This is a genomic window from Glycocaulis albus (assembly GCF_014639075.1).
GTDB lineage: Bacteria > Pseudomonadota > Alphaproteobacteria > Caulobacterales > Maricaulaceae > Glycocaulis > Glycocaulis albus.
Genome location: NZ_BMFS01000014.1, coordinates 1 through 56,519 on the forward strand (window position 1 = coordinate 1; position 56,519 = coordinate 56,519).

Here is a 56,519-nt window from a genome sequence, read left to right on the forward strand (position 1 = left end):
AACACCCGGGGATCCATCGGCCTCCGTCCCGCAGCCAACATCGCACAATCGCAATACACAGGGATCCAGTCCTTTCGTCTCGTCTGAAACGCCGGACTGCGGAAGCTCGGGTTCCGGGTCTGCGCTACGCTTCGCCCGGAATGACGAAGAAATAATGTTAGGCCGAAGCATGATAGTGGCTGGCCTTCTGAGCAAAAACCCTAGCCAAATGCGCGCTCACACGACATTAGATGAACCCGTTGCCAACCTGCCAGCAAACGAGACTCGCCATGCCGCTTGATGATGCCACATACCGCTACACCCTTCCCGGCGCGACCGGCGAATGGGAGATTGTGATCGGTCTGGAAGTCCATGCGCAGGTGCAATCGAACGCCAAGCTGTTTTCGGGCGCTTCGACCGAGTTCGGGGCAGCTCCGAATACCCATGTCAGCCTGGTCGACGCAGCGATGCCCGGCATGCTGCCAGTGATCAATAAGCACTGCGTGGAGCAGGCGGTGAAGACCGGCCTGGGCCTGAACGCGCAGATCAACAGCTTCTCGCGCTTTGACCGCAAGAATTACTTCTACCCCGACCTGCCGCAGGGCTATCAGATCAGCCAGTTCCAGTTCCCCATCGTGGGCGAGGGCGAGATTGTGTGCGAGCGCGATGACGGCTCGCGCTTCACGGTCGGCATTGAGCGGCTGCACCTCGAACAGGATGCCGGCAAATCGATCCACGACCTCGATCCGAACGCGACCTATGTGGACCTCAACCGTTCCGGCGTGGCGCTGATGGAGATTGTCTCCAAACCACATGTGCGTTCACCGCAGGAGGCGGCAGCCTATGTGCGTACGCTGCGCACAATCGTGCGCTATCTCGATACCTGCGGCGGCGACATGGAAAAGGGCCAGATGCGCGCGGATGTGAACGTCTCAGTCTGCCGTCCCGGTCAGTACGAGAAATTCCGTGAAACCGGCGATTTCAAACATCTGGGCACGCGCTGCGAGATCAAGAACGTCAACTCTCTGCGCTTCATCATGCAGGCCATCGAGTATGAGGCCCGCCGCCAGATCGATATCATCGAGGAAGGCGGCAAGATCGACCAGGAGACCCGCCTGTTTGATGCCAATACCGGCGTCACGCGGGCCATGCGCTCCAAGGAAGAAGCCCATGATTACCGCTACTTCCCCGATCCGGACCTTCTGCCGCTGGAGCTGGAAGAAAGCTTCATCGAAAACATCCGCGTGAACCTGCCCGAACTCCCTGAAGCCAAGCGAAAGCGCTTTGTCGAGGTGCTGGGCCTGTCCGAGTACGACGCCTCTGTGCTGACCGCCGACAAGGACCGCGCGGACTATTTCGAGGCCGTGATCGCGGGCGCGGATGCGAAGCTGTCGGCCAACTGGGTCAATAACGAGCTCTTCGGCCGGCTGAACAAGGAAGGGTTTTCCATTACCGAGAGCCCAGTCAGCCCGGTGCAGCTGGCAAAGCTCGTCAGCCTGATCACCTCCAACGTGATCTCCGGCAAGATCGCCAAGGATGTGTTCGAAATCGTCTGGGCCGAAGGCGGAGATCCAGAACAAATCGTCGAATCGCGGGGGATGAAACAGGTCACCGATACCGGCGCGATTCAGAAAGTGGTGGACGAGCTGATCGCGGCCAATCCTGAGCAGGCCGAAAAGGTGAAAGTGAAGCCGCAAACGCTTGGCTGGTTCGTCGGTCAGGTGATGAAGGCGACGGGTGGCAAGGCCAACCCGCAGGCGGTGAACGAGATTTTGAGGAAGAAGCTGTTGGATGTTTAGCGCCGCCGATTTCTTGCTTGGAGTTTTGTCAAGTGCCGTGGCCACCGTGGTCCTTGCCGCGGTCGGTCGGGCCCGCGGAGTGCTTGTCTTACGGAGACCTCCCCCGCGCCTGCGCATCGGGAAAACGCTTGCAGTCAAAGAAGAGCTAAACCAAGTATTTGCTGGTCAGTTTGAAATGGTGGGCATACGTCATTTACTGCCCCAAATGGAACACGACGGCCCGCTAGAGCTTGCTTCCGATCTGATCGAAGAAGCTGAGGATATCCGCCGTCATTTGGCCCGCAACCAAATGCATGCGTTGTTAGAAAAAGAAGCAAGCAATTTAGATTCGGACCCACTTCACCTAGTCTACCGACATTGTGATTATGCGGCGATCCGCGCTCTTCGAAATCATGGCGGCAAGCCGCCCATAATTAGCGCTGGAGCAGTAGTGACGTGCTCCGAAAGCCGACAAGTAGTGCTCCATCAGCGGTCTCGGTTCAACGTAGATACTATGAAGGGGCGCCTTCATGTCTTCGGCGGCGCATATATGTATGAGACCTCCGGGCTTGGAAGCGACGCGGGAGACCTCAGCTTTACCGCCGCGCGTGAGATGTTCGAGGAGGCCGGTGTTTTCGGTGAGCCTCCGGCCAAATGGCCAGCTCTGATTTCGTGGGAAGTGCCGTCAGGATTTTTGCAGTATATCTACCTCGGAGTGGACGTGCCTTTGCATCAGATAGAGCGACAGCACGGCTATCCAGAGGGCAACGTTATACTTGTAGATTTCGACGAGCTTGAAGAATTGCTGGTCAAAGGAAAGTGGGTTGATTCTGGTCGGGCGGCCATTCTCTTGTGGTTGGCGTTAGGGGCGCCGACTGCGGGCCAGCAACGATTTGGCGCGGGAAAAGCCCGTGGAATTTATCGTCGTGTACTTAGGCAATTAGTATCAAACTGATTTGTCGGCGCGCGCTACTTGGACACACCGCCGGGCTTGAGATTTGCGGCACGGTATGCAGCCTCTCCCTATTTTTGCCACGCATGGTGTGCATGAATGGCAGGGCAGGGGAACGCATTGAAGCGGCCCGCGCCTTGCAAGGGGCGTGGGTAACGATACTCACCGAAGTCCCCGCCAGCCTAGCAGGGACTCGCGTTTGTGGAGACATCCATGGCTGCCACGCGGTCTTTCGTCATTGCTGCCGTCCTGCTTGTAGCTGCCGTCGCGGCAGCCGGCATCTATATCGCCACACGCCCGTCCGCCGACCCTGAGCCGGCGGTGCCTGAAGCGGCCGAGCAGACAGAGCGCGAGACGCCGCGCCCGCAGGCCTCCAGCCTTACCCCGCCCAGCTTTGACGTCGTACGCGTTGATGCGCGCGGCAATGCGGTCATCGCCGGTCGTGGCGCGCCGGGCGCCGAGGTGGCGCTTCTGGCCAACCAGAACGAGCTTACGCGCACGGCAATCACGAGCGCCGGCGAGTGGGTGATAATCCTGCAAAATCCACTGCCCACCGGCACGGTGGAGCTCAGCCTTCTCATGCGCACACCAGATGGTCAGGAAGTGCGCTCTGATCAGGTGGTAGTGGTGTCTGTGCCTGCGTCCCGCGATGAAACGCCGCTGGTGGTGCTGGGCCGCCCCGGCGAAGCCAGCCGTGTGCTGCAGGGGCCGCAAGACGGTGTGGGCGTCGGACCGCTAGTGCTTGAAACGGTCGATTATGACGAGAATGGCGCCGTCATTTTCTCTGGGCGTGCCGAACCGAATGCGCGCGTGCGCATCCTTGCCAATGGTGAGCTGCTCGCCGAAACGCAGGCAGATGAGGCCGGACGGTGGAGCGTTGCGGCCAGCACGGGGCTTGAGCCGGGCGTGTATGACCTCCAGCTTGATCAGCTCGATGAGGAAGGCCGCGTGACCGCGGTGATTGCCCTGCCATTCGAACGGGCCACACGCGAGGCGCTCTCGATGGGCGGTGAACGCGTAGTCGTACAGCCGGGCAACTCGCTTTGGCGCATTGCCCGCCGGCTTTACGGTGATGGCTTTCAGTACACTGTCATCTATCAGGCCAACCGCGACCAGATACGCGATCCCGACCTGATCTATCCCGGTCAGGTGCTGGCTGCGCCAGACGAAAACTGAGTTGCGCCGTAATTGGTCAAAAGACGTTGTTGCCATTGGCTAATCAGCCTATGCATTACGCATGGCAACACCCAGTGACGTTGTAAAAACACCCGACAGCCAGCAGCCCGAAGGGCGGCTTGACGAGGCCATTGTCCGCGTAGCGGGGATTCTTGCTTCAAGGGACATGGCGCGCTGGCGGTTCCGCATGGTGCTGGCGTTCTTCCTGACGCTCATAGCCAAACTCTTCGCTGTCGCCGCGCCGGTCCTTTTCGGTAACGGCATCAATGCCCTGACCAACAGTATCGATACCGGCGCCACATTGGCGTTCTGGGCGTTTGGCGGTGCATTTGTCGCCAACGCGCTAGCGCGCTTTGCATCTACATCGGCGCCGCAATTGCGTGATTCGCTTTTCGCCCCCGTGTCCCAGGACGCCCAGCGCATCATGGCGCTCAAAGGGTTCCTGCATGTGCAGTCCCTGTCCCTGCGCTATCACCAGACGCGCCGGGCCGGCGCGGTGAACCGCATCATTGATCGCGGCGCGAACGCGGTGGACTTCCTGCTGCGCTTTCTGGTGTTCAATATTGTTCCCGCGGTGGTGGAGCTGATCCTGGCGGCCACTGTTGCGGCTTTGCTCTACGGGTGGATATTTGCCGTCATCATCGTCGTCGCGGTGATGGCCTATGCGCTCGTCACCTGGTTCCTCACCGAATGGCGGGTCAAGCTGCGCCGCCAGATGAACGAGGCTGATAGCGAGGTGAATGCCCGCGCGGTCGACATCCTGGCCAATTTCGAAACGGTGAAAGCCTTTGCCGCCGAGCGCCGCGAAGCCGAGCGCTATAACGATGCCAAGGGACGCTATGCCACGGCGGCGGCCAAGTCCGACCAGAGCCTGAATACACTCAATATCGTGCAAAGCGCGATCATGAATGGCGGCCTTCTGGCGGTCATGCTGATGGGCGCGCTGCTGGCGCTGCAAGGCCGCTTGCAGGTCGGCGATGTTGCGGCCCTGACCCTCATGCTGATGAGCGTCTATCAGCCGCTCAACATTCTCGGCTTTGCCTATCGCCAGATACGTCAGGCAGCGGTCGATCTGGAAAAGCTGTTCCAGACGCTGACACTGGTTCCCGATGTGCAGGACAAGCCGGGCGCGAAGGAGCTTGTGGTGACCGAAGGCGGTATGTCCTTCGAGAATGTATCCTTTGCGCACGAGGGCCGCTCGCGTTCCGTGGAGAATCTCAGCTTCGACGTAAAAGGCGGCACATTCGTGGGCATTGCCGGCCCGTCCGGTTCCGGCAAGTCGACTACGCTGCGTCTGCTCTTGCGTTTCTTCGACCCGGACAAGGGCCGGGTGCTGATCGACGGGCAGGACATCGCGCATGTGACCCAGGAGAGCCTTCGCAACGCCATGGGTCTCGTCCCGCAGGACGTGGTGCTGTTCAACGACACCCTGCGCCAGAACCTGCTCTATGGCCGTCCTGACGCTACCGAGGAGCAACTTTGGGACGCCATTGACCGCGCGCGCCTGCGCCAGTTCGTCGAAGACCTGGAAGACGGGCTGGAAACGCGCGTTGGCGAGCGCGGGCTGAAGCTCTCCGGCGGCGAGAAACAGCGCGTGGGCGTCGCGCGGGCGATATTGAAAGATCCGCCGATCCTGATCCTCGACGAGGCGACGTCCGCGCTTGATTCAGAAACCGAGAGCGATGTGCAGGAAGCCCTCAATGAAGTCATGAAGGGCCGCACGGTGATCTCCGTCGCGCACCGTCTCTCCACCATTGCCCGTGCCGACAAGATTTATGTCCTGCATGAGGGCGGTATCGCCGAACAGGGCACGCATGATGAACTGGTGAATATGGGTGGTAGATACGCCGCCATGTGGGACCGCCAGATTCAGGCCGTCGACGCGGCCCGCAAGGTGCGTGACGCCACCGCAGCGCGCGAACGCGCACTGTAATTGCCCGCCAGCCTCGGCGCGCCGGTTCAGTTCCTGTAAACGCCTCGCCCTTATGGTGCCTGCGCCTTGGATCGGTTGAGAGGAATGGCGTGGGACGCTCTGTTGAGACCCGGAACTGGCGGATTACGTCCGAACGCATCGGCAGCGTGGACTGGCAGGACGCGATGGAGTCATTCGCGCTCTACGCAGCTCTGGTGGAAGACGAAGGCGCGCGCGAAGTTCTCATGAACATGAGCGGTGCCGAGATCCTCATCTCCCATTCTGAAGCTCCCGAACTCGCCCGCATGTTCGCGCGCGAGACACCGGCAGCCCTCGCGATCGCGATCGTCAGACCCAGCCATAATAATGATGCGCGTTTTATCGAGGTCTTCACCGAGGAGCTCAAGCGCGCCGGACGCACGGTGGGCTTGTTTCAGACGCTTGAGGAAGCCGATGCGTTCTTGCTGGCCGAACGCCAGAACGGGGCCGGAGACGTGGTGCGCTCATCCAGCCCGCTGGACTGGCTGAAGAGGCTGATAGCCGGCTGAGTGTCACCGTCCGGTGGCGATCATGCCTTCAGGCCCTGCTTCAAACAGACCGAGCGTGTGCTCGCGGAAGCGCTTGCCGTCAAACCGATGGGCCGTAACCTCAATATCATTGCCTGACAGGACGATTTCGCTGAACGAGGGCTGGCCCTCCCGCAGGCGCGTGGACAGGGTTCCCGCCGTCAGCGACAGGTAGGAACCGTGGGAATAGCGGTGCAGGTCGGCTGATGCTCCATGGACATGGCCTGACAGCACGAGGCGCACCGGGCTTGGCGCAACCATTGAGCTGGCCTTGATCCCGCGCGCTGTACGCGTTCGCAAAGGTGCGGTGGCTGGCGGTTTGAGCGGATGGTGGCACACGAGTATGCCCGGCTGTTCGCCGATTTCATCCAGCGCAATTCTCAGCTGGGCGGTACTGATCGAACCTTCAGCCCAGTTCGAGCGCGCCTGCCAGCCACGTGCCGAATTCAGTCCGGCCGCGCGCCATGACCCGATATCCAGCGGCGCGCTCCGGTCGGCGAAATACCGTGCAAACCGGGAGAATGGACGCGAGACGCGCGAAACCGCATTCAGCAGCGGTGTGTCATGATTGCCCGGCACGACGAGCTGCGGCACGTCGAACTGGTCCAGCCAGGCGCGCGCAGCCTCGAATTCCGAGCGCTTGCCACGCTGGGTGAGATCGCCGCAGATCATCAGCGCAGCCGGCGCGCGGGCTGCGATAATGTCCCGGGCCGCATCCATGGCACGCGGATCCTCGGTGCCGAAATGCAGGTCTGCCAACTGGAATAGACGTATCATGCCTTGCGCGCTGTCAGCACTCTTGCTGCTTTCCTGACCAGCACAAACCGGGCGTTTCTGGGCAGGGTCACGGGTTCGCCGTCCAGTGTGGCCTCGATCCCTGTAGATTCAAGTGCCTCGACATCGATCCGGGATGCAAAGTCGCGCTCGACACCCCATGCATGACGCCAGTCCGCCAGCAGCCCGGTAAGGCCCGTATAGGCAAGGTCCAGCAATCCCTCCGGTGCCGTGGCAAGGACATCGAAGCCCGGCCGGTGCGGGTCTTCTGACAGAAATATGCCCAGCGCCTGTGCATCGTGCTGGTTGCCGGTATCCGCCACGCAGCGCATCGGGGTGTCGAGACCGAAGGCATTGGACTCGTTCAGTTCAGTGACCGCCTGGAGAAGGTCTGCCTGGCGAAGCGCCTCGCGCGGTGCAGCGAGCCGCGTCAGCCCGCCCAGCAGGGCGCCGACATAGAAGCGGCGCTCAAGCACTTCTCCGGCTGCGATGTCCATTTCCACCGGGTTTTCGAGCACGGCTTTCAGGCATGTGCCAGGATCGAGATCGCTGCCGTGCACGAATTTGTGCAGCATATTCATGGTGCCGCCCGGCAGAGGCAGTATGGGCGGGTCGTCCGGCCCCAGCGTGTTCAGGGCACAGGCGGCGGTACCATCACCGCCCCAGACCACTATCGTGTCCGCCTCCTGCTCCAGCGCGCGCTGACACGCCGCCTCGCAATCATGATCGATCATCTCAAAGCTGGCCGAGACGCCCATATCGTCCAGAAGCGCCTCCATGATCTGGCGCCCGTCGGCGGGGACGCTTCCGCCATTGGGGTTTATTATCACGCATGCACGCGTGATCTGTCTGACTTTCGCCGGGCGGGTCGCAGTCTGTGTGATTGGGGTCATGCCGGTCGATAACGCCGTGCCGCAATTGAGGTTCCCCACCCCTGTAAACCATTTTTCATCCGGTGCCCTGTATTTCCGTACTGGTGAAGGGATCTGATCACCATGACCGCAAGCGCAATCAGGGAAGTCACACAAGCCGACCTGCCGGACATCGTTCGCCTGGCGACCTTATGCGGTTTTCCGGCGCGCACCACAGAAGGGTGGCGCTGGGTCCTTTTCGGTAATCCGCAGCAGGGCGCGATTGCGCCCGGCTGGGTCCATGAAGGGCCGGACAGTATAACCGGCTTTCTGGGCAATTTCGTCAATCGCTACCGCTGTGGCCCGGCACAACACCTTGTCGCTACCGGCCACACGGTGGTCACGGACCGGTCTGTGAAGGGGCAACAGGCCGGTATCCGCCTCATCCGGCACGGCGTGGCCCAGCCGCATGTCGACGCTTTCGTAACCCTCAACAACAACGCGCTTTCCGCTCCGCTCCTGCCACGTGTGGGTGCCCGCCCGTGGCTGGGACACCAGGGGCGCGAATGGGTGGAGTGGATATTGCGGCCTTCGCGGGTGTTGCGCGCGCTGCTGCCCGCCGCCGGACCGGCAGAGCGCTTCGATTGCCATCCGGGCTTTTCCTTCGCAGTGGAGGCCAGGCGTGGCGGCATCACTTTCGCGACGTTGGAGAGTGTCTGTGATGACGAACTGGAGGCGATAACCCCGGAAGGCGTTCCCGTCCGCCAGATAGATGTGGCCTCCTTGCGATATCGGCTCGCTGATCCGGACAGACGTGCCGGTTCGAGCTATGTCGTTGCCAGAATGGGTGGCCGCGCTCTCGCACTGGCCTCAATCTTACTTACTAAGCCATCGCCTGAACGCCTCGACCATGCCGAAATTGCCGATTGGGTGGCGTCCCCGTGTGCCGGCGGGGTAAAGGCGCAAAAAGCGTTGCTGCGCCATCTGGCCGTGATCGCCCGGCGGGCGGGAGCGTCCCGCTTGCGGCTGCATTTTCCGTCAATCGTTCCAGCTGGCGTCCTGCAGGCAGCAGGACCACATTTGCGGCGGCGGCATCGGCACGACCCATGCCACGCCCTTGTGCGCAATGACGTGCTTGCCAGCTGGCAACCAGGTCCGGGTGACGCAGACTACTTCTTCGCTTTCAGGATTCCGCCCGCCCTGTTCGCGGCGCGGTCAGGAGCGCATGATCGGGTGGGCTGATATCTGGGAAATGTCGCTGCGATGGCTCCCCGGGCCGGGCTCGAACCAGCGACAGGCGGATTAACAGTCCGCTGCTCTACCAACTGAGCTACCGGGGAACACTCTCGCAAGCGAGGTGGGGTCTTTAGCAATACGGGTTCTGTCCCGCAAGGCGCTTTTGCCGTTAATTCCGGCAGAAGTTTCAGTCCCTGAAACCGGAACAAAAAAAAATCGGGAGCCGCGAGGCTCCCGAAAAGGCATGGGTGGATGGTGGGGTGTCTTCATGAAGAAGACGAGAGCACATTAACGATTCGATGGTTAATATCTCGCTAACGCCATTGGCCTGGTGAGATGAATGACTCACCGCTCTGACCAGGACCTTAACGGATGGCTCGCGGACAGGAGCGATGTGAGATAGGCTTTGGCTCCATCGCACAGCAGACAGGAGGCAGCGCCATGAGCAAGACGCAGGACGATATCGGGATGGTAGATGGCCGATATACCAGCTTTTCAGCCTTCTTTCCCTTCTATCTGCGCGAACACGCGATTCCCGCAACGCGCTACTGGCACTTTGTCGGCACGGTGCTCGCACCGCTGGTGCTTGTCTGGGCGCTTGTCACGCAGACCTGGTGGGCGCTCCTTCTGGTGCCCGTCACGGGGTATTTCTTTGCTTGGGTCAGCCACGCCTTCATCGAGCGCAACAAGCCCGCGACATTCACCTATCCGCTCTGGTCGCTGATCGGGGACTACAAGATGTTCTGGCTGTGGGTTACCGGCCGGCTGGACGCCGAGCTGGAAAAGGCCGGGGTGACGGATCACCCGCATGCGCGGCAAGGGGCATAGGCCCGTTCAGGGCGGGCAGCAGCATTTGGAGGCGCCACCCGGAATCGAACCGGGGTACAAGGATTTGCAGTCCTCTGCGTCACCACTCCGCCATGGCGCCTCTTGTGGTGGGCGTAGAGCTATAGCGAGGCGGCCCGCCGGCTGCAACGCGCTTTGCAGAAAGATGCGCATGAGTGCCGCCTTTGACGCTCAGCGGTGGCGTTGCACATTGCTGGCGGGCCACGATATAAGCGCCCTTCCTTGAATAATCGCGGACGGTCATCCCATGAGTGAGCTCGCCGAAGCCAGACGGCAAATGGTTGCCTCCCAGATTCGCCCTGCCGATGTCACCGACCGGCGCCTGCAGGATGCTATGCTGGCCATTCCGCGCGAACGTTTCCTGCCGCGCTCCATGGCCGGGTCGGCCTATGCGGACATGGAGATCGATCTGGGTGAGGGGCGCCGGTTCATGCGGCCGCGCGATTTTGCCAAGCTGGTACAAGCTGTCGGCGTGAAGCCCGGCGAACTCGTCCTCGACCTTGCCTGTGCCCGCGGCTATTCCACTGCGATCCTGTCACGGCTGTGCGAAACCGTGATTGGCCTTGAATCAAACGAGGCCTTTGCGTCCAAGGCGGAAGGCGCGCTTGCCGATATCGGCGCGGATAATGCCGTGATTGTGACCGGTGATATCAAAAAAGGCGCGCCGGAACAGGGACCGTTTGACGTTATACTTGTCAACAGCGCCGTCGAGATCGTTCCGGACGCGTGGTTGTCCCAGCTTGCCGAAGACGGCCGGTTGGGCGTGATCGTGCGCGAGAATGGTGTGGGCCGTGCAAGGGTTTACACGCGCAAAGGCGGAGTGGTGGGCAGCAGGACAGTCTTCGATTCGATGACAGCGCTCCTTCCGGGCTTCGGGCGCGAAGCGGAATTTTCGCTGTAGCAGAAAGTGAACACTGTTCACTTTTTTGTTGGCTTTAGCCGCGCGGGGATGGAATTTCAGGGCGTAGCGCCCATGTAGACGGGGCCGGGGTGGTCGTGAACCGTGAGAGGGACGCATGAAATTTCCAATAAGCTTTATGCTGGCCGCTGGGCTGGGGCTGAGCGGTCTGGCAGCCGGTGCGAGCGCCCAGACACTCAATGAGACACTCGAAGCGGCCTACCGCACTAGCCCGGTGCTGGCCGCGGAACGCGCGCGCTTGCGCCAGGCGAGTGAAGGTGTGGTGCAGGCCCGTGCGGCGCGCCTGCCCACCCTCTCTGCCAGCGCAGGCATCTCTGACGGCGATAGCTGGGGCGCACCTGCAGGGGCGGGCGGTGCCGGTGGCGGTGATGTCAGCTACTCGCTTAGCGCCAGCCAGAGCCTTTATGCAGGCGGTGGCATTGATGCCTCCGTCGATCAGGCCCTGAACCGGATCGAGGCCAGCCGCTGGAACGTTGTCAGCACCGAGCAGGAGGTCATCCTGTCCGCGATCGCCGCGCATCTCGATGTCGTGCGTGATACGGCCATCGTTGAGATTCGCCGCAACAATGTGGACGTGCTGGCCGAGCAGTTGCGTGCTGCGCGTGACCGTTTCGAGGTGGGTGAGATCACCCGCACCGATGTTGCGCAGGCTGAAGCCCGCGTCTCGGGCGCGCAGGCACAGCTCTCGGCGGCACAGGCCACGCTTGCGGCATCCCGCGCCGGCTATGAGCGGGTGACGGGGATTACGCCGCTGGATGTTGAACAGCCCGAAGGCCAGCCCGACGTCCCGGAATCGCTGGCGATTGCCGCCGATGTGGCACTTGAAAACAATCCGCTGCTGCTGTCGGCCCTGTTCAACGAGCAGGCAAGCCAGGCGGGCATCCGCCTTGCGCGCTCGGCCTTGCGGCCCGATCTGGCTCTTTCGGCATCGGCATCCGAATCACGTGAATCCGATTTCACGGGCCGTGGGCGCGGCTCGGTCACCGTTGGCGCGCGTGTGTCCATGCCGATATTCACTGGCGGTCTGAACGAATCGCGTGTCCGTCAGGCGGTCGCGGCGGCTGATGAATCACGCCTCCAGGTGCTCAATGTGCGCCGTGCGGTTGCTGAAGGCATTTCGAACGCATGGAATAGCTATCTGGCAGCCGAGGCGGTGATCATTTCCAGCCGGGAGGCCGTCCGGGCAAACGAAATTGCGTTTGAAGGCGTGCGTCAGGAGGCCTTTGTCGGTCTGCGTACCACGCTGGATGTGCTTAACGCGGAACAGGAATTGCTCAACTCCCGCCTGGAGCTGGTTCGCGCGGAGCGCGACTATCAGGTGGCAGCCTATGCCCTGTTGCAGGCCATGGGCCGGCTGACGGCCGAACAGGTGGGGCTGGAGCCGTTTGAAGAGGCTGATACGGCTGAAAATCGCCGGTTCTGGCCTAACTTCCCTTTAACGGGCGGCAATTAGGGTCTGAACCAGCACATGCAGTGCTGGACATCCAGGCAAGGGCATTCCAAGCTTGGCCCAGCGTCAAGCTAACCCCTCGCGACCATCCGAAGGACCTGTTTCATGGCCCAGAGCAACGCAGAACAAGAACCGACCATGGAGGAAATCCTGGCCTCCATCCGGCGTATCATCAACGAAGATGATGAGCCGCAAGCCGAGGCTGCGCCTGCCGCTCCGGAGCCCGCAGCAGAGGCGGAACCGGCAGCTGAACCGCAACCGGAGCCGGCTCTCGAGGCTGCGCCGGAGCCCGAGCCGGCGCCTGAGGCCGAGGACGCAAGCTTCGACGATGACGTTCTCGAACTGACAGACCGGATTGAGGACGAAGGCGAAGGCACCTCGCCCATGGCGATTGCCGACGACCTGATGATTGTTGATCGCGAGGACGAGCTGGCGGCCGAGCCGCAGGCTGAGCCCGAACCCGAACCCGAGCCGGAACCCGTCATGGCCGAAGCCCCCAAACCTGCCCCCGCCGAGGATGATGACAGCCTGCTCGCAGAGCCTGCTGCCAGCGCTGCGGCCGGGGCGTTCGCTGCCCTCACCGAGAATCTGCGTGTCAGCAGCGAAAATGGCCAGACGCTGGAAGGCATTGTGCGGGAGCTGATGCGTCCGATGCTCAAGCAGTGGCTTGATGAAAATCTGCCATCCATCGTCGAGGCGAAGGTACAGGAAGAGATTGAGCGCGTGGCCCGCCGCCGCCGCTAGGGCTTGTCCTCATAAAGGTTTCGGGCGTGACGCGTAGCGGATTTGGTGCCTGACAAGAAGAGACGGCCGCCGTGGAGCATCCCTCCACAAGGGCGGCTCGACGCCGTCAGGGGATAAATCCGCCGCGCTCCGCAGGAGTGTGACGAAAATCGTCCACTTTTGCGTCGCAGTCCCTCGAAAGGGGGATGCCCTTACGTCGGGCCTGCTCCTGATATTGAACGATTTTCACCCAAATCACGCTCCAAACCCCTTATGAGGACAGGCCCTGGCCTGACATTCGCTGACATGGCCTCGTTTGAGGCTGGCACCTGTTACAGACGCCCCCTAAAAAGGGCGTCTGTTTCGTTATGGGGTAGGTGATTTGCGCAATTTTGACGCAATCTGGGCCGAGCTGGAGCCCTGGCTGGAGGGCCTGGAAAGCCGCCGCAAGGCTGCGGCGCGCCGGCTGGTGCTCGGCAGCGTTGGCGGTATCGCGGCGGGCCTCGTCGTGATTGCTCTCGGCTTTGCGGTAGGTGTGCCGTTTCCGTTCACCATGATGGGCGGCGTCATCACCGCCTTTTCTATTGCCGCAATTGCCGGCGTCCCGTTTTACAAGCTGCGTGACGAGGTAAAGCACGGTCTCAACGATCGTCTGGCGGACGCCTTTTCCCTGCGTTATGCGCCAAAGCCGGACAGTCCTGCGCACTTTGACAGCTTCCGCAGTCATGGGCTCATCCCTCACTCGCACAAGCGGGCGTTTGAGGACCACTTTTCCGGTGAGGCCCACGGGGCGGAATTCGAGCTTTACGAGGCTGAACTCAAGCAGCGCCGCCGTAGCAAGAAGCGCACCTACTATGTCACCGTGTTCCGCGGCGTGCTGATCGGCATTGCTTTTCCGCGCACTATTGAAGGGGTGACGCTGATCACCCGCGATCAGGGGATATTCAACGCACTGGATGGCCTCACCCGGTCGGCCAGGGGGCGCAAGCTGGAACGCATTGGCCTGGTGGATCCGAAGTTCGAGCGCATTTTTCAGGTCTACGGCACCGATCAGGTCATGGCGCGCTATCTGATGACGCCCACCTTCATGGAACGTGTGCTCGCTCTGGAGACAGCGCTGAAGGGCAAGAATGTGCGCGGCGTGTTTGATGAGGGCCTGGCCGAAGGGTTTGGCAAGGGCGAGTTGCTGCTGGCCGCCGAGACCGGCAACCTCTTCGAACCGGGGTCATTGTTCAAACCCCTGAACGTGCGTGACCGGGTTGAGCGCCTCTACCGTGATTTCGAGCTTGTCGAGCAGATCATCGCGCTCGTCCTCGAGCCGGATGAAAAGCCTGAATGGATGGCCTGACGGCAGTTTCTTTGCCGGTCCTGCAGCTTGAAAAACGCAATAAAATCAGCTGAACACGACATAATGTCAGGTTCAGTTGACAATTGTGCGTCATGGAGTAATGTGTGCCTTACAAAATGACTATCGTCCATGACAAGCAAGGAGGTCATCATGTGGGGACGTTTGAAGGACGCAGCGATTGCCGGCGTAACCGGTGCATTTGTTGTGGCGGGCCTGGCGAGTGCCGAGGACCGGTTCATTGTGGAGCGTGAAGGCGACAGCTCGGCGCAGACGGTTGTGTTTGTGCCCGGCCTTGCCTCGTCAGGCGAAACCTGGCGCGCGGCAGTGGATGCGCTGGGCGATACCGTTGACGCCCATGTCATCACACTCGCCGGTTTCGCGGGTGTTCCGGCCGTGGAGACCGGCGGCAGCTTCGTGGAAAGTGCGGCGAGTGCCATCGCGGACTATATCGTGGCGGGCGATTACACGGATGTTGCCGTGGTCGGCCATTCACTGGGCGGGCAGGTTGCGTTGCAGGTCGCCGCCCGGGCGCCGGAGCGCGTTGGCGGTGTCGTTGTTGTGGATTCGGTGCCGTTTTATGCGCGTCTGTTCAATACACTGACCACGCCCGAGCAAGCCGCAGCCAATGCATCGGGGATTTCGGCCCAGTTCCGGGCCATGACGCAGGAGCAGTATCTGGCCATGATGGAGCAGGGCCTGCCGGTGCAAAGCCTCGACACCGGTTTTCATCCGGTTCTGATGGAGTGGGTTGCCGCATCCGACAGGGGCGCGGTGGCAGATGCTTTCGCCGAAGTGGCGGGGCGTGATTTCTCACCGGTTCTGGACGATGTGTCGGCGCCAGTTTTGGTGCTGACGGCATGGGCGCCGGGTTCGCCAATGGATAGCGAGGCTGTGCAAAGGCTTTACGCGGGGCAATATGCGCCGCTGGAAAACGCCAGCGTCGAAGTAATCGAGGGCGCGCGCCACTTCCTGATGATTGACCAGCCGGACGCCTTCAATGCGCGCCTTGCGCGCTTCCTTTCCGAACGCCGCTAGACAGGGGAGAGTTCACATGACATCGGCAAGCAATCCTCACGCCCGCCGCTATATGCTGCACATGCTACTCGCCATGGTAGGCTACACGGCCTTGCTGTTCGCATCGATCACAGTACTGCGCGGCGAGACAATCACCAATGACTGGCTGCGTATCATCATCGCTATCTCGCCTGTGTTTCCAGCACTGTACGGGCTACACGCGTTCATCACTTTTTTCCGTTCCATGGATGAGTTCAATCGTGCGGTGATTTCCGAGGCCAACCTCATTTCTGCCGGCGCCGTTGCATTCCTCAGCTTTGCCTACGCCTTCGCCCAGCAGGCGAGTGACCTGCTGCCGGAAATTGGTCTTATCTGGGTTCTGCCTGCCATCGTGGGTGGCCAGGGCCTTGCCGCGTGCATCGTGCGCGCACGATACCGCTAGGGGGTTCAGGCAGATGAAGAACCGGCTGAAGGTTCTGCGCGCTGAGCGCAACTGGAGCCAGGCTGATCTGGCGGATCGGGCAGGGGTGTCACGGCAGGCGATCAATGCGGTGGAGACGGGCAAGTTCGATCCGTCTCTGCCGCTCGCTTTCACGCTCGCTGAGGTGTTCGGCCTGAAAATCGAGGATATCTTCGATCCAAAGGGGTGAGGTGGATCAGACCCACTTTGCCCCTTTGGCCAGGCCGCCCGCCTTCGCGTATTCCTGCGTGCCCCGGGTGTAGACGTGGTCGCTTTCGACAATGTCGCTGGCCTTGAAGTCCGGCAGACCTTTCAGGCGGCTATAGATGGGATCGAAATCCTGTCCGGCGGTCGCCTCCATCAGTTCCTCATAGGAATTGATGACGAAATAGGTCTGCTGGAAATCGTCATAGCGGTAATCGGTACGCATCACGCGTTCGAGATCGAAATGGACCCGGTTGGGCGAGCGCCCCTCCAGCGCAAAAACGGATTCAGACTGGCTCGAAACGATGCCTGCGCCGTAGATGCGCTGGCCTTCGGGCGTATTGATGAGACCGAACTCCACCGTGTACCAGTACAGCCGGGTCAGGTTCTCGATCATGTCGTGCCGGGCCGCTTTTGCGCCACCTTCACCATAGGCCTGCATATAGTCGGCAAAGACAGGCTGGGTCAGAAGCGGGACATGGCCGAACACATCATGGAAAATGTCGGGCTCGGGCAGATAGTCCAGCTTGTCCGCATCGCGGATGAACCGTCCGGCGACGAAGCGCCGGTTGGCCAGATGGTCAAAAAACACGTCATTGGGGATGAGTCCGTGGACGGCAACGACCGTCCAGCCGGTGAGCTTTTCCAGCTTCTCGTTCATGCGGCGGAAATCGGGGATGCCGCCATCATTGAGGTTCAAGAGTTCCAGCCCCTTGAAGTGCTCCGGTGCCGCGCGGCCCTGAAGCACCTTCATCTGGCGCTTGTAGAGCGTGTCCCAGACACCGTGCTCCTCAGACGTGTAGCGGTCCCAGCACTGGTCAATCGTGTGGTCAGCGGCGGGGGTCTGTTCGGCGACGACGGGATCCTGGACAGGCATGGCTCGCTCCGGATTCGGTAAACTTCTCCGGCAGGATAAAGCACGGCCCCCCGCTTGCGCGAGAGGCCGAACTGCAAGGCATATGTTTTTATGCGCTTACCGGATGCAGAGCACGTCGGAGAGCGCACCGTTCGAGGGCGCAGTGCGGCCCTGACCGATGAAGTAGTGATTGCCGCGTCCCTGATCGGTGATGGCGAAATAGGCCGCGGCCCGGAAGCCTTCACCCCTGCAGAGCGCGTCTGCTGTCACCTGATCGCAGGCCCGCTGGTCAAAACTGCTCATGCAGCGGGCCACCGGAGCGCCGCTGATGCGCGGGTTCGCGTAGTAGGTGCTTTGTGCGCCGCGCGTGCCCCCGAAAACCGAACCCGGACGCAGGTTCGAACCCGGATTATACCCTGGATTGGGCGCAGGATTATAGCCCGGATTGCCAGTGCCGGGCGGCGTGTACTGGGAGGTCGGCGAGGCCGAGCTGATTTCCCGGTCCAGTCCCAGCCTGCGCAAATCGGACGCCTCGTTGCGCAGCGTCTCGCAACGCCCGCCAAAACTGGCATGCTGGCAGACAATCCATTCACCGCTCAGCACGCGTAAAGAGCGCGCCCGGTCGTTGAACTGGATCGAGTTGAAATTGTCGGTATTGGCCACGATCAGGCGCGCCTCGCCGCCGAAATTCGGCTCGGAGAACATCATCAGGGCCTCGCGCCCGCCACGGCGGAAGTCAATCGGCCGGGCCGAACTGATCTGGCGGTTCCAGCCGCCGGTCAGCTGGGGCGCATCCTCCCAGAAAATCTGGCAGCGGCTGCGGTAATTGATGTCGAAGCAGATTTCCCAGTAACCGCGTTCGATGCGGAAGGAGCTGGGCATGTCGTTGAAGTTCATGCGGCGGAAATCTGGCGCATCGCCGTCCACGCGGATGGAGCGGCCCGTATAATTCGGCCCTTCGAAGAACTCGATGACGGGCGGTCCACCGCCGCCCGGACGCCCGCGCTGTGCCTCGGCGTCAAGCGGAATGAAAACAAACGCAAGCGCAGCCGCTCCCAGAGCGGCAATGCCTTTGGGCAGGTTCATGACAGATACTCCCTTTCCAGCCTGTTCATGGCGGAAAGGATGGTCGTTCCGCCGTGAACCCCCGATGAAAGCCCTGCCGGACTTCCGTTCATCATCAATAGCCTTGTGCGGCCCCGTCGGTGCGCATTTCCGAGGCGGCGGAAAGAACCCCGGTGACGGGATCGCGCCGGATGGCCTGATAGCCCCCGAACCCGCCATCGCTGTCGCCCAGAACATGGCCGCGCCGCTCCAGCTCCTCGCGCACGTCTTGCGGGACGCCGCTTTCCAGATGGACAACGCCCAGGCCGGCAGGAGTGCCCAGCCCGTCTGTCGGCTCGGTCGAACCTTCATGGCGCCAGCGGGCGCCATCGCCAGCCTGTTGGATGTTCAGGCCGAAATCGATCATGTTGGTGAGCACCTGCACATGGCCTTGGGGCTGCATGGCCCCGCCCATTACGCCGAAGCTGAGATAGCCCTGACCGTCATAGGTCACCATGCCGGGAATGATGGTGTGGAAGGGGCGTTTGCCGGGCTCGTAGACATTCGGGTGGCCGTCATCGAGCGAGAAGGCCTCGCCGCGGTTCTGGAACATGAAGCCGAGCCCGTCAGGCACAATGCCGGCACCCATGCCGCGATAGTTCGACTGGATCAGCGACACCATCATGCCGCTGGAATCGGCGGTCGTCAGATAGGTCGTGTCATTGTGCTCTATCTGGGGCGGGTCACCCGGCCCCGCCTGTTCCATTGCGCGGTCCATCGAGATGAGGGCGCGCCGCTCTCCGGCATATTCGTCCGAGAGCAGCCATTCGACCGGTGCGGGCTGATAGGCGGGGTCAGCATAGAAGCGCGCGCGGTCCTCGAAGGCGAGGCGCTTGGCCTCGATCATCACGTGCAGCGTGTCCGCGCTCATATAGCCCATCGAGGCGAGGTCATAGCCTTCCAGGATATTGAGCATTTGCAGGACGCTCATGCCCTGGCCCTGCGGCGGGATCTGCCAGACATCATAGCCGCGGTAATTGACGGTTACGGGGTCCACCCATTCCGAGCTGTGGGCCGCAAAATCCTCATAGCGCAGCCAGCCGCCGATCCGTCGCATATAGGCGTCGATCGTGCGGGCGATTTCGCCCTCGTAATAGGCATCGCGCCCCTGCTCGGCGAGCAGGCGGTAGGTGCGGGCGAGGTCCGGATTGCGGAATATCTCGCCCTCTGCCGGCGCGCGCCCGTCCGCGTTCAGATAGGTTGCGCGGGCATTGTCGAACTCGTTGAAGGCGCCCGCATCGTAGCGCGCCTGCAGGATGCGCATATTGCGCTCCCAGTAATAGGCAATCGTCTGGCTGACGGGGAAGCCTTCCTCGGCATAGCGGATAGCCGGGGCCAGAACCTGCTCCATCGGCAGCCGGCCGAAGCGTTCATGGAGGGTGAACCAGCCATCTACCGCGCCGGGAACCGAAACGGGCAAAGGCCCGACGGGCGGTATCGTGCCTTCCGGCGTCAGATTGGCACGCACGGTCTCGATATCGAGGCCCATGGGCGAACGGCCCGCCCCGTTCAGTCCGTAAACCTGCCCGGTTTCGGGATCATAGACGAGGACGAAAATGTCACCCCCAATGCCGTTGCCGACCGGCTCCATCAGACCCAGAACCGCGTTCATGGCGATGGCGGCATCGACCGCATTGCCGCCCGCTTTCAGGATGTCGATGCCGACCATGCTGGCGAGCGGTTGCGCAGACGCTGTTGCCCCATTCACCGCCTGTATCGGCGAGCGGCCTGCATAATGGTCGCCCGTGATCCGGTCGCCGGGATAGAAGGTCTGCGCGGCGCTTGCCGGCACGAGATGGGTAAAGGCCATGACGGCTCCTGCGGCCAGAAGTGCGTTCAGCGATTTCATGATGCTCCCCTTCGCCCCGTCAGCTTGGTTCAGGGCTGTGTCTTGAATGACATCATGGCGCTGGCCCGGCTGGAAGCAAGCAAAACTCCGTTCTGATCACGCGCGCGTGACGTCAATTGCCTCCATCTCCGCCGCCCCGGCGCTGCCGGTCCAGCAGGCCGCGCAAGAGGTCAGCGGGAGTAGGCTGAGCCTGTTCCTCGCCCTCCTCATCCTCACCCTGCCGTTGACCGGGCAAAAGACGGTCCAGCAGGCCGCGCGCCTGACCGGTAGCCAGCTCGCGGGCCACGGCCTCGAAGTCGATACTGAAGGACGGGTCTGCAAACCCGCCGCGTATGCGCACCGGCACCGCGATGCCGTTCAGCTCCGGCGTGCCGCCCTGGCCGGCCAGCGAGGCAACGGCGCGCGGCGAGACCCGATAGTCCATGGACTGTTCAGCGAGGTTGAATTCACCCGCGCCGGTGACGCGCAGAAGCGGGCTGAGCATGGAGAGGTCGTTGTTGGACAGAACGCCATTACGGATGGTGAAACTGCCGCCCAGTTCGCTGAAATCGGTTTCTTCCTCCGGCCCGAAGCCTTGTGGCAGCTGGCGCGTGGTGATCGCGGTCTGCACGCCGCGCAGTATCTGCGCCAGGTTGAAGCCTTCGATGGCCCCGTCACTGAGGCGCAGATTTCCGTTGCCGGAGAGAGAGCGCATGATAGCCGCCGTGCTGGCGCCGGAACTGTTCAGATCAATCGCGAAATTGCCAAGGCCGCGCAGCGCCGAGAAATCTGCTGCTGCGCCAAGGAAGGGCTGGGTCTGAAGACCCTGCAACCGGGCGGTAAGCGCATAGCTGGGGGTTGCGCCGCGGGCATTCACGACCAGCTGGCCGGAGCCATTACCGCCATACAGCGTGAAGCGCGACAGGTCCGCGACGAGCCGTCCATTGGTCAGCCGGGCGCGCACATCGGCCTCGCTGACCTCGATATCGCCGAAGATCAACCGGCCGGCGCTGAGGCGCAGATCGGCGTCGACCAGGCGCAGGGCCGCCAGATCAATCTCCTCGGTGCTCCACTCGGTCCGGCCTCCGGACGCCGTTCCGGACTGCTCTTCCGGCATGTACGGGTTGAGGTCGAGTACCGGAATGGCGAGCTGGCCGTTCAGCAGCGGGCGCTCACCTTCGGTCAGGACCGTCAGCGCACCGGTGGCGGTGATCTCGTCGAGGCGCAGCCGCGCATTCTCGAAACTCAACTCACCGGGCACGCTCGTGAAGCGGCCGGAGGCCGAGGCGCTGCGCAGCGCTGACCCTGGCGGTAAAGGCTCGCCTGCCAGCCGTGCCAGGCCGGGAATGTCGGCCTCGACGCTGGCCTCCCCGGACAGGTCGAACGTGCTGCTTTCCAGCGCGCTGCCATCAAAACTCATGGTCAGCGGGGTTGAGCGGACGTCCAGCGTCAGCGGCGTTTCTCGGCCCTCCATGAAGGGGCGCAAGCCTCCCAGTCCGGCATTGAGGGATATCGACTCGCCGCGCAAAATGAAATCGGCACTCAGGCTCGCATCCCGGTCGAGGTCTTGGGCCTGGAGATGCACATTGAGCTGTGAAACCTCCCAGGTCTCTGATCCGTCGGAAAAGCTCAAGGCGCCGTTTTCAATGCGGATATTGGAAAACGTCCCGTCAATCGGCAGGGCGCCCGGCTGGCGGAAACCGCCATTATCGTCTGACGGCGGCGGGGCGGCGGAATCGGCGGTGGCAAACGTCCAGTTATTGCCGCTGGCGCTCTGGCGCAGGCGGATAACCGGCTCGACCATGACAAATTCGCTCACCTCCACCCGGTTGGAAAACAGCGGCCACAGGGCGAGGCCAAGGCGCAGCTCGGATAGCTCGGCAAAGGCCTCCTCGCCGAACCCCTCCGCATTGCCGATGGAGACATCGCCTGCCGTTATCTGGATCGCGGGCAGGATAGACAGGCCGATATCGCCGCCAATGCTCACTTCGCGGCCGAGCTGTTCGCCCGCGCGCCGTTCAATCTCCCCGCGCCAGTTTTCCGGCGTCAGCAGCATGGGGATGAGAAGAGCGGCGGCAATCGCGATCCCGCCAAGGATCAGAAGGATGACAAGCAGGCGGCGCATGGTATCGGCTCCGGATTTGCTGCAGGGCAGCGGCAACGGAAACAGTTCCGCCGCTGACCGGCTTATGTTTAACTTCTCAAGGCAACAGTTTCCATCACCCGGGGGCGAAGTTTAACGCAGCCGGGCAGGGGAGTGGATATCTTGAAGGGAGATACCGGAATGTCTGACATGGTTGATACGCCTGCCGGCCGGCTGCCGGTGGTAAAGATGGACCGGCGCGAATTGCTGATGGGGCTGGCCGCGGGCACCGTAGTCCCGCTGGTGGCCGGCTGCACCGCGCACAATGAGGCGCTCGGCCGCAGCCAGCTGATGATCGTGTCTGATGCGCAGATCGCGCAGCTCTCCCAGCAGACCTGGCAGCAATCACTGCAGCAGGAGCGCGTCAGCCGGGATGCGGGCAAACGCCGCCAGGTGGAGCGTGTGGGAACACGCATCGCGCAAGGCTCCGGCCTCACCCAGTATGACTGGGAATTCGTGGTGTTCGAGAACGACCAGATCAATGCCTGGGTGCTGCCCAACGGCAAGGTGGCCATCTATTCGGGCCTTCTCGATGTGGTCGGCAATGACGACCAGCTGGCCACCGTCATCGGCCACGAGGCCGGACATGTGGCGGGCCGCCACGCGCAGGAGCGCGCCTCCCAGCAAATGGCAGCCGGCATGGGTGCCAGCCTTGCTGCCGTGGCGCTCGATCAGGGCGGAGTGGACAATGCCGGCATGTGGGCTGGTGTGCTCGGCGCGGGGCTCACCTTTGGTGTGCTGCTGCCCTATTCACGCCGTCACGAATACGAGGCCGACCGGCTGGGCGCCGACTACATGACCCGTTCCAGTTACCGGGCCAGCGAGGCGCTGACTTTCTGGAACGGGATGATGGCGCGCAGCTCGCGCGGATCGCAGCCCGCCTTCCTGTCCACCCACCCCTCCGATGCCCAGCGCATGCAGGCGCTGGACGCGCATATCCGCGCTTCCGGCTACGCCTGATTGACGTGACAGACGACATGGCCGCCGGTCTTGCATCGCAACTCCGGCGGCGCTATGTCAGCGCTCCCGCCGCCTTGAGGCCTTGCCCTCGCGCCGGGTTTGCGTGCCGCCTTAGCTCAGTTGGTTAGAGCGCTAGATTGTGGATCTAGAGGTCCCCCGTTCGAGCCGGGGAGGCGGTACCATTTTTCCAAACCCCACCCTTATTTTCCACAGGAAAGTGCTGACCCTCTGCGCGTTGCAGGGCGCGGCTTGCTTAACGATAGGTTAATCTGTCACAGAGGGCAGGCGTTAGGACACCTATGCCGGTTGAGGGCCCGGCGGCCAGGGAGCAGGCATGGCGAGACTTAGCAGCACGACCGGCACCAGCTTCATCATCCTTGATGATGGCGAACTTTATGACGAGTCCGAGATTGACCGGATTTGCGAACGTCACGCCATTGCCGATGCAGATCAGAAAATGGCGCTGTGGCGCCTGCTGGAGGAGTGCGGGCGCGCGCTGATCGACCAGAAGCGCCTCCAGACCCGGCGCACCCAGATCGCCCGCCTGCGTCAGGATCTGCAGATGGGATTACGTCTCACCGGCCAGCTGGCCGGGCTTGTGCCCGACGCGGCGCAGCTGCGCGACGATACGCCCACCATGACGCTGACCCGCCGCCACCTTGCCGCACTGCGCGAAGCTGAACGCCGGCTTGATGCCGGCCGTGATGGCAGCGTCCGCACCCGTCTGGAGGATGCCGCCCCGGCGCTGGAATGCCTTCAACGCGTGTTCGAGATGGCGTTGGAAGCCTGCGGTGAACGCGAGGACGAGAGCGGGCCGGACGATGCGTGGCGCGCTGCCGTAACGGCCTTTTATTCGCGCACTCTGTCGCGCCCCTGGTCCCGCCAGGGCGACAATGCCGGGGAACGTTTCCTTGCCGATTGCCGCATCGCGCTGGAGCGTGCCACTGAAGACGGTGAGGGGGCCGAACGCGTCAGCCCGGTGCGTCTGGCAAGCCAGACGGCGGGCTAGCGTTCTCAGCCCTCGTTCGCGTTGCGCTCGCGTTCTTCCACCAGAGCGCGGGCCGCGTCTTCGTCTTCGACTTCCTCTATGGATGCGATCCGGCAACGCCAGCCATCGTCAGGTATGACGAACTCGCTCATGGGCTGGCAGATGCGCTGATTGCCCCTGATGGAGGTGGCAATTTCCACCCCGAAATTCAGCCCCGCGCACCGCGTGGCCGTTGTAACCAGGAAAAAGCTGCTGGCGCCCGAACGCAGGATGAGGTGCCGGTCGTCAATGACCGAATAGCCGCTGATATTGCCGACATAGACGCATCGGTCCGATTGCGCGCTTCCGCCGGCCATCGCTGTGCCGGACAGGGTGATTGCCGCGCCGGCAGCCGCTATAGCTGCGCCAATGCGGGAGATGGCTCCGAGTTTCACCGTCATGGTAACGCGAACCTTTCCTGTCTGCCTTGTTCCCGCCTCGAACCAGAGGTTCGTCAAGCGAGGGTGATATGCGTAACGACGCTCCACGCGTGTGCATCATCGGTGCCGGGGCAGCCGGGCTAGCACTGGCGTATGCGCTGTCATTGCGCGGAATTAATACCGTTATTTGTGACGCTGGTAAGGCAGGACAAGGCGCTTTGTCGGCATCTGCGGGCATGATCGCTCCGGGGGCCGAGCTCTGGGAGGGGCGCCAGCGGGCGCATCCTCTATCGGGAGCGTTTGGGGTTCTGGCGCGCCGGAGCGCTTCGCTCTGGCCCGGCTGGGCGCGCCAGCTACAGGCTGAAACGGGCGTGGATATCGGCTATCGCCGGTGCGGAGCGCTGCTGCCCGGCTCGCCTGGCATCGTGGACTGGCTGGCCGGGCACGGTGTGCAAGCGCGCCTTCTCCGCGCGGAGCAGGCCAGCGCACATATTCCCGGCCTTGTCATGCCGCAGGGTGCTGCCTTTCTGCCCGGCGAGGCGCAAGTATCCGCGCCCTTGCTTGCCTCGGCGCTGATCGCGGCGATCACTGCGCGCGGCGGCATCATGCGTGAGCAGTCGCGTGTGGTAGCGCTGCATCGCCAGGGCGATGCCTGGCATGTCCGGCTGGCATCCGGCGATGTGATTGAGGCCGATTTCGTGGCGCTGGCTGCCGGTTGGGCCGCCACAGAGCTGCATCCCGCCGCGGCGGACATCTACCCGGTCAAGGGGCAGGCACTCATCGTGGATGCAGGCGCGCCGCTGGACTGGCCAATTCTGCGCGGCGGCGACGTATATCTGGCCGCCAAGCCCGGCGGACGCCTGCTGATCGGTGCCAGTGTGGAGCCGGGCAGAAGCGATGCCGGCACGGAACCGGACATGGCCAGAGAGCTGATCGCACGCGCGGCGCGTCATGTGCCGCAGATTGCCTCCATGGCACCGCTATCACATTGGGCGGGTGTGCGGCCTGCCTTGCCGGGCCTGATGCCGCGGGCGGGTCTGGCTGAGCCCGGCCTCGTGGTGTCGCTCGGAGCTTACCGGCATGGAGTCATGCTGGCCCCCGTGCTGGCCGAAGGCCTTGCCGCGCTGATCGCCGGGGGCAGGCTGGACGACGACATCGTCCCCTTCGCGCCGGATTACGGTTAACGAAGGCTTATCCTCCGGCAGGTGAGATAGGGTGCAAGCGATTCTTTTTCGGAGCGTCCCGTTCTCATGCCCGACCGCATTGGTAATGTCCTCGCAGGCCAGTTGCAGAACACGTTCTCGCCCTCGCGTCTGATTTCGGACGCGGCCAGCGCCACGGGTGCGAATTTCGACTTTCTGATGCGCACGGCGGCCAGGGAAAGCAATTTCGACGCAGGCGCGCGCGCCAGCACGTCCAGCGCATCAGGCATGTTCCAGTTTATCGAGCAGACCTGGCTTGCCATGGTGGCCCGCCATGGCGAGCGGCATGGCTATGGCGACATGGCATCGTCGGTCCGCCAGGACGGCAACCGGTTTGTGGTCGATGACCCTGCGCGCCGCCAGGAAATTCTCGACATGCGCTTTGACCCGCGCGCAGCCAGCCTGATGGCTGGTGAGCTGACGGCGGAAAACGCTGCTATCCTGCGTTCCGCCACTGGCCGCGAGCCGACAACCGGCGAGCTTTACGCCGCCCACTTCCTCGGTGCATCGCGCGCCGCGCGCCTGATCGAGACGGCTCACACAAATCCCGACATGCGTGCCGATGCGCTGTTTCCCGATGCGGCATCAGCCAACCGGCGCGTGTTCTTTGACGGCGCGCGGCCGCGCAGCGCGTCTGAGCTCCTGTCATTCCTCACCCGCGAGCGTCCGGTCGCCAATGTGCCCGATACGGTCGCGGCGCCTCGCATGGTGGCCGAGGCCCAGCCGGGTGCCAGCTTGCAGAGGGTGCGGGAAAACCTGCGGGCGGGCGTGTCCGGATACGCGACAGGCGGTGCGCCGGGTGCCGTATTGTCGCCGGCGGTAATGGAAATCCTGAACACGCTGGATATGCCGCTGCGCAGCCGCGGGCGGCGCTCCTGACGGCTGGCTGGTGTGCAGCAATAACCCGTTAAGATTTCGGGCGCACGCTTGTGTGTGCCGGGTGTGCGTGTTGTCTGGGAGTTTGAGGCCATGAGTGTACAGGCTTTGAGAGCGCGGCTCACCCGCGAGGATGTCGCCCGGCTTGCCAGCGCGCAGGACGATGAGGGCAGGGCGCTAGCCGCACGCAAGATCTGCGCGCGCATATCCATGCCCGGCCTCACACAAAGCGAGCGTCAGGCAGCCAACGCCATCCTTGAAGTTCTCGCCGGCGATGCCGCCGAGATTGTGCGGCGGGCCTTGTCGGTTACGTTGGCCCGCTCCCCGAACCTTCCGCGCGATGTCGCCCGCAAGCTCGCCGCCGATATCGATTCCATTGCCGTTCCCGTTATCGCCGGATCTCCCTCGCTGACCGAGGACGACCTCACCGAAATTGTCCGCTCCGGCACGGTCATACGGCAGCTCGCGATTGCCGGGCGCGCCGAAGTGCCCGGAAAGGTCGTGCGGGAGCTGGTCATGCGCGGTGCTGACCCGGCGGTGCAACGTGTAATCGCCAATGACGGCGCGCATTTCGATGCCGGTTGCTACGCACTGACTTTCGAGCGCTACCGGGATCAGCCTGCCATGCTCGAGCACTTCGTAGAGCGTGCCAGCTTGCCGATGGAAGTCACTGAAAAACTTATCAATGTGATTTCCGAGGCAGCTGTGGAACGCCTGGTGTCGCGCCATGCGCTCCCGCCGCAACTGGCCGTGGAGCTGGCGGAGGCGACACGCGAACGGGCGACAGTCGATCTGGTCGAGCAGGCAGGCCTGAGTCCGGACCCGCGCCGGTTCGTCCAGCAATTGCAGATGAATGGGCGGCTCACGCCCTCACTGATCCTGCGGGCGCTGTTCCGCGGTCATATGAGCTTTTTCGAACATTGCATGGCCGAGCTGGCTGGTATTCCGCACGCCAAGGCCTGGCTGCTGATACACGATGCCGGGCCTCTGGGGCTGGATGCTGTCTTTGAACGCTCAGGCCTGCCACGCCGGATTCTGCCGGCGGTCCGGGCATCGGTCGCCGCCTATCACTCGCTGGAAATGGGCGGGCAGGGGCCAGCTGATGTGATGAAGTTCCGCGCGGCGCTGACCCAGCGCATCTTCACCCAGTTTCAGGGCGCGCCGGAGGCGGATCTGGAATACTGCATGTCGCGGCTTGAGGCCGATATGCACGCTATCAACGAGGATGTGCCCGCCGGCGCGGCGCGCCAGGCAGGCTGATCGCGATAGCCGGGATGCGGCGCCGGCTCAGGCCGGCGCGCCGACCAGCGCGATAACCCGCGTTTCCAGCTCTTCGGCCAGTGTACGGCCAACCGCATGTTCGTCCGTGCGGATATTCTGACGCAGGGCTGCGCGGATGGCGCCGACATGGGCTTCCACAAGCTGTACCGGCACAAGCTCGCGCTTCTCGCCGGTTTCCACCAGGCGTGAGAGGGATGCTGCCATGCGGGTGACCAGCGGAAACTCGTAGGTCGCGCCAAGGCCGCGCAGATCATGCGCGACGGTGAACAGCTCGTCGCCGGCCTCGCTGGTCAGGCCTTGCGCCTGCACCTTGGCCAGCGCGGCTTCCAGCTTGTCGACCTCTTCGGCCAGCCAGTCGGAGAACTCTTCCTTCATTTCGGCGAGTGCCGCCTCGGCGCGCGCAATGGCGGCCGGGTCGGCTGGCGCAATGCGCCCGCCCACTTTGACTTTCAGCATGTTGGGCGGATTGATGATCTCTATGGGTCGCTCGCGTTGCGTCATGGCCTTGTCCCTTCCCCTTATATCCTAGAGTGCCGCGTCTTCGCGACGTTCCGGCCCTTCATACTCATTGTTCAGACGCCGCCTGTCGGGTCCGAAAAATACCTTGGTGCGCACGAACGGGCGCGGGCGGTTCACGATGACCTGCAGGCGCTTGTAGAGCTGCTCGGCCGAAAACGGCTTGACGAGGAACTCGGTAACTCCGGCGTCCCGCGCTTCGCGGACCCGCGAGGGTTCGGCATAAGCGGTCAGCATTACGATGGGGATGAAGGGATTGCTGCTCTTTTCAGGGTTGCGCAAATGCCGGACCAGAGCCAGCCCGTCCACCGGCGCCATCTTCCAGTCCGTGATGATTACGTCGATCTGTTCGACAGACAAGATACTCAGCGCGCGCTTGGCGTCGGCCGCCTCGAATACATTGTCGCAGCCAAACGCACCCAGAACGGCGCGAACCAGCCCGCGCATGGCCGCGTTGTCATCGACCAGCAGCACGCGCAGTTTGGTAAAGGCGATGTCGGCAGGAAGTTCGCCAGCCAAAACGCAACCTCGTTTGCAGTGTCCCCCAGTTTGGAGGCAAACACTACGCGGCACTTGCTTAATATCCGGCTAAGCTGCGGTTTAAGACGTGAATTGCTCGAGAATGATGCGCTCATCCAGTGCCCGGCCGGCATCGAACAGCATGGTCAGCGTCACATCGCCCGCCTCGGCTATTGTGACAGAACTGACATCGCGAAACTCGCGATTGTCTGCCACCGCTGCGACCGGACGGCGAACCGGCTCTATCACGTCGAATTTCACGGTGCTGGAATGGCTCAGCAGCGCGCCGCGCCAGCGGCGTGGCCGGAACGCGCTGATAGGGGTCAGCGCCAGCAGGCTCGCATCGATCGGCAGGATCGGCCCGTGCGCAGAGAAATTATAGGCTGTTGAACCGGCAGGGGTGGAGACGAGCACGCCATCGGCCGCCAGCTCTTCCATGCGCTCCACCCCGTCGATGAATATGCGGACCTTGGCCGTCTGCCGTGTCTGGCGCAGCAGCGAAACCTCGTTGATCGCCAGGGATTCGAAGGACTCGCCGGACACGCTCGTGCCCATGGCCCGCAAGGGGTGAATGATCGCCTTCTCGGCGGCCTGAAGATGCGCTGGCAGGTCGTCGTGAACAGGATCGTTCATCAGGAAGCCGACAGAGCCGAAATTCATCCCGTAAACCGGGATGTTGTGGCCCATGACCGCATGCAGCGCGTCCAGCATGCAGCCATCTCCGCCCAGCGCGACAACACAGTCGGCCTCCACAAGCGGGCAATCGCCATAGCGTTTGACCAGCGCATTGCGCGCGCTGAGCGCATCGGGCCGGTCGGCGGCGTGAAAGGCCAGGCGCATGGGGAAAATCCGTAAACGAGGCAAGCGGAGATTCCCATTCAAGCGGTGCCCGTGAAGCCGTGCAAGGGGCGAAAGCGCCGATGGAACGTCCGGCGCACCTTTCCGTAACCCTTCCGGGTATGCCAGACTTGATTCAGACAGCAGACGAAAAGCGGACCCGCTATGGCTACTGAAACCGCAATCATGGTGCCTGACGATCCGGGGCATGCGATGCGCGCCCGTCTCGTCGAGCGGTTTCACCGGCTGCGTTCGCGGTCCACCGCCCTGACATCGCGCCTGTCGGATGAGGATATGGGCGCCCAGACCATGGAGGACGTGTCCCCGTCCAAATGGCATCTGGCTCACACCAGCTGGTTTTGGGAAACCTTCCTGCTGGAGCCGTACCTGCCCGGGTATGAGGCCTTCGACCCGCGTTTCGGCTATCTGTTCAATTCCTATTACGAGGCGTTGGGCGAGCGTCAGCCGCGCGCAGCGCGTGGCCACATCACGCGTCCGGGCGTTGCCCATGTCATGGCTTACCGCGCACACGTCGATGGCGCGATGGAGCGTCTGATCGCGGCCTGTGACGACGCCGTGCTGGGCCAGATCGCGGCTCTGATTGAAACCGGCATCGCCCATGAGGAGCAACATCAGGAACTGATCCTGACCGACATCAAGCATGTCCTGAGCGTCAATCCTTTCGGGGAGGCTTATGGCAAGGCGGAGCCGCCGTCCGTCCAGCCAGGCCCGGTTGCGGGCTGGATCGAATGTACAGGCGGGCTGGACGAATTTGGCGCCGATGGCGGCGGCTTTTTCTTCGACAATGAAGGCCCGCGCCACAAGGCCTGGCTGGGTCCGTTTGCGCTGTCCACCCATTGCGTCACGAACGCACAATACGCCGAATTTATCGCAGATGGCGGATATGAGGCCGCCGGCCTGTGGCTGTCCGATGGCTGGGCGCGTATTCAGGCACAAGGCAGGCTCTGCCCGCTCTACTGGCGCGGCGCCCCGGGCGAATGGCGTGAATTCACCCTGCACGGCGAACGCGAACTGGATCCTTCGGCGCCGGTCAGTCATCTCGACTATTTCGAGGCCAGTGCCTTTGCCGAGTGGACGGGCTACCGCCTGCCGGAGGAGCGTGAATGGGAGCTGGCCGCGCGCCAGCATGACCCGCAGGCAACCCGCGCCATGGCGCCTGATGGATGGCTGCATCCGTCTGCTGCTGATCAGGGCAGCCTGTTTGGCGGCGTATGGCAATGGACGCGCTCTGCCTACGCCCCCTATCCGGGCTATCGCGCACAAGGCGGCGCGCTGGGCGAATACAATGGCAAGTTCATGTGCGGCCAGTTCGTGCTGAAGGGCGGGTCTGCCCTCACCCCGCCCGGTCATGTGCGCGCCAGCTACCGCAACTTCTTCCCGCCCCAGGCACAGTGGCAGATGACGGGGCTGCGGCTGGCGAAGGATGTGTGAGCATGCCGGTCCGCGCGATGATTGCCGACGCCGCGGACTACTTCGCCAAGGGGTGCGGGCGCTGCGAGCGGTTTGCCACGCCGGAGTGTTCCACCCGCCAGTGGATTGACGGGCTGGAGGCTTTGCGCCGGCTGTGCCTTGAAGCTGGACTGACCGAAACCGCCAAATGGGGCCATCCCTGCTATATGCACGCTGGCCGCAATATCGCGATCATCGGTGCCTTTCGTGGCGATTTCCGGCTCAGTTTCTTCAACGCGGCCCTGATGAAGGATCCCGAAGGCGTGTTGCGCAAAAGCGGGCCCAACTGCCGGCATGCTGACATGATTGGCTTCACCAGCACCGCCGGGGTGACCCGGCTGGAGCCGGTGCTCCGGGCCTATCTCGCCGAAGCGATGGCGTATGCCGATGCTGGCATCAAGCCGGTCCATGAGGAGGCGGAAATCGAATCGCCCGATGAACTTGCCGAGGCGCTCGACCACGACCCTGTGCTTGCAGAGGCGTTTCACGCGCTGACACCGGGGCGGCAGAAAAGCTATGTGATCAATATCGGTTCGGCCAAGGCCCCGGCCACCCGGCAGGCGCGTATTGAGAAGTTCCGCCCGAAAATACTGGCGGGCAAGGGCGCGATGGAGCGCTGAACGGGGCGGGCGCGGCGGACTTGATTTGACGTGCGCCGGTCTGCGCGCAATTCTTGACCAGACGATCAGCGAAAGGCCCGCCGGGCGGGTCCGCACGGGAGACATGTCATGGATGACCGCGCCCAGCTTTCCATAAAGGATCAGGTTTCAGCCGAGGAATGGAAGGCGCGCTGCGACCTCGCCGCGCTCTACCGTCTGATCTTCATGCATGGCTGGGATGATCTTTTCTTCACCCACATTTCCATGCGCGTGCCGGGGCCGGAGGAGTATTTCCTCTTGAACCCGTTCGGCCTGCTGTTTGAGGACGTCACCGCCTCCAACCTCGTCAAGGTGGACCTTGAGGGCAATGTCCTGCCGCCCAGCCAATACGGCATCAATCCGGCAGGTTTCACCATCCATTCGGCAATCCATCATGCCCGGCCCGATGTGAAGGTGATCATGCACCTGCATACCGATCAGGGCGTTGCCGTATCGGCGCAGAAGCGCGGCCTTCTGCCGATCTCGCAAAGCGCGATGACGGTGATGAAGGATGTCGCCTATCACGGTTATGAGGGCATCGCGCTGGAAGAGGACGAGAAAGAACGTCTGGTAGCCGACCTTGGCGCGAAGAATCTGATGATCCTCAATAATCACGGCACGCTGACTTGCGGCGATCATCCCTTCTCCTGCTATGTGCGCATGTACATGCTGGAGCGCGCCTGCAAGATGCAGACGCTGGCACAGGGCGCTGAACTGGTCGAATGGGGCAAGGACATGCAGGACCGGGTCTATGCCCAGGGCGAGCAGGCCTTCACCAACGAATTCTTCAAGGAAATTGCGTGGGCCGCGCTGCGCGGCCGGGTCGACAGGCAGTCCCCGGGGTATGACGCGTAGGTCTGGCTGATGAGAGGCGGCGCATGGGCGTTGGCCGCCTGCGCGCCCGTGCTGCTGGCGGCCCTGCCGTCTGAAGCGCGCGCCGGTGCCTGGACCCAGAAGCGCGGCGAGGGCATCCTGCTGACCGGCTATTCCTCGCACTGGTTGACTGCTCCGGGCGGCACCGAACTGCGTAAATCCGAAGTCAGCTTTTATGCCGAATATGGCGTGCTCGACCGGCTGACGCTGGTCGGACGCATTGCTGTGCAGTCGCTCGGAGAGACGCGGGCCGCCCCCGATGAAGTGGCGGACAGCGCCTTCAGCAATGCGCTGATAGCCGTTGGCGGCACCGAGGCCGGCGTGCGGCTGAAACTTCTGGAAAGGGGCGCCTGGGTCGTCTCCGCGCAGCTTTCGCGTACGTTTGAAGCCAGTGGTGAAAACCGGAACAATCAGCGCTTTGGCACAGGCGGCGGCGATGTCGAGACGCGCCTGCTCGCCGGACGCGCATTTGGCCGGGACGGATTTGCCGATATCCAGATCGCCCGCCGGTCCCTGTCCGAAAGAGGCGGCGAAGAGTGGCGTTTCGATACCGCGCTGGGTGTGCCGGTGTCACCGCGCTGGCGTATTCTCACGGAAACATTTTCGGTGCACGCCGGGCGCCAGCCGGGTGCGCTTGCCTATTCCGGCCATCGCGCCCAGATCAGCGCCGTGTATGACGCGCCGGCCGGGTTTTCGGTCTCGGCGGGTCTTCTAGGAACGCTTCACACCGACAATTCGGCACGCGAGCGGGCGGCCTTTGTCCGCCTGTGGCGGCGGTTCTAGCGTCCGCCAGGGCCGCTGCCGCGCGAGCGGCCATGTGCTCATCACGGCGAATTCATTTTGCTTTTTGTGACCGGCGACGCATATCGCTACGCAAAAGAAAATAGTGAGACCGCCATGCGCCGCGCCATGTTTTTGATCATTGTTGCCATCGTATTTGCCGGCATGGCCGCGGCTGTGGTCGTGCGGGCCGTATCGCAGAACACGGGCGGCGCCGGTCAGATGCGCGGCATGGCGACGCCGGTTGCCCTGTACGAGGTCGAGACGCGCAGCTTTGCCGACATTGTCGAGGCGTTGGGTACCGCCAATGCCAATGAGTCGGTGCTTGTCACCGCCAAAATCTCCGACACCATCTCGCGCATCCACTTTGACTCTGGTCAGCAGGTGGCCGCTGGCGACATTCTCGTCGAGTTGCGTGATGCCGAGGAGGTGGCTGGCCTGTCCGAGGCGCGCGCCTCGCTGCGCGAAGCGCAGCAGGAGCTGGAGCGTATCCGGGATCTTACCGAACGTGGTGTCGCGCCGCGTTCGCGCCTTGATGAAATCCAGGCAAATGCGGAGCGCGCCCGCGCCCGCGTAGCAGCGCTGGAGGCCCGCGTGGCTGACCGGCTCATCCGCGCCCCGTTTGACGGTGTCGTGGGGCTGAGGGCCGTGAGCCTGGGCCAGCTTGTGCGCCCCGGAGACACGATTGCGCAGCTTGATGATACGAGCATCATCAAGCTGGACTTCACCTTGCCGGAGCGTTTCCTCGCCACGGTATCGGCCGGTATGGAAATTGTCGCCCTCACATCGGCCTTTCCCGGTGAAGAGTTCACAGGTCAGATCACCCAGATCGACAGCCGCATTGATCCGGCCACACGCGCCGTGACCGTGCGTGCGGAAATCGACAATGCGGACGGGCGGTTGCGGCCAGGTCTTCTGATGACGGTGCAGGTCCGGCGTGATCCGCGCACACGGCCTTCCGTGCCGGAAACCGCCATTACACGGCTTCGTGACCAGGTGTTCGTCTATACCGTGGCACAGGACGAGGCAGGCCAGTATGCCGTACAGCGCGAAATTCGCGTCGGCGCCCGTTCGGACGGCTTTCTGGAAGTGCTGGACGGCCTTGAAGCCGGCACGGTCATCGTGCGTCAGGGCGTTCACCGCATACGCGATGGCGCGCGCATTTCGCCGCGTGACGCCGTCCAGGGCCCCCGGACGGCGGACAACGCGGTCGCCGCCGCGGCCGCTGGCACCTCTGCCGGGAGCGCAAATCCATGACTCTGTCTGATATCGCCGTCCGCCGCCCGGTTATCGCCTTTGTAGCCAGCGCGCTGATTGTGGTTTTCGGGGTTCTGGGCATACGCGACCTGCCGCTTCGCGAACTGCCCGATGTCGACCAGCCGGTCGTGTCGGTTCGGGCAGACTTTCCTGGTGCCAATGCCGAGGTGATGGAAAATCAGGTCACGCAGCCCATTGAAGGCGCGCTGGGCGGAATTGAGGGGGTCGATACGATCCGCTCCAGTTCCGAAGATGGCGAGTCGCGGATATCGATCACCTTCCGCCTCGGCCGTGATCTTGAAGCGGCCGCCAACGATGTGCGTGAGGCGGTATCGCGCGCCCGCCGGCAACTGCCGCCGGATGTCGAGGAGGTGATTGTCACCAAGCAGGATTCCGACGCCCGTCCCTTCCTCTGGTACAACCTCCTGTCGGAATCGATGACGGCAGAAGAGCTGACCGACTATGCCGACCGCTTCCTGGTTGACCGGTTCTCTGTCATTGACGGCATTTCCCAGGTGCAGATCGGCGGCCAGCGCCGCTATGCGATGCGCATCTGGCTGGACCCGCAGGCCATGGCCGCCCGCCAGCTTACCGTGGCAGATATCGAAAACGCGCTGCGTGCAGAGAATGTGGAACTGCCCGGCGGGTCCCTTGAAACAACCTCCAGCCAGCTGGTTGTCCGCGTCGAGCGCCTGTTTGCCACCGAAGACAGCTTCCGCCGCCTGCCGATCACGCGCGGTGACGGCCACATTGTCCGGCTTGGCGAGATCGCCGATGTAGAGCTTGCAGCCGAACAGGAACGCGCCCTGTTCCGGGGCAATGGCCAGAACATGATCGGCATCGGCTTCATCCGGCAGAGCCGGTCGAACGCTGTCGCGGTGGCCGACGCGATACGCGCCGAAGCGGACCGTGTGAGCCCGCAACTGCCCGAAGGCATGCAGCTGCTCAACGCGTCCGATGATACCGTTTTCATCCGGGAATCGATCAACGAGGTCTGGCGCACGCTGGCGGTTGCCGCCACGCTTGTGGTGCTGGTGATCTACCTGTTCCTCGGCAGCTTCCGTGCTGCGGTTATCCCGGCTGCGGTGGTGCCGGTCTGCCTGATCGGCGTGTTTGCCGTACTGGCGGCTTTCGGCTTCTCCATCAACATTCTGACCCTTCTCGCGCTGGTGCTCGCCATCGGGCTGGTGGTCGACGATTCCATCGTGGTTATGGAGAATATCCAGCGCCGGGTCGATCTGGGCGAGCCGCCGAAGCTGGCTTCGCTTCAGGGCGCCCGCCAGGTATTCTTTGCCGTCATCGCTACCACGGCAACGCTGGTGGCCGTGTTCGTGCCGCTGGTGGTATTGCCCGGCCTGATCGGACGGATCTTTACCGAGCTCGCCGTCGCGATTACCGGCGCTGTGGTGCTGTCCAGCTTTGTGGCGCTGACCCTGTCGCCGATGATGAGCTCGAAGCTGGTCCGGCCAAGCGAGGGCGTGCGCGGGCCGGCGCGCTGGGTGGACAAGGGCGTCACAAGGCTGCGCAACGCCTACAAGGAGTCGCTCGACGTCGTCCTGTCGCTTCCCTGGCTGATCATTCCCTTTGTTGTGGCAGCCGTAGGCGGGTCGGTGTTCCTGTTCAGCCAGTTGCCCAGCGAACTGACACCGCCCGAGGACCGCGGCAATTTCTTCAGCCGGTTCAGCGCCGCGGACGGGGCGAGCTTTGAATACACCGCCGAACAGGCCGACATCATCGAAGACATTCTCATGGAGTATGTCGAAGCGGGCGAGCTGCGCCGCGTGCTGGTGGTCGTGCCCGGCTTTGGCGGCGGCTCGGATTTCTCCAGCGGGATCGTGGTCGGCACGATGACCCCATGGGGCGAACGCCGCCCGGGCATGGAGATCGTCAACGAGGTCAATCAGCGCCTTGGCCAGCTGACCGGCGTGCGGGCCTTTGCCTCCATGCGGTCGTCGCTGGGCGGTGGCGGTGGCGGCGGGGATGATATCCAGATCGTCCTGCAAGGCTCGGACTACGACCTCATCGACCGTGAGGCCGACCGGCTGATCGCGACGCTCGAGGAAACCAATCCCAATCTTCTGCGGGCCCGCAAGGACTATGAGCCTACCTCGCCGCGCCTGGTGGTGGATATCGACCGGGAACGGGCCGCAGCGCTTGGTGTGTCGGTGTCGGACATTGGCCGCACCCTGCAGACCCATCTGGGGTCACGGCGCATGGGCCAGTTCATCGACCGGGGTGAAGCCTATAACGTGATCGCGGAAAACCGCCGCGAACAGCGCTCCAGCCAGTCTGATCTGGAAATGCTCTATGTGCGCGGTGGCGCAGGCGAGCTGATCCCGCTGTCAAACCTGATATCCCTGCGCGAGACCGGCGAAGCGCAGGAACGCAACCGCTTTAACCGGCAGCGCTCCATCACCGTGTCGGCGACGCTGGCCGATGGCTACACGCTGGGTGAGGCGATCGACTGGCTGGACAGTTACTCCACCTCGCAACTGCCCGCCGACATGGCCACCGAGTACGTCGGCAGCGCGCGCGAATTTCTCGAATCCAACAATGCAATGCTGTTCGCATTCGCCATGGCATTGCTGATCGTGTTCCTGGTTCTGGCAGCGCAGTTTGAAAGCTTCATCCAGCCGCTGGTCATCATGCTGACCGTCCCGCTCGCGGTCGCCGGCGGCCTGTTCGGCCTCTACATGGCGGGCTCCTCACTGAACATCTATTCCCAGATCGGATTGATCATTCTGGTGGGGCTGGCCGCCAAGAACGGCATTCTCATCGTGGAATTTGCCAATCAGCTGCGCGAGGAAGGCATGAGCGTCGCAGAGGCGACACTCGAGGCCGCAGCCACACGATTCCGCCCCATCCTGATGACCGGCATCTCGACGGCCATTGGCGCCTTCCCGCTGGTCATGGCCTACGGTCCGGGCTCTGAGAGCCGTATCACCATCGGTGTGGTCATCTTCACCGGTGTGATGGTTGCAACCCTGTTCACGCTCTTCGTGGTGCCCACCGCCTATGCCGTATTCGGCAAGTACACCAAGACACCCAACTGGGTATCGCGTCAGCTGGAGAAAGAGGCCCGCCAGGCCGGCCAGAGCCTTGGGGGCACCGATACGATCCAGCAACCGGCGGAGTAGGCAGCGGCGCTAGCGCGCCGTTTCCACGGCCAGAAAGGCGATCAGGTCGTTGCGGTCGCTCTCGTCGCGCAGGCCCGCAAAGCTCATGCGATTGCCGGGAAGGTAGGTGCGGGGGTTGGCCAGCCACTGGTCCAGCTCGGCCTTGGTCCACACAAAGTCGGCCTGTTCGAGCGCGCGCGAGAACCGGAAGCCCTCTGCCTCGCCAACCTGCCGCCCGAACATGCCATGCAGGTTCGGGCCTACCAGATGACGGTCATCCGCACCCAGCGTGTGGCACGAGGCACAGCGCCGGAACAGCCGGCGGCCATTATCGAGATTTGCCGATGCGTAAGGCTCGCCAAGGCCGGACAGGATCGCTTGGGCCTCATCGGCCGTGGCCGTTGTTTCGGGCGCGCCGCCGTGGGTTTGCGGTTGCGGCGACGGGGTTGCGCTGTCGCTCTCCCCGCACGCCGCGAGAATCAGGGTCAACACCACAGAGGTCAGAACTGCCTTACGGGTCATGGTCGGCCATCTCCTGCGTCACTGTCACCGCCCAGACCTAGCGCCGGTTTCGAGCGCTATCAATCGGCAGCGGGGGCGGATGGCTGCGTCACGTTTTCACGCCGCGCTGTCAGAATGAACAGGAACTCGCCTTCCAGCGTTATGCCGCCCTGCCGGTTGGTGATGCGGGCGTGGGTGGTTGCCTTGCGGCCTGTCCGCCCGGTGACTTCAGCGTATGCGAGCGCAGGCCCGTCTTCAGGCGCAAAAGGGCGCCGGTACTGCAGGCTTGCAGTCGCTGTCACAAAGACCTCGCCGGGTCCGCACAGCGTATTGGTGGCCAGCCCTGCCACCTGATCAAGCCAGCCGGCGCTGGCCCCGCCATGCACCGCGTTATTCAGGTTCAGCCAGTGTTTCGCGACGGGAATTTCCAGCCTCGCCCGGCCGTCACCCAGCTCGATCACGCGTGCGTTCAGCAGCCCCCAGAAGCGTGCCTGGGCCTCGTGGCTGCCAAAATGATCCATCAGGCGGTCAGGCAAAGTCATTGGCTGTTGCTGCGCTCGTCGGTCTGCGGCGGGTACACGACACTGCGTACGCTGGAGCGTGTGACCTTGCCAACAGGATTGCGGGGCAGGCGCGCCAGAAGGTGGATGGCCTTGGGCGTCTTTACAGGCCCCAGAAGCTCTCGCGCCAGCAGTACAAGCTGGCTGGTATCGAGGCTATGTCCCCTCAAGGGTGTAACGGCCGCCTCCAGGCGCTCCCCCCACTGAGGATCAGGCACGGCAAACGCGCATGCCTCATCGACGCCCGGCAAGGTCAGCAGCGCAGCCTCAACTTCTGCAGGGTGGATGTTGTAACCGCCCGAGATCAGCATGTCGCTCGCCCGGCCGGTGATGAACAGATAGCCCTCACGATCAAGATGCCCCAGATCTCCGGTATGCAGCCAGCCGCCGCGCAGCGTGTCTCTGGTGCGCGAGACATCGTCGAGATAGCCGTCCATCAGGAGCGGTCCCTTCACGGTAATCTCGCCTGTCTGGCCTGGGCGAAGTGCCTCCCCCTCGCTTCCGGTGATCGCGATTTCGCATAACCGCCCCGCCTTGCCGACCGAGTTGGAGAGCCGTGGATCTGCCAGTTCGGATTCGGTGATCGCGGCGATGGTCATGGGCGCTTCGGTCTGCCCGTAAAGACCGGCAATGCGCGCTCCGAAAGACCGCTGGGCCCTCAGCAGCTGGTCTGCGGGCATGGGCGCGGCGCCATAGATGATGCGCCGGAGCGCTGGCGCTTCAATCGGCCTGTCCACCAGCGCACACAGCCGCATGATCAGCGTCGGGGCCATGAAGCTCTCCGTCACGGCTTCGTCGCGCAGCAGCCGCAGGATGAGGTTGGGCTCGGCCTTGTGCAGCAATACCAGCCTGCCGCCACGCGCCAGCGTGGGCAGCACAAAGTGTGACGCGCCATGCGTAAGGGGCGAGCAGGCCAGAAAGACCGGCTTGGTCTGCGCTCCGAAACGCTCTTCCATATTGATGATGTTGGCCATTACTGACCGGTTGGACTGGATCACGCCCTTGGGCTCGCCCGTCGAGCCGCCAGTGAACTTGACAGCCATTGTGTCTTCGGGCTTGCGCACCAGCGGTTCGAAACCGGGCGCCGGCGCCAGGTTTTCCGGTATGGTTTCCACGCCCTCCGCCAGCGGAGCGAGTATCCGTGCCTCGTCGGGCCCGGCAAGGATTAGGTCGGGTTTCGCCTTCCCAATGGCTGCAGCATTGAGCTGCGGCCCGTTGCTGGGGTTCAGCGGCACCCAGACCAGTCCTGCTGACTGGATCGCCAGATACGCCGCGACGTGGTCGATCGTGTTGGGGGCAGATAGCGCAATGCGTGCGCCAGGCGCAAAGCGGCTCGCCAGATGCGCAGCCAGGCTGCGCACACGCTGGGAAAGCGCATAAAAGCCGATCCGCCCGATCAGGCGTCCTTCGGCATCATACTCGCAGGCTGCGCCGTGATCGGGGAATCGGCGCGCAGCCTCCCAGAACAGGCTGACCGGATGGGTGGAAAGCGTTGGCTGTATCATCGCGTCAGCACCGTCACCAAGGTCACGGCCTCCTCGACGCCGAGAAACCCGCCCCCATTCTCACACACGCCGGCGCGGGCGTTTTCGACCTGCATGTTGCCGGCTTCCCCCCGTAGCTGCGCGCACATTTCCGCGATCTGGACAATGCCGGTTGCCCCCACCGGATGGCCCTTGGCGACAAGCCCTCCGCCGGCATTGACCGGAATGCGGCCGCCGCGCGCCGTCGCGCCCGAGGCGGTAAAGGCGCCACCTTGTCCGCGCGGGCACAGGCCAAGATTTTCGATCTGCAGGATTTCGGCAAAGCTTGTCGCGTCATGCACCTCAGCGATGTGCATATCGGCAGGGCCAAGCCCGGATGCCTCCCACGCCATGTCCGCCGCCCGCTTGCCCAGATGGCGGTCCCAGTCAGTGATGAGCCGCCCGCGGGCTGTCGTCCAGCCTGTTCCGGCCAGTTTTACCGCGCGGGCATTACCCTTCGCGGCGCAGGCCGATTGCAGCACGATGGCCGCTGCCCCGTCGCTGACCGGCGCGCACATGGCGCGGGTGAGGGGCCAGATTACCGCCTTGTCGGCCAGCACGTCCTCCGGCGTGAAGGGTGTGCGGTATTGCGCATTCGGGTTTGAGGCAGCGTGGGTGTGGTTCTTGGCAGCGGCGATCGCCAATTGCTGGCGCGTCGTGCCGAAAGCCTCCATATGGGCGCGCGCGATCCCGGCATAGATGTCCATGAAGAAGCTGCGCGGTGCTTCCGGGGCGTCTGGCGGTATCAGCTCGGCCCCAAGGGCTGCCATCGTGCTCGCTGTTTCATCTATGCGTTCGATATCGGTGCCGCCCCGGAAGGCCGCCATCACCTGATCGGTCCGGTCAGGGAAAACCATCTTCTCCGCGCCAACGGCGAGAACTGTCTCAGCCTCGCCTGCGCGGATCATGGACGCACCCAGCGCCACGGCAGACGAGCCGGATGCACAGGCGTTTTCCACGTTGACGATCCTGATCCCTTCAATGCCAAGGGGGCTAAGCGCAATCTCGCCGCGTACGGCATTCTGGCCTTCCAGCATGGGCTGGCGGGTGTTCGAAAACAGGGCCGCCTCGATACGGTCCGGCGAGAGCCCGGCATCGGCAAGTGCTGCCATAACCGCCTCCCGGGTCAGATCCTTCACTGAACGTGCCGGATGCTTGCCGAGCGGGGTCATGGCTGCGCCGGTGATGTAAACACTGTCCATCAAACCACTGCCTTGAAGCGGGCGGTTGCCGGGTTGCCCTGTAACTTCGATAAAGATACTTTCTGCTCCGACGATACCGGCGCGTGCCGGTTATGCAATCATCTTGGTAAAAGAAATGTCCGCTCCGGAGGGATTTTCATGAGCGTTGCAGCCCGGCTCTACGATCAGCACCGCGAAACGCTGGACACGGCATTGAAGGCCGTCAGGATCCGCGACCACTGGAGCCCGTTCAGGGAATCGCCCAGCGCGAAACTGCATGGCGAGGAGGCACCCCGCCTTGGCAAGTCCCGCTTCGAGGCGCAGCTGGGCAAGCCGTTCGATCTCGAGCAGCCCGGAACCATCGGAACGGTCGGAGCTGAAGTGTCGCCCTATACCCGGGAGCCGCTGGGGATCACCTATCCCAAATCCGATCCGGCAGCCTTGTTTGCTGCGTCGCGCAAGGCGATGAGTGGCTGGACGAAGGCGAGCGTGGAGGAGCGCGCAGGCATCATCACCGAGATGCTGTTTGCGATGGAGCGCAACGCATTCGAGAACGCGCACGCTACCATGCATACGGCCGGGCAGGGCTATGTGATGGCATTTTCCGGCTCCGGCGCGAATGCGCTGGACCGCGGGCTGGAAGCGCTTGTCTACGCCATGAAAGCCATGCAGGACGTGCCTGAGACCGCCAGCTGGACCAAGCGCTTCCTTGAGCCGGAGCCCGTCAGCCTGAAAAAGCGTTATGTGCGTGTGCCGCTGGGTCCGGCGGTCGTCATTTGCTGTGCCACCTTCCCTTTGTGGAACGCCTACCCGGCGATGACCGCCAATCTGATGACCGGTAATCCCGTTATAGTGAAACCGCACCCTACCGGCGTGCTGCCGGTCGCCATGGCCGTGCGCACCTGCCGCGAGGTGCTGGAGAAGGCAGGCTACGATCCAAACCTTGTCCTGCTGGCGGCGGACGAGCCGATGGACCAGATCACGATCCGGCTGCTCGAGCAGCCTGATTGCCGGATCGTCGATTATACCGGTTCGCAGCGCTTCGGCACCTGGATCGAGAATAACTGCCCCGGGCGGCTGGTCTTCACCGAGACCGCGGGCTGCAACTCGGTCGTGATCCATTCGGCGAACGATTTTGGCCGCGTCGCCCACACGGTCGCGCGCGCCATGGTGACGTTTGCCGCCCAGATGTGCACCGCGCCGCAGAATGTCTTCATCCCGCGTTCCGGCGTGCAGACCCCGGACGGAATTATTGCCTATGACGACGCGGTGGAAACGCTGGTGTCTGCGATGGACAAAATCGCGGGCGACAACACGCTGGGGCCGGCCATCGCGGCTGCCGTGCAAGCCGATGCGACCATCGAGAATGTCGAGGCCATGACCCGCAAGGGCGAAGCGGAGGGCAATATCTTGCGCCGCTCCGGCCCGGTTTCGAACCCGGACTACCCGCAAGCCCGCACCGCCAGCCCCGTCCTGATCGAGTGCGATCCGGCCAATGAGGATTTCTATGGCGAGGAGCGCTTCGGCCCGGTCAGCTTCGTGATTCCCGTCGACAGCGCGCAGGAGGGTGTGCGTCTGGCCACCTCGCAGGCGCGAACGCGCGGTGCCATCGCCTCCTATCTCTATTCCACCGACGAGAGCTTCATCGACGCCGCCGAGCCAGACTATCTGGGCGCCGGGGCCTCGGTCAGCATCAATATAGACCGGGGCATGCCGATGAATTTCATGGGCGCCTATTCGGATTATCACGTCACCGGGCTCAATCCGGCGGGCAATGCCAGCCTGACCGACCTTGCCTTCGTCGCGCCGCGCTTCCGTGTCGTGCAGATGCGCAGGCCCGGCTGAGGCAAGCCGCGTTCTTTGCGCCACACTCCGGGCCAACATGACGGTTTCTTTAAAAAAGTGACCTTGAGTTAGTTCGTTTATTGAAGTTATGGTGTGCCTGATACGGTGAGGCGGGCGATTCCACCTGTCTTTACCGGAATCCAAGAGAAGTTCAGGGGAGGTTCGAATGAACAGATCAAAAGCGTGGCTGCGCCTGTCTGTCGGTGCGATGGCACTGACGGGCGCGCTGGCCTCGGCCGGCACCGCGATTGCGCAGTCCGCCGAAATCATCACCGTGACGGCCCAGCGCCGCGAACAGTCCGTGCAGGACGTGCCGGTCGCCGTGACCGCCTTCAGCGCTGCGGATTTGCGCGATTCGTCGATTGCCGGTGTCGAGGGCATTGCCGAGCGCACGCCCGGCTTCACCATGACGCGGTTCAATATCGGTGAGCCGCAGCTCTATATCCGGGGCATCGGTTCCACGTCCGACTCGGCAGCGGGTGATCCCTCTGTCGCGGTATCCATCGACGAGGTCTATATCGGCCGGGCCGGTGGCGGCGCCCTCAGCTTCTTCGACATCGAGCGTGTCGAGGTGCTGCGCGGTCCGCAAGGCACGCTCTATGGCCGCAACGCGGCTGGCGGCGCGGTGAACATCATCTCGGCCCGCCCGGATGCCACGCAATCCTTTGGCGAGTTCACCTTCGGCTATGGCGACTATAATGACCGTCTGGTCAGCGCCGTGCTGAACGGCCCGCTCGGTGATCAGGGCGCCGCCGGACGCCTGGCTTTCCTCTACCAGGCCAATGACGGCTACTCTGAAAGCGTGCCGTCGGGTGCTGACCTGGGCGGTTCCAGCACCTGGGGCGTGCGCGGTTCGATCAGCTGGGATGCCGGCAATTGGAGCTTCCTGGCTCAGGCCGACTATGCCTCGGACGAAACCGACGGGCAGGCCCGCGTTCCGGTGCTCGGCCCGAACACCAACCCGGCCTTTGTGGGCCTGATCGGCGCCATCCGGGCCGGGCTCGACGAGCGTCAGAGCTTCTCCGATCCGGATACCTTCCAGGAGCGTGACAGCTGGGGCGTGCTTTTCCGCGCCGACACCACTCTGGGCGACATGGATTTCACCTCGCTGACCTCCTATCGGGGCCTCGAATTTTCCTGGTTTGATGATCTGGGCGGCCTTCCGGTTCCGCCGTATGTATTGCGCGTGGAAGACGTCAACCAGGACGAGGCCTGGCAGTTCACGCAGGAATTCCGCCTGTCACGCACGCTCGATAATGGCGCGTTCTGGGTGGCCGGGCTCTACCTCTTCCACGAGGAAGTGGACCGCAACGAAAATTTCGTCGTGGATGCCCGCGCACCGCTGCCCGCCATTGCGTCGGGTGACGTGACCTTCTTCCAGGAAGCCACGAACCAGTCTGCCGCCGTGTTTGCCCAGCTCACCATGCCGCTGGCCGATACGCTGAATCTGACTGTAGGTGGCCGGCTTACCTACGACTCCAAGGAGATATTCGCCCGCGGCGTCGACAATGCGACACCGGGCGGACCTTTCCCGGGTATCCCGCTTGGCCCGCCTCCGGGTGTCGCCTATCCCAATGGCGCTTCGGGCAGCGAAAGCTGGACCGAGCCGACCTGGCGGCTGGCGCTGGACTGGCAGGCATCGGACAATGTGATGCTCTATGCGTCCTATGACCGCGGCTACAAGTCCGGCCTCTATCCCAGCCAGGCACAAAGCGCCGCGCAGGCAACCACTGCGCTTGATCCGGAAATTCTCGACAATTTCGAGATCGGGATGAAATCGACCTTCGCCGAAGGCCGGGGCATCTTCAATCTGGCGGCGTTCTACACCGACTATCAAAGCCTGCAGGTTTATGAGCTGTTGGGCCTTGCCCTGTCGACCTCGAACGCGGATGCGGAAATCCGTGGCGTGGAGGCGGAATTCGCCTTCCAGGCCAATGAGTATTTCGAGTTCGGCGGCTCCTACGCCTATCTCGATGCCCAGTACACCTCCGATGCGGTCTCCAATCTCGGCGTGCTGCCCTATAACGGCAACCAGCTGACCCGTTCACCGGAGCATCAGTACAATGTCTATGCGGCACTGGAGCTTCCCATAGCGTCCGGTACGGCGCGTGCGCGCGTCGACTATAACTGGACGGGTGACTACTATTTCGACCCGTCCAACGCGCCGGAAACGCTGGTGGAATCCTATGGCACGGTCGATGCCCGGCTGAGCTGGGGACCGGACGATGCCAACTGGGATATCTCGCTGTGGGGCCGCAACCTCACCGACGAGCTCTATCCCAGCCATATCATCAAGAACCTCGATATCGGGTTCACGGTGTTCGCGCCGCCGCGCACCTTCGGCGCGCAGTTCCGTATGCGTCTGGGCGGATAGTCTTTCGGGGACAGACGTAAGACGGGAAGGGCGGTGCCTCACGGTGCCGCCCTTTTTTTCAGACCAGCCGCTCCAGCCTGCCCTTGCGCCTGATCAGATTGCGGTAGTCCCATTGCACGGTACGTGCTTCGGCCAGCCAGCGGCGCAGGAGATCTTCGTCGATCTGCTCGGGCGCCGTGTAGCGCGCCTCCGCGGCCTTGAATGTGCCTTCGGGCTTCAGACCCGGCGTTTCAAAGGACTGCCCGCTCCAGAACAGCAGGCGCACGCAAGACTTCAGCTTGCTATAGCCGGTGACCGGATTGCCATCGAGGAACCAGACCGGGTGGGCATGCCAGATCTTGCTTTCCGCTTCCGGCAGCGCGTCGTCGATCACATGCCGGAGCGTGTCGCATATCGTCCGGTCAGCCTTGGACTGTGCGCCGTGATAGGCCTCTATGCTTTCAAATCGCGGGGCTTTCATGGGCGCCTCCTTGCCGTGTTCTACTGCGCGGCGCTGATAGCGGCGCGTTCGCTGGCCGAGAGGGCCGGCACCGGCCGCACGCTGCGCGCATCAATCTCCTCGCCGGTCACGGCGTTACGCAGAACCGGCAGCACGGTCTTTCCGGTCGTCTGGGAAACCAGTTCGACAGGCAGCTTGCCCGGCTCGCACAGCCAGCGTGCGCCCCAGGCGAAGAAGGCCAGCACAGTCGGGTAGAGGGCCAGTCCGCGCTGGGTGAGCACATATTCGAAGCGTTCAGGGCGTATCTGGTAGCGTTTGCGCGCAAGGATTCCGTGGGAAACCAGACTTTCGAGCCGGTCTGCCAGCACGCTGGTCGACACATCCAGCGTTTTCAGGAAATCGTCATAGCGCCGCACCCGGTAGAAGCACGCGGCCAGCACCAGATTGGTCCAGTAATCTCCGAACAGCTCTATCCCCAGCTCGATAGGCTTGCCGCTGGCGCGCATGGCGGGCTGGACTTTCCGGCGGCGCATCTCTTTCAGGGCGGGCGCCTTTCCGGGCACCGGCCCGGGCCTGGGCATGACGTCTCCCGGCAGGATGGGGGCCCCGCTGTCTTCACCGGCCATGATCGGTTCCACCGCGCCGCTGCCATCGCGCGCGACAAGCCTGATCGCGCGGGCCGGGTCAGAGCGCGGTGACCAGTCCTGCTCCCAGAGGATAAGCATGATCGCGACGCCATAAAGGTCGCGTCCCATTGCGGTCAGAACGTACTCGTAGCGGTCTGGCCGCGTCTGATACTGGCGGCGGGAAAGCAACCCGGCATCGGTCAACGTCTTCAACCGCCGGGCCAGTACCGAGCGGGCGATGGCCAGCCGTTCCATCCAGTCATCAAACCGGCGCGCACCCCGGAACGCCTCACGCAGGATCAGCATGGTCCACGCCTCTCCCACCACGTCCATGGCGTGGGAGACGGGGTTGTTCTGAATCATCTGCTTGAGACGGGAGTCCATGCGCCCACTAGAGCCGATGGATTTACAATACGCAAACACCCTTGCGGGGGTTGAGGCAGTCCGCGAAACCCGCTAGAGTTAGTTTCGCTAACAAAGTGACCATGTCCGCTCAGACCGCAACATCAACCAGAAAAGGCCGACGCTTGAACCGCTTGCCCGATACGATCACACGCCGCTTGCGCCTGCCACTGGTAGCTGCGCCGATGTTTCTGGTGTCCGGGCCGGACATGGTGCTCGCGGCGTGCCGCGCGGGAGTCATTGGGTCGTTTCCCGGCCCGAATTGCCGCACGATCGAGGATGTTGAAGTCTGGATGAAGACGATCAGCGAGGCGCTGACCGATGAGGATGCGCCCTGGGCCTACAACATGGTCTGCCATTCCTCTTATCCGCGCTTTGATGCGGAGCTGGAGCTGGTCCGGAAATATCAGCCGCCGATTGTCATCACGGCGCTTGGCGGCCCGCACCGCGTCGTCGAGGCGGTGCATGCCTATGGCGGGCTGGTGTTTGCCGATGTGAACTCGGTGGAATTTGCCGCAAAGGCGGCAGCGACGGGCGTGGACGGGCTCGTGCTGGTCTGCGCGGGGGCGGGCGGCCACACAGGCGCCGTCGCCAACGTGGCCTTCATCGAGGCGGTCCGCCAGTTTTTCGACGGCATCATTGCCGTTGCTGGCGGCATCTCCACAGGACGCGGCATCCGCGCCGCCGAGGCGATGGGGGCGGACCTTGCCTATATCGGCACCGCCTTCATCCCGGCTGAAGAGAGCCTCGCGCACCCCGACTACAAGGACATGGTGGTGCGCTCGGGCGCGTCCGACATTGTGGTGTCGGCCTCGGTTACAGGCGTCCCGGCAAGCTGGCTGAAAGAGAGCCTGAAACGCTCCGGGCTGGACCCGGAAAACCTGCCCGGAAAGGGCAGGGTGCAGTTTGATGATCCCTCCAGGATCCTGAAAGGCTGGAAGGATGTCTGGTCTGCCGGTCAGGGGGTCGGAGCGGTGAATGCCGTCGAGCCGCTGGGCGCAATCGTAGCCCGGCTGGCCCGCGAATACGGTTTGCATGAACAAGGGCCGTCCATGGCCCGTCCTCATCTGGAAAGGAGTGCTCGTGATGAACGCCCCGGTGCATGAGTCCGATAACGGTATGGAGCGCGACGCGCCTTCATGGCTGGCCAATATAGATAACGCCTATTTGCGCGGCCTGTACGCGCCGGTCGCCCATGAAACGACAGCCGAGGCGCTGAAGGTCATTGGCGAGATCCCGGCCGATCTGTGCGGCGCCTACATGCGCAATGGCCCCAACCAGGTCTATCAGCCCAAGTCCAAGCATCACTGGTTTGACGGTGACGGCATGGTCCACACCATCGCCTTCAAGGACGGCAAGGCGAGCTATCGCTCGCGCTTCGTGCGCACCGCGCATTTCAATGCCAATGCCGCCAGGGGGCAGGAGCAATGGCCGGGCTATATGGGCCATCCTGACCCCAACGCGCCTCCGGGGGCGGGTTCGGACGGCTGGCTGAAGGACTCCGGCAATACCGATCTCATCCTGCACAATGGCGAGGTGCTGGCGCTCTGGTATCAGGCGGGCGTGCCGGTACGCCTCGATCCGGCGACCGGCGAGACGCTCGGCGAGCAAACCTGGGGCGGGGCGCTGACCCGTCAGGTGTCGGCCCACGCCAAGACCGACCCGGTGACCGGCGAGCTCTTCTTCTTCGATTACAACACCAAGCCGCCCTACATGACCTATCATGTGGTGTCGCGTGAGGGTCAGATGATCCGTAACGTCCCCATCGATGTGCCGGGTCCGCGCCTGCCGCACGACATGGCGATGACGGAAAACTACGCGATCCTGCATGACCTGCCGTTGTTCTGGGATCCCGAGCTTCTGCCGCGCGGCATCCACAAGGTGACCTTCTACCCCGACATCCCGTCACGCTTCGGCGTCATCCCGAAATACGGGAAGGAAGGCGATGTGCGCTGGTTCGAGGCCGAGCCGTGCTACATCTACCATGTCACCAATTCCTGGGAGGAAGGCGACTGGATCATCATGGAGGGATGCCGGGTGACCGAGCCGTGCCCGGAATCCAAGCCCGGCCAGGGCATGTATTCGCGCATGATGGCCTTCCTCCTCCTGAAGGCACGCTTCCACCGCTGGAAGTTCAACCTGAAAACCGGTGAAACGCGCGAGGAATGGCTGGATGACCGCAATGCGGAATTCCCGACCGTGAACATGGATGTGACGGGCCGCAAGTCGCGCTATTCCTACCATGTCTCCATTCCGACAAACCGCGAGACGATGGTGTTTGACGGGCTGATCAAGTTCGACACGCAAACCGGCTCTTCACAAAGCCTGAAATTCAAGGATGGCTGGTACGGGTCCGAAAGCCCGTTCGCGCCCCGCCTGAACCCGAATGGCGACGAGGATGACGGCTATCTCATCACCTTCATCACCAACGAGGTAGACGGCCAGTCGGAGTGTCATATCATCGATGCAAAGGACATTGCGGCGGGGCCGGTGGCACGGGTCGTTCTGCCCTCGCGCGTGCCGGCAGGATTCCACTCGACATGGGTGCCGGGAAAAGAGATGGGCTGGGCCTGACAGGCCCGGGCCGGACACAAGACCATTGCCGTGCCTGAACGCGCCCGATGCCACGAGGCGCGGGGCAGGGCATCTTCGACTCTGACAATACAGGCCTGGGGAGGCAGACAGGATGAAACTCGCACCGCCAAAGAAGATTGCCGCCTATCGCAAGCAGGGCTGGTGGGGCGATGACACATTCTACGATGTCTTCCTGCAGGCGGCTGCCAAACGCCCGCAGGCCCTGGCGGCGATCGATCCGCCAGACCGTGAAGCGCTGACCGGGCGCAAGCCCCGCCGCCTTGTATGGGCCGATCTCGCTGACGAGGTTGAACGCACGGCAGCGGCGCTTGTCGGGCAGGGGCTGGTCAAGGGTGACCGCGTGGTCATGCAGATGCCCAACGTGGTCGACACGCTTTCCATCTATCTGGCCTGCGCCAAGCTCGGCATCATCCTCAGCCCTGTGCCGGTTCAGTATGCTGGCCACGAATTGCGCCACGCGATGGACTCGGTTCGTCCGCGCGCCTTCGTTGCGTCAAAAATGTTCAAGGACCGGGAACTGGCGCGCGGCTGCAAGGCGGTGGCTGGAGACCGGGCCAAAGTCCTCTCCATGGACGGGGGCGGCGATGGGCTCGTCGATTTTTCTGCCGAGATCAGCCGCGCCAACACCCGCAAAGGCCCGTTCGGTCTTGGCGGTGCTGTCGCCAGGCAGAAGGGCGAGGCCGACGATTGCTTCACCATCTGCTGGACGTCGGGCACAACGGGTGTGCCCAAGGGCGTGCCGCGCTCTCACAATCACTGGATGGCCATTGGTCCGGCGACCTGGCACGGCATGGCGATCCAGCCCCATGACGTGCTGCTCAATCCATTCCCGATGACGAATATGGCCGCGATTGGCGGCATGTTTGTCTCCTGGCTTCTCAGCGAAGGCACGCTTGTCCTTCACCATCCGTTTGATCTGCCGGTCTTCCTCAAACAGCTGGTCACCGAGAAGGTGACGGCAACCATCGCGCCGCCGGCGGTGCTCACTATGCTGCTCAAGCAGGAGGGCATGCTGGACCAGTTTGACCTGTCCCGTTTGCGGGTAGTCGGTTCCGGTTCTGCGCCGCTATCCGAGTTCATGGTCAAGGGCTGGCAGGACAGAGGTGTCGAGATCGTCAACCTGTTCGGGTCCAACGAAGGTATTTCATTGTGTTCAGGCCCGGAGGACGTGCCAGACCCCGCCTTGCGCGCGACCGCCTTCCCGCGCTTCGGGCACAAGGGCGCAAGCTTTTCCAATCCCATGCATGAGCGTATCGAGACCCGGCTGGTCTCCATCGAGACCGGCACGGAAGTCACCGCGCCCGGCGAGGATGGCGAGTTGCTGGTACGTGGCCCATCGGTTTTCGAGGGCTATTGGGGAGCGACGGCCGCCGAACAAAAGGAGGTGTTTGACGCGGACGGCTATTTCCGGACCGGTGATCTCTTCCAGATTTCCGCAGCAGACGACGCCTTTCTCGTGTTTCGCGGGCGCGCCAAGGACATCATCATCCGTGGTGGTGTGAATATCTCTGCCGCCGAGCTCGACACACTGCTTGAAGGCCATCCCAAGCTTGCCGAGGCGGCCGTGTTCGGCATGCCTGACGAGGTGATGGGCGAGCGCATCTGGGTCGCCGCCGTGCCAGCCGCGGGTGAAACGGTAACGCTGGAGGAGGTCGTGGACTTTCTGAAGGCCAAGGAAATCGCCAACTTCAAACTGCCCGAGCAGATGATCATCGTGGAAGCGCTGCCGCGCAATCCGCTCAACAAGGTGCTCCGCTGGCGCCTTGTCGAGATGGCAAGGGAACAAAAGTCATGACCGCTCCCGTCTTCATTCTCGGCGGCTCGCAGAGCGATTTCTCTGCCAACTGGACGCGGGGCGGCAAGTCGCTTTTCGACCTGATCGAAGAGACGACCCGCGCCGCGCTCGACGATGTGCGCATGGATGCCGCCGAGATCGATGCGGTGCATGTCGGCAATTTTGCCGGCGAGCTGTTCTGCGGTCAGGGCATGCTGGGCGGCTTCATGGGTCACATCGACCCCGGCTTTGAAGGCAAGCCCACAAGCCGCCACGAGGCCGCCTGTGCGTCTGGCTCGATGGCGATCCTTGCCGCCATGAGTGACATACTGGCCGGCCATTACGGCACCATCGCCGTCGTCGGTGTGGAGATGATGCGCAACGTGCCCGGCGAAACGGCGGCCCAGCATCTGGGCAGTGCCGCGTGGGCGGGACGCGAGGCACTAGGCGCGCGCTATCTCTGGCCAGCCATGTTTTCCGATCTGGCCGAAGAATATGACCGCCGCTACGGGCTGAAATACGAACACCTCGCCGCCATCTCCAAAATCAATTTCGACAACGCCAAGCGCAATCCGCATGCCCAGACACGGGCCTGGCAGTTTGGCGAGGGCAGTTTCACGCAGGATGCTGAGGCCAACCCGGTCATCGAGGGCTGGATGCGACGCTCCGATTGCGGGCAGGTGACCGATGGCTCTGCCGTCATCGTCCTGGCCGGGGAGACGGCCGCGCGGGCGTATGCTGCGAAGCGCGGCCTGGACCTCGCCGCGATCCCGCGCCTGAAGGGCTGGGGGCACACCACCGCGCCGCTTCTGATGGAAACCAAGCTCGAAAAATCACGCAAAGAGGGCGGCTACGCCCTGCCGTGGACGCGCAAGGCCATCACTGATGCCTATGCCCGCGCCGGGATATCCGGCCCTGATGACGTGGACGGGATCGAGACTCACGACTGCTTCTCCGTCACCGAATACATGGCGATCGAACATTTCGGCCTGACCGCGCCGGGCGAGGGGTGGAAGGCCGTCGAGAACGGCATGATCGCCTTCGACGGCAAGCTGCCGGTCAACCCGTCTGGCGGGCTGATCGGGCTGGGCCATCCGGTCGGCGCAACAGGCGTGCGCATGGCGCTCGACGCCGCGCGCCAGACCTCCGGCAAGGCGGGTGACATGCAGGTCGAGGCTGCGAAAACCTTCGCCACCTTCAATGTCGGCGGCTCCGGCACGGCCAATGTCTCTTTCGTGATCGGCGTTTAAGCGCCTCCTTCTCTCTTCGTCATTCCGGGGGAGCGTAGCGACACCCGGAACCCAGTTTTTTCGAAGCTATCTGGGTTCCGGCTCTGCAGCTTCGCTGCGGCCGGAATGACGAGTGAAATTGAACTTTGAAGAGAAAATCTCCCATGACCCACACCTATATCTATGACGCCGTGCGTTCGCCGCGCGGCAAGGCCAAGGAAGATGGCGGGCTGGCGGCCCTGAAGCCGCACGCGCTGACCGGCCAGCTCATCACGGCGCTGGCGGCGCGCAATGGCGAGGCAGCAGTCAACGATGCGGCGAGCCTGACATTGGGCTGCGTGGGGCAGGTGGGTGCGCAAGGCGGTCATCTCGCTCTCGTCACGCGCCTGCATGCGGGACTGCCGGACAGCCTGCGGGCCCTGACCATCAATAATTACTGCGTATCGGGCCTGACGGCGGTCGGCATGGCGGCTAGCGAGGCACAGGCAATCGGTGATGACCGGCTGCGCCTTGCCGGCGGCGTGGAGATGATGAGCGCAGTGCCCTTCATGGGCGACAAGGCGCATTACTATGCCGACCGGGAAACGGCGGCCGCGCTGCGCTATGTGCCGGTGGCCCTCTCTGCTGACCTGATGGCCACGATGGAGGGCTTTTCAAGGGACGACCTCAATGCCGTCACCGCCCGCTCGCACCAGCGTGCGGCCGCCGCATGGGAACGGGGCGGGCTGGACGAGATCATCCCCATCACCGGTCCAGACGGATCGGTGGCGCTGGAGCGCGATGAAAGCGTGCGCGCTGGCACCACGGCGGAAGGGCTTGGCCGCTTTCCGCCCGCCTTCGCCGAGATGGGCGCAGCCGGTTTCGACGCCGTAATGCTGAAGGCCCGGCCCGAGCTGAAAGAGATCAGCCATGTCCACTCTGTCGCCAACTGCCCGCCTGTGTGCGACGGCGCGGCGCTGGCGCTTGTGGGTTCCAGGGATGCGGGTAAGGCCGCCGGGCTGGCCCCCAAAGCCCGCATCCGCGCCTTCACCGAGGCCACCGGCGACCCCGTGCTGCAACTCACGGCCGGTTTCGCGGCCATGGACCAGTTGCTCGCACGCACGGGTCTGAAACTCTCGGACTTTGACCGGATCGAGTTCATGGAGGCCTTCGCCGCCACGCCGGTGAAGTTCGAGCGTGATTATGCGCCCGATATGGACAAGGTGAACCCGGAGGGCGGGCATCTCGCCATGGGCCACCCGATGGGCGCGTCCGGCGCGATCCTTCTGGCCACCATGGTGGCGGGGCTGGAGCGCTCCGGGGGCACGCTCGGCCTGATCGTCGCCCATGGCGGCTCCGGCGTCGGCAGCGCAATGATCGTGGAGCGGGTCTGATCGTTCGTGCCGCTTGCGGGCCGTCTTCCTTGCGCTAGTGTGATGATTGGTTAACGCCGGTCAGTGAGGGCGCGGCGCACGAAGGGGGTTGCGATGGTTCGGGACTGGCAGGGGGCGCTGGCGGCGCTGACACTGGCGTTTGGCGTATCGGCGGCTGGCTGGACCGTGCAGGAGGACGCCGCGCCGCCTGTAGAACCTGAGAGCACGGCTGAAGACGCCGGACCGGAAGACGCGCCGGACCTGTTGAACCCCGAAGAGGCATTGCCGTCTGAAGCGGCTGCATCCTCCTTCATGGACGCTCCTCCGCGAGCGTCCACTTCGCTTGCCGAAGGCGATACTGTCCCGGTCATCTGCCCGTTTCGCGATACCATCGACTATGAACCGGGCGATATAAGCTGCGGCCTGCTGGCGGTTCGCGAAAACCGCGAGGCAGAGACCAGCCGCATCATCCAGCTTCTCTATGTGAAAATTCACGCGCGCGGACCGGAGGATGAAGACAGCGAGGACGGGGAGGATGACGGCGAGGCGCAGGCCTTTCAGCCGCTGGCCGATCCCATCGCCTATCTGACGGGCGGGCCGGGTGTGGGTGTGCCCAGCTATGTCGAACGCTTCAAGGATCACGCCGCTACGCAAACCCGCGACCTCTATATCCTCCAGCAGCGTGGCATTACCCAGTCGGGCGATTTCTGTCCGCTATTCTCGCTGGAAGAACCCGCGCTCAATACCGGCCAGACCGTGGCCGAGCAGGAAGAGTTCGAGCGCCGCCGGCTTGCGCGCTGTTTTGAACGGGCTCTGGCAGAGGGCGTGGACCTCTCGGCCTACAACACGGTGGAGAATGCCCGCGATGTGCGCGTGCTGCGCGAGGCGCTTGGCTATGACAGCTGGAATGTTTGGGGCATTTCCTACGGTTCTCATCTCGGGCAGATGCTGACGCGGGTCGATCCGGAAGGCATCCGGGCGCTCGTGCTGGACGCCATTGTGCCCAACGATCTTGAGAACCTGATGCGCATCCACCGCTGGGCGGGCCGGGTGCTCGATCATATTGTCACGACCTGCGAGGCCGATGCGGCCTGCGCGCGTGCCTATCCCGATCTGGAAGAGCGCACCTATGCCGCGATTGCTGCCCTGCAGGAAAATCCGGTCATGGTGACGGTATCCGACACCGAGGTATTCCCCGGCGGTCAGGTAGCGGTCGGCGGTGCGGCGATTGCCTTTGCGCCTTTTTCCATGATGTACGAGCAAAGCACCTATGCAGGACTGGCAGGTGTACTGAATGCGCTGGTGCGCGCTGCCGAGCGGCGTGACGAGACGGTCTTTACCGCTATTGCGCTAGGCGGTGGCGGTGACCTCACAGGCGGTGATTTTTCACCCGGCATGAACGCCGCGATTTCCTGCAATGACGGTTACACCTGGCAAAGCGCACGGGTGATCGCCGAGGACATGAGCGAAGTGCCGGGCCTTGCGGGGCTCATCGGCTCGGTCGAGGGCGCCGAGGCGAGCCAGGCGCTGTGTGAGCAATACGGGATGGGGCTGCGTGACCGGACCGACTACATGCCGGTCAGTTTTGACGGACCGGCACTGGTCGTGAACGGTGCCTGGGATCCGATCACACCGCCCGACCTTGCCCGCCAGATCATGCCGGGCTTTTCCAATGGCCGGTATCTTGAAGTGCCCTTCGCCGGCCATGGGCCTACCCGGTCTGACGAATGCACGGCCGATATCATGGTAGCATTCTTTGATGATCCGGCAGGTGAGCTCGATACAGAGTGCGCCGAGACGGCCAATGCCGAGCCCTCCTTTGTTATTCCCATGACATCGCGCTTCGTTGCGAGAGCCATCGTGAATATGGAGGAAGACCGCCCCGCACTGATCGGCCTGCTGGCCTGGGGCGGTATCTCGGCGCTCATCCTTGCCATTGCGCTGCTCGTTTTCCCGGTGGCCTTCGTTCTGCGCCGTATTGACGGTACGGCTTCGGCCAATACTGGCGGCGCGCGTGCGGCCAGCGTGGCGGCTGCCGCGCTCGGCATTGGCGGTCTCGCCGTGCTGGGCTATGCCGCCTGGTATACCAGCGAGATATCGCCGATCGTGCTGATTGCAGGGTTTGCCGGTCCTGCGCGTATAGGTGCCTGGGCCATATTGCTGGGCGGGCTTGCCGGGCTCGCAGCGCTCTTTCTCGTGGCAGGCGCACGCCTCTCCTCGGGGCGCATGGCTATTGGCACGCTGGGCGGCATCATCCTGACGGCACT

49 protein-coding genes and 3 tRNA genes (1 of these 52 running past the window's edge) are annotated in these 56,519 nt (G+C 63.3%); 34 read left to right on the forward strand and 18 right to left on the reverse strand.

Annotated elements, in window-relative coordinates; all coding sequences use genetic code 11:
* The first annotated feature begins 269 nt into the window (after window positions 1-269).
* The 5 genes from gatB (at window position 270) to IEV75_RS12530 (ending at window position 6,345) form a co-directional block, all read left to right on the forward strand.
* Window positions 270-1,778 (forward strand): Asp-tRNA(Asn)/Glu-tRNA(Gln) amidotransferase subunit GatB, encoded by a 1,509-nt coding sequence (gatB, locus tag IEV75_RS12510; protein ID WP_188452920.1) that lies wholly within the window; start codon window positions 270-272, stop codon window positions 1,776-1,778.
* Window positions 1,771-2,712, forward strand: a complete 942-nt coding sequence (locus IEV75_RS12515; protein ID WP_188452921.1) for an NUDIX hydrolase — start codon at window positions 1,771-1,773, stop codon at window positions 2,710-2,712. The genes gatB and IEV75_RS12515 overlap by 8 nt, the downstream gene beginning before the upstream one ends.
* Window positions 2,713-2,922: 210 nt before the next feature.
* The gene (locus IEV75_RS12520; protein ID WP_188452922.1) at window positions 2,923-3,885 is read left to right on the forward strand and encodes a LysM peptidoglycan-binding domain-containing protein; all 963 of its coding nucleotides are present in this window, start codon (window positions 2,923-2,925) and stop codon (window positions 3,883-3,885) included.
* A gap of 61 nt (window positions 3,886-3,946) precedes the next feature.
* Window positions 3,947-5,818, forward strand: coding sequence for an ABCB family ABC transporter ATP-binding protein/permease (locus IEV75_RS12525; protein WP_188452923.1), 1,872 nt, complete (start codon window positions 3,947-3,949; stop codon window positions 5,816-5,818).
* Window positions 5,819-5,907: 89 nt separating this feature from the next.
* On the forward strand, window positions 5,908-6,345 hold the full coding sequence (locus IEV75_RS12530) for a hypothetical protein (RefSeq protein ID WP_188452924.1): 438 nt from the start codon (window positions 5,908-5,910) through the stop codon (window positions 6,343-6,345).
* A 3-nt stretch (window positions 6,346-6,348) separates the two neighbouring features.
* On the opposite strand, the gene IEV75_RS12535 is transcribed toward IEV75_RS12530, so the two are convergent.
* A complete protein-coding gene (locus tag IEV75_RS12535) occupies window positions 6,349-7,140 on the reverse strand; it encodes a metallophosphoesterase family protein (protein ID WP_188452925.1) in 792 nt (263 codons plus the stop codon).
* On the reverse strand, window positions 7,137-8,030 hold the full coding sequence (locus tag IEV75_RS12540) for a diacylglycerol/lipid kinase family protein (RefSeq protein WP_188452926.1): 894 nt from the start codon (window positions 8,028-8,030) through the stop codon (window positions 7,137-7,139). The genes IEV75_RS12535 and IEV75_RS12540 overlap by 4 nt, the downstream gene beginning before the upstream one ends.
* 102 nt (window positions 8,031-8,132) lie before the next feature.
* On the opposite strand from IEV75_RS12540, the gene IEV75_RS12545 reads away from it, so the two are divergent.
* Window positions 8,133-9,230 (forward strand): hypothetical protein, encoded by a 1,098-nt coding sequence (locus IEV75_RS12545; protein ID WP_188452927.1) that lies wholly within the window; start codon window positions 8,133-8,135, stop codon window positions 9,228-9,230.
* 22 nt (window positions 9,231-9,252) lie between these two features.
* Here the strand turns inward: IEV75_RS12545 and IEV75_RS12550 are convergent.
* Window positions 9,253-9,328 (reverse strand) — tRNA-Asn (locus IEV75_RS12550).
* Window positions 9,329-9,665: 337 nt separating this feature from the next.
* Here IEV75_RS12550 and IEV75_RS12555 point away from each other — a divergent pair.
* On the forward strand, window positions 9,666-10,052 hold the full coding sequence (locus tag IEV75_RS12555) for an Mpo1-like protein (RefSeq protein ID WP_217979524.1): 387 nt from the start codon (window positions 9,666-9,668) through the stop codon (window positions 10,050-10,052).
* Window positions 10,053-10,078: 26 nt separating this feature from the next.
* On the opposite strand, the gene IEV75_RS12560 is transcribed toward IEV75_RS12555, so the two are convergent.
* Window positions 10,079-10,152, reverse strand: a tRNA-Cys gene (locus IEV75_RS12560).
* 165 nt (window positions 10,153-10,317) lie between these two features.
* On the opposite strand from IEV75_RS12560, the gene IEV75_RS12565 reads away from it, so the two are divergent.
* The 7 genes from IEV75_RS12565 (at window position 10,318) to IEV75_RS12595 (ending at window position 16,174) form a co-directional block, all read left to right on the forward strand.
* Entirely contained in the window at window positions 10,318-10,971 is a 654-nt protein-coding gene (locus IEV75_RS12565) for a protein-L-isoaspartate O-methyltransferase family protein (RefSeq protein ID WP_188452928.1), read from the forward strand.
* Window positions 10,972-11,086: 115 nt separating this feature from the next.
* Window positions 11,087-12,442, forward strand: a complete 1,356-nt coding sequence (locus tag IEV75_RS12570; RefSeq protein WP_188452929.1) for a TolC family outer membrane protein — start codon at window positions 11,087-11,089, stop codon at window positions 12,440-12,442.
* Between the two features lie 102 nt (window positions 12,443-12,544).
* Window positions 12,545-13,183, forward strand: coding sequence for a DUF2497 domain-containing protein (locus tag IEV75_RS12575; RefSeq protein WP_188452930.1), 639 nt, complete (start codon window positions 12,545-12,547; stop codon window positions 13,181-13,183).
* Window positions 13,184-13,544: 361 nt separating this feature from the next.
* On the forward strand, window positions 13,545-14,510 hold the full coding sequence (locus tag IEV75_RS12580; RefSeq protein ID WP_188452931.1) for a DUF3137 domain-containing protein: 966 nt from the start codon (window positions 13,545-13,547) through the stop codon (window positions 14,508-14,510).
* A 150-nt stretch (window positions 14,511-14,660) separates the two neighbouring features.
* The gene (locus tag IEV75_RS12585) at window positions 14,661-15,545 is read left to right on the forward strand and encodes an alpha/beta fold hydrolase (RefSeq protein WP_188452932.1); all 885 of its coding nucleotides are present in this window, start codon (window positions 14,661-14,663) and stop codon (window positions 15,543-15,545) included.
* Window positions 15,546-15,561: 16 nt separating this feature from the next.
* The gene (locus IEV75_RS12590) at window positions 15,562-15,966 is read left to right on the forward strand and encodes a hypothetical protein (protein ID WP_188452933.1); all 405 of its coding nucleotides are present in this window, start codon (window positions 15,562-15,564) and stop codon (window positions 15,964-15,966) included.
* 13 nt (window positions 15,967-15,979) lie between these two features.
* Window positions 15,980-16,174, forward strand: coding sequence for a helix-turn-helix transcriptional regulator (locus IEV75_RS12595; RefSeq protein WP_188452934.1), 195 nt, complete (start codon window positions 15,980-15,982; stop codon window positions 16,172-16,174).
* Between the two features lie 6 nt (window positions 16,175-16,180).
* Here IEV75_RS12595 and phhA read toward each other — a convergent pair whose 3' ends face one another.
* The 4 genes from phhA to IEV75_RS12615 form a co-directional block, all read right to left on the reverse strand.
* Window positions 16,181-17,065, reverse strand: coding sequence for a phenylalanine 4-monooxygenase (gene phhA / locus IEV75_RS12600; RefSeq protein ID WP_188452935.1), 885 nt, complete (start codon window positions 17,063-17,065; stop codon window positions 16,181-16,183).
* A gap of 96 nt (window positions 17,066-17,161) precedes the next feature.
* Entirely contained in the window at window positions 17,162-18,130 is a 969-nt protein-coding gene (locus IEV75_RS12605) for a beta/gamma crystallin-related protein (RefSeq protein ID WP_188452936.1), read from the reverse strand.
* 94 nt (window positions 18,131-18,224) lie between these two features.
* Window positions 18,225-19,997 carry a gamma-glutamyltransferase gene (gene ggt / locus IEV75_RS12610; protein ID WP_188452937.1) on the reverse strand — a complete coding sequence of 591 codons (1,773 nt, stop codon included), beginning with the start codon at window positions 19,995-19,997 and terminating at the stop codon, window positions 18,225-18,227.
* A 112-nt stretch (window positions 19,998-20,109) separates the two neighbouring features.
* Window positions 20,110-22,101, reverse strand: coding sequence for an AsmA family protein (locus tag IEV75_RS12615; protein WP_188452938.1), 1,992 nt, complete (start codon window positions 22,099-22,101; stop codon window positions 20,110-20,112).
* Window positions 22,102-22,260: 159 nt separating this feature from the next.
* On the opposite strand from IEV75_RS12615, the gene IEV75_RS12620 reads away from it, so the two are divergent.
* The 3 genes from IEV75_RS12620 to IEV75_RS12630 all read left to right on the forward strand — a co-directional run bounded on the left by IEV75_RS12620 (window position 22,261) and on the right by IEV75_RS12630 (window position 24,088).
* Entirely contained in the window at window positions 22,261-23,079 is an 819-nt protein-coding gene (locus IEV75_RS12620; RefSeq protein WP_233351860.1) for a M48 family metallopeptidase, read from the forward strand.
* 105 nt (window positions 23,080-23,184) lie between these two features.
* Window positions 23,185-23,261, forward strand: a tRNA-His gene (locus tag IEV75_RS12625).
* A 152-nt stretch (window positions 23,262-23,413) separates the two neighbouring features.
* Window positions 23,414-24,088, forward strand: coding sequence for a hypothetical protein (locus IEV75_RS12630; RefSeq protein ID WP_188452939.1), 675 nt, complete (start codon window positions 23,414-23,416; stop codon window positions 24,086-24,088).
* Window positions 24,089-24,093: 5 nt separating this feature from the next.
* Here the strand turns inward: IEV75_RS12630 and IEV75_RS12635 are convergent, their stop codons facing one another.
* Window positions 24,094-24,507, reverse strand: coding sequence for a DUF6491 family protein (locus IEV75_RS12635; RefSeq protein ID WP_188452940.1), 414 nt, complete (start codon window positions 24,505-24,507; stop codon window positions 24,094-24,096).
* 68 nt (window positions 24,508-24,575) lie between these two features.
* On the opposite strand from IEV75_RS12635, the gene IEV75_RS12640 reads away from it, so the two are divergent.
* The 3 genes from IEV75_RS12640 (at window position 24,576) to spbR (ending at window position 27,824) form a co-directional block, all read left to right on the forward strand.
* On the forward strand, window positions 24,576-25,670 hold the full coding sequence (locus IEV75_RS12640) for an NAD(P)/FAD-dependent oxidoreductase (protein WP_188452941.1): 1,095 nt from the start codon (window positions 24,576-24,578) through the stop codon (window positions 25,668-25,670).
* Window positions 25,671-25,736: 66 nt separating this feature from the next.
* Window positions 25,737-26,567: a lysozyme family protein gene (locus IEV75_RS12645; protein WP_188452942.1), complete on the forward strand. Its 831-nt coding sequence runs from the start codon at window positions 25,737-25,739 to the stop codon at window positions 26,565-26,567.
* 90 nt (window positions 26,568-26,657) lie between these two features.
* Entirely contained in the window at window positions 26,658-27,824 is a 1,167-nt protein-coding gene (gene spbR / locus IEV75_RS12650; RefSeq protein ID WP_188452943.1) for a SpbR family protein, read from the forward strand.
* A gap of 27 nt (window positions 27,825-27,851) precedes the next feature.
* On the opposite strand, the gene IEV75_RS12655 is transcribed toward spbR, so the two are convergent.
* The 3 genes from IEV75_RS12655 to IEV75_RS12665 form a co-directional block, all read right to left on the reverse strand.
* Complete coding sequence (locus IEV75_RS12655) at window positions 27,852-28,346, reverse strand: Hpt domain-containing protein (protein ID WP_188452944.1); 495 nt, start codon at window positions 28,344-28,346, stop codon at window positions 27,852-27,854.
* Between the two features lie 24 nt (window positions 28,347-28,370).
* A complete protein-coding gene (locus IEV75_RS12660) occupies window positions 28,371-28,880 on the reverse strand; it encodes a response regulator (protein ID WP_188452945.1) in 510 nt (169 codons plus the stop codon).
* Window positions 28,881-28,961: 81 nt separating this feature from the next.
* Complete coding sequence (locus IEV75_RS12665) at window positions 28,962-29,720, reverse strand: NAD kinase (protein ID WP_188452946.1); 759 nt, start codon at window positions 29,718-29,720, stop codon at window positions 28,962-28,964.
* Window positions 29,721-29,882: 162 nt separating this feature from the next.
* On the opposite strand from IEV75_RS12665, the gene egtB reads away from it, so the two are divergent.
* From egtB to IEV75_RS12695, 6 genes are all read left to right on the forward strand, one after another.
* Window positions 29,883-31,169, forward strand: coding sequence for an ergothioneine biosynthesis protein EgtB (gene egtB, locus IEV75_RS12670; protein WP_233351861.1), 1,287 nt, complete (start codon window positions 29,883-29,885; stop codon window positions 31,167-31,169).
* A gap of 17 nt (window positions 31,170-31,186) precedes the next feature.
* A complete protein-coding gene (locus IEV75_RS12675) occupies window positions 31,187-31,807 on the forward strand; it encodes a YdeI/OmpD-associated family protein (protein ID WP_188452970.1) in 621 nt (206 codons plus the stop codon).
* 108 nt (window positions 31,808-31,915) lie between these two features.
* Entirely contained in the window at window positions 31,916-32,680 is a 765-nt protein-coding gene (locus IEV75_RS12680; RefSeq protein ID WP_188452947.1) for a class II aldolase/adducin family protein, read from the forward strand.
* A 9-nt stretch (window positions 32,681-32,689) separates the two neighbouring features.
* On the forward strand, window positions 32,690-33,481 hold the full coding sequence (locus IEV75_RS12685; protein ID WP_188452948.1) for a hypothetical protein: 792 nt from the start codon (window positions 32,690-32,692) through the stop codon (window positions 33,479-33,481).
* A 126-nt stretch (window positions 33,482-33,607) separates the two neighbouring features.
* On the forward strand, window positions 33,608-34,735 hold the full coding sequence (locus IEV75_RS12690) for an efflux RND transporter periplasmic adaptor subunit (RefSeq protein WP_233351863.1): 1,128 nt from the start codon (window positions 33,608-33,610) through the stop codon (window positions 34,733-34,735).
* Entirely contained in the window at window positions 34,732-37,872 is a 3,141-nt protein-coding gene (locus IEV75_RS12695; protein ID WP_188452950.1) for an efflux RND transporter permease subunit, read from the forward strand. Before IEV75_RS12690 ends, IEV75_RS12695 begins: the two co-directional genes overlap by 4 nt.
* Before the next feature lie 9 nt (window positions 37,873-37,881).
* Here IEV75_RS12695 and IEV75_RS12700 read toward each other — a convergent pair whose 3' ends face one another.
* The 4 genes from IEV75_RS12700 to IEV75_RS12715 are packed head-to-tail and all read right to left on the reverse strand — an operon-like array spanning window position 37,882 to window position 41,637.
* Window positions 37,882-38,373, reverse strand: a complete 492-nt coding sequence (locus IEV75_RS12700; protein ID WP_188452951.1) for a c-type cytochrome — start codon at window positions 38,371-38,373, stop codon at window positions 37,882-37,884.
* 59 nt (window positions 38,374-38,432) lie between these two features.
* On the reverse strand, window positions 38,433-38,894 hold the full coding sequence (locus IEV75_RS12705; protein WP_188452952.1) for a PaaI family thioesterase: 462 nt from the start codon (window positions 38,892-38,894) through the stop codon (window positions 38,433-38,435).
* Window positions 38,891-40,417 carry a class I adenylate-forming enzyme family protein gene (locus IEV75_RS12710; RefSeq protein WP_188452953.1) on the reverse strand — a complete coding sequence of 509 codons (1,527 nt, stop codon included), beginning with the start codon at window positions 40,415-40,417 and terminating at the stop codon, window positions 38,891-38,893. Before IEV75_RS12710 ends, IEV75_RS12705 begins: the two co-directional genes overlap by 4 nt.
* Window positions 40,414-41,637 (reverse strand): thiolase family protein, encoded by a 1,224-nt coding sequence (locus IEV75_RS12715; protein ID WP_188452954.1) that lies wholly within the window; start codon window positions 41,635-41,637, stop codon window positions 40,414-40,416. Before IEV75_RS12715 ends, IEV75_RS12710 begins: the two co-directional genes overlap by 4 nt.
* A 138-nt stretch (window positions 41,638-41,775) precedes the next feature.
* On the opposite strand from IEV75_RS12715, the gene paaN reads away from it, so the two are divergent.
* Window positions 41,776-43,461 carry a phenylacetic acid degradation protein PaaN gene (gene paaN / locus IEV75_RS12720; RefSeq protein ID WP_188452955.1) on the forward strand — a complete coding sequence of 562 codons (1,686 nt, stop codon included), beginning with the start codon at window positions 41,776-41,778 and terminating at the stop codon, window positions 43,459-43,461.
* A gap of 166 nt (window positions 43,462-43,627) precedes the next feature.
* Window positions 43,628-45,835 carry a TonB-dependent receptor gene (locus tag IEV75_RS12725; protein WP_188452956.1) on the forward strand — a complete coding sequence of 736 codons (2,208 nt, stop codon included), beginning with the start codon at window positions 43,628-43,630 and terminating at the stop codon, window positions 45,833-45,835.
* Between the two features lie 58 nt (window positions 45,836-45,893).
* On the opposite strand, the gene IEV75_RS12730 is transcribed toward IEV75_RS12725, so the two are convergent.
* Window positions 45,894-46,295 (reverse strand): DUF1801 domain-containing protein, encoded by a 402-nt coding sequence (locus tag IEV75_RS12730; RefSeq protein ID WP_188452957.1) that lies wholly within the window; start codon window positions 46,293-46,295, stop codon window positions 45,894-45,896.
* A 20-nt stretch (window positions 46,296-46,315) separates the two neighbouring features.
* Complete coding sequence (locus IEV75_RS12735) at window positions 46,316-47,263, reverse strand: winged helix-turn-helix transcriptional regulator (RefSeq protein ID WP_188452958.1); 948 nt, start codon at window positions 47,261-47,263, stop codon at window positions 46,316-46,318.
* Between the two features lie 164 nt (window positions 47,264-47,427).
* On the opposite strand from IEV75_RS12735, the gene IEV75_RS12740 reads away from it, so the two are divergent.
* The 6 genes from IEV75_RS12740 to IEV75_RS12765 all read left to right on the forward strand — a co-directional run.
* The gene (locus tag IEV75_RS12740; protein ID WP_233351864.1) at window positions 47,428-48,408 is read left to right on the forward strand and encodes an NAD(P)H-dependent flavin oxidoreductase; all 981 of its coding nucleotides are present in this window, start codon (window positions 47,428-47,430) and stop codon (window positions 48,406-48,408) included.
* On the forward strand, window positions 48,389-49,876 hold the full coding sequence (locus IEV75_RS12745; RefSeq protein WP_217979500.1) for a carotenoid oxygenase family protein: 1,488 nt from the start codon (window positions 48,389-48,391) through the stop codon (window positions 49,874-49,876). Before IEV75_RS12740 ends, IEV75_RS12745 begins: the two co-directional genes overlap by 20 nt.
* 112 nt (window positions 49,877-49,988) lie before the next feature.
* Window positions 49,989-51,692 carry a class I adenylate-forming enzyme family protein gene (locus tag IEV75_RS12750; protein WP_188452960.1) on the forward strand — a complete coding sequence of 568 codons (1,704 nt, stop codon included), beginning with the start codon at window positions 49,989-49,991 and terminating at the stop codon, window positions 51,690-51,692.
* Window positions 51,689-52,921 (forward strand): acetyl-CoA acetyltransferase, encoded by a 1,233-nt coding sequence (locus tag IEV75_RS12755; RefSeq protein ID WP_188452961.1) that lies wholly within the window; start codon window positions 51,689-51,691, stop codon window positions 52,919-52,921. The genes IEV75_RS12750 and IEV75_RS12755 overlap by 4 nt, the downstream gene beginning before the upstream one ends.
* 143 nt (window positions 52,922-53,064) lie before the next feature.
* Window positions 53,065-54,273, forward strand: a complete 1,209-nt coding sequence (locus IEV75_RS12760; protein ID WP_188452962.1) for an acetyl-CoA C-acyltransferase — start codon at window positions 53,065-53,067, stop codon at window positions 54,271-54,273.
* A gap of 93 nt (window positions 54,274-54,366) precedes the next feature.
* On the forward strand, window positions 54,367-56,519 hold the 5' portion of the coding sequence (locus tag IEV75_RS12765; RefSeq protein WP_188452963.1) for an alpha/beta fold hydrolase. Its footprint extends 55 nt past the window's final position; the window shows 2,153 of its 2,208 coding nt (coding positions 1-2,153); its start codon is at window positions 54,367-54,369; its stop codon lies off the right edge, out of view.

Excerpts from the sequence above, each read along its gene's own strand:
- gatB (WP_188452920.1), top strand. The coding sequence starts at position 270 with ATGCCGCTTGATGATGCCACATACCGCTACACCCTTCCCGGCGCGACC.
- IEV75_RS12620 (WP_233351860.1), top strand. The coding sequence starts at position 22,261 with ATGTCTGACATGGTTGATACGCCTGCCGGCCGGCTGCCGGTGGTAAAG.
- IEV75_RS12645 (WP_188452942.1), top strand. The coding sequence starts at position 25,737 with ATGCCCGACCGCATTGGTAATGTCCTCGCAGGCCAGTTGCAGAACACG.
- IEV75_RS12590 (WP_188452933.1), top strand. The coding sequence starts at position 15,562 with ATGACATCGGCAAGCAATCCTCACGCCCGCCGCTATATGCTGCACATG.
- IEV75_RS12630 (WP_188452939.1), top strand. The coding sequence starts at position 23,414 with ATGGCGAGACTTAGCAGCACGACCGGCACCAGCTTCATCATCCTTGAT.
- IEV75_RS12570 (WP_188452929.1), top strand. The coding sequence starts at position 11,087 with ATGAAATTTCCAATAAGCTTTATGCTGGCCGCTGGGCTGGGGCTGAGC.
- IEV75_RS12735 (WP_188452958.1), bottom strand. The coding sequence starts at position 47,263 with ATGATTCAGAACAACCCCGTCTCCCACGCCATGGACGTGGTGGGAGAG.
- IEV75_RS12605 (WP_188452936.1), bottom strand. The coding sequence starts at position 18,130 with ATGAACCTGCCCAAAGGCATTGCCGCTCTGGGAGCGGCTGCGCTTGCG.
- IEV75_RS12725 (WP_188452956.1), top strand. The coding sequence starts at position 43,628 with ATGAACAGATCAAAAGCGTGGCTGCGCCTGTCTGTCGGTGCGATGGCA.
- IEV75_RS12710 (WP_188452953.1), bottom strand. The coding sequence starts at position 40,417 with ATGATACAGCCAACGCTTTCCACCCATCCGGTCAGCCTGTTCTGGGAG.
- IEV75_RS12640 (WP_188452941.1), top strand. The coding sequence starts at position 24,576 with ATGCGTAACGACGCTCCACGCGTGTGCATCATCGGTGCCGGGGCAGCC.
- IEV75_RS12750 (WP_188452960.1), top strand. The coding sequence starts at position 49,989 with ATGAAACTCGCACCGCCAAAGAAGATTGCCGCCTATCGCAAGCAGGGC.
- IEV75_RS12615 (WP_188452938.1), bottom strand. The coding sequence starts at position 22,101 with ATGCGCCGCCTGCTTGTCATCCTTCTGATCCTTGGCGGGATCGCGATT.
- IEV75_RS12760 (WP_188452962.1), top strand. The coding sequence starts at position 53,065 with ATGACCCACACCTATATCTATGACGCCGTGCGTTCGCCGCGCGGCAAG.
- IEV75_RS12755 (WP_188452961.1), top strand. The coding sequence starts at position 51,689 with ATGACCGCTCCCGTCTTCATTCTCGGCGGCTCGCAGAGCGATTTCTCT.
- IEV75_RS12635 (WP_188452940.1), bottom strand. The coding sequence starts at position 24,507 with ATGACGGTGAAACTCGGAGCCATCTCCCGCATTGGCGCAGCTATAGCG.
- IEV75_RS12585 (WP_188452932.1), top strand. The coding sequence starts at position 14,661 with ATGTGGGGACGTTTGAAGGACGCAGCGATTGCCGGCGTAACCGGTGCA.
- phhA (WP_188452935.1), bottom strand. The coding sequence starts at position 17,065 with ATGCCTGTCCAGGATCCCGTCGTCGCCGAACAGACCCCCGCCGCTGAC.
- IEV75_RS12745 (WP_217979500.1), top strand. The coding sequence starts at position 48,389 with ATGAACGCCCCGGTGCATGAGTCCGATAACGGTATGGAGCGCGACGCG.
- IEV75_RS12515 (WP_188452921.1), top strand. The coding sequence starts at position 1,771 with ATGTTTAGCGCCGCCGATTTCTTGCTTGGAGTTTTGTCAAGTGCCGTG.
- IEV75_RS12575 (WP_188452930.1), top strand. The coding sequence starts at position 12,545 with ATGGCCCAGAGCAACGCAGAACAAGAACCGACCATGGAGGAAATCCTG.
- IEV75_RS12595 (WP_188452934.1), top strand. The coding sequence starts at position 15,980 with ATGAAGAACCGGCTGAAGGTTCTGCGCGCTGAGCGCAACTGGAGCCAG.
- IEV75_RS12690 (WP_233351863.1), top strand. The coding sequence starts at position 33,608 with ATGTTTTTGATCATTGTTGCCATCGTATTTGCCGGCATGGCCGCGGCT.
- egtB (WP_233351861.1), top strand. The coding sequence starts at position 29,883 with ATGGCTACTGAAACCGCAATCATGGTGCCTGACGATCCGGGGCATGCG.
- IEV75_RS12655 (WP_188452944.1), bottom strand. The coding sequence starts at position 28,346 with ATGACGCAACGCGAGCGACCCATAGAGATCATCAATCCGCCCAACATG.
- IEV75_RS12525 (WP_188452923.1), top strand. The coding sequence starts at position 3,947 with ATGGCAACACCCAGTGACGTTGTAAAAACACCCGACAGCCAGCAGCCC.
- IEV75_RS12565 (WP_188452928.1), top strand. The coding sequence starts at position 10,318 with ATGAGTGAGCTCGCCGAAGCCAGACGGCAAATGGTTGCCTCCCAGATT.
- IEV75_RS12535 (WP_188452925.1), bottom strand. The coding sequence starts at position 7,140 with ATGATACGTCTATTCCAGTTGGCAGACCTGCATTTCGGCACCGAGGAT.
- IEV75_RS12705 (WP_188452952.1), bottom strand. The coding sequence starts at position 38,894 with ATGACTTTGCCTGACCGCCTGATGGATCATTTTGGCAGCCACGAGGCC.
- IEV75_RS12695 (WP_188452950.1), top strand. The coding sequence starts at position 34,732 with ATGACTCTGTCTGATATCGCCGTCCGCCGCCCGGTTATCGCCTTTGTA.
- IEV75_RS12700 (WP_188452951.1), bottom strand. The coding sequence starts at position 38,373 with ATGACCCGTAAGGCAGTTCTGACCTCTGTGGTGTTGACCCTGATTCTC.
- ggt (WP_188452937.1), bottom strand. The coding sequence starts at position 19,997 with ATGAAATCGCTGAACGCACTTCTGGCCGCAGGAGCCGTCATGGCCTTT.
- IEV75_RS12555 (WP_217979524.1), top strand. The coding sequence starts at position 9,666 with ATGAGCAAGACGCAGGACGATATCGGGATGGTAGATGGCCGATATACC.
- IEV75_RS12545 (WP_188452927.1), top strand. The coding sequence starts at position 8,133 with ATGACCGCAAGCGCAATCAGGGAAGTCACACAAGCCGACCTGCCGGAC.
- IEV75_RS12520 (WP_188452922.1), top strand. The coding sequence starts at position 2,923 with ATGGCTGCCACGCGGTCTTTCGTCATTGCTGCCGTCCTGCTTGTAGCT.
- IEV75_RS12675 (WP_188452970.1), top strand. The coding sequence starts at position 31,187 with ATGATTGCCGACGCCGCGGACTACTTCGCCAAGGGGTGCGGGCGCTGC.
- IEV75_RS12685 (WP_188452948.1), top strand. The coding sequence starts at position 32,690 with ATGAGAGGCGGCGCATGGGCGTTGGCCGCCTGCGCGCCCGTGCTGCTG.
- IEV75_RS12715 (WP_188452954.1), bottom strand. The coding sequence starts at position 41,637 with ATGGACAGTGTTTACATCACCGGCGCAGCCATGACCCCGCTCGGCAAG.
- IEV75_RS12540 (WP_188452926.1), bottom strand. The coding sequence starts at position 8,030 with ATGACCCCAATCACACAGACTGCGACCCGCCCGGCGAAAGTCAGACAG.
- spbR (WP_188452943.1), top strand. The coding sequence starts at position 26,658 with ATGAGTGTACAGGCTTTGAGAGCGCGGCTCACCCGCGAGGATGTCGCC.
- paaN (WP_188452955.1), top strand. The coding sequence starts at position 41,776 with ATGAGCGTTGCAGCCCGGCTCTACGATCAGCACCGCGAAACGCTGGAC.
- IEV75_RS12680 (WP_188452947.1), top strand. The coding sequence starts at position 31,916 with ATGGATGACCGCGCCCAGCTTTCCATAAAGGATCAGGTTTCAGCCGAG.
- IEV75_RS12730 (WP_188452957.1), bottom strand. The coding sequence starts at position 46,295 with ATGAAAGCCCCGCGATTTGAAAGCATAGAGGCCTATCACGGCGCACAG.
- IEV75_RS12665 (WP_188452946.1), bottom strand. The coding sequence starts at position 29,720 with ATGCGCCTGGCCTTTCACGCCGCCGACCGGCCCGATGCGCTCAGCGCG.